Raw genomic sequence first — 57,671 nt, forward strand, 5'->3', positions numbered from 1 at the left:
GATGAGGTAGATAGGTTCGAGGTGGAAGTGTGGTGACACATGGAGCTGACGAATACTAATCGATCGAGGACTTAACCAAAATGTTTGAAGCATTCAATGCACCGTTTATCCAGTTTTGAAAGAACAATTCTTTCAAGGGTTTCAAGATACGAGTAGTTCGAGGAAGCGATGAAGAGAGGGAAGGAGCGTACTCAAGTACGTGACTGACTGAACGACAGAAGCTGACGAAGAAATGCGATGTATATTGAAAGCCGACAATAGTCTAGTGATGATGGCAAAGAGGTCACACCCGTTCCCATACCGAACACGGAAGTTAAGCTCTTTAGCGCCGATGGTAGTTGGGGGCTTCCCCCTGTGAGAGTAGGACGTCGCTAGGCAATGTAAACAGTCAGCTGTGTGCTGGCTGTTTTTTTATTATAGACAAAGCTGTAGACGATAAAACAATTAAAGAGCAACTACAAAACACTAATATTATTTTTGTATTTACCTCCTTTCTTTTTTCAGCAAGAGTGTTTTCGCAGCAAATGTCTTTTGTATTGTAAGCATAACGTTAAATACAGGACTTTCTTACCTCTTTAGATGGGGAGAGGAATGCGAATTTAAGCTGCTGGGTATCCAAACACCCGCTGAAATAGAGGAACTCAGACTAAAAATGCCATGCCCTGTGGCATTACCGAAATGTCTGATATCGTGTCGACCCTCATGCTATGCTGCCTTTTGCTTTCACGCAAAAATCTGCAGGCAAAAGCCAAACCCAATCTTGCGTCGACATAATAGATTTGAAAAGTCGATACGTAAAAGATAGAGAATATAAAAATAAAAATAAAAAAATATATAAAATAGTATTGCATACCTCAATTACATATGATATATTTATAAATGTCTTAAAGAGGTCCCGTGGTGTAGCGGTTAACATGCCTGCCTGTCACGCAGGAGATCGCCGGTTCGATCCCGGTCGGGACCGCCATTATAATTGATAATATAGTTCTTATGATGCTTTTAAATCATAAGAACTTTTTTTATTGTTATTACAAGGAAATAAGTGGATATGTATAATTTCTAAAAATATTATTTCGTGTATTCAATACAATTTAAGATGGAGGTGAATACATCGAAGCCCTGCATAAAACAGACTAGAAAAGACCCTATAGTGCCTGTAGGGTGTAGCATTTGTAGAAAGTTCCATTACGTTTCACTACAGTTGATGAAGAGTGATAGAAATTAAGAGCTAGGTAATAAATCTAACAAATAGGGCATTAACTATAAAATGACGATGATATTATCGATTTCTCTCGTGTGAAAAAGATTTGGAGGTGTTACATGAGAAATTATTATTACATAAAACGTCTTAATATAAGCTTGCTCATATGTGCTGCTGTAATACTAGTAGGCTGTGGAGATCCTATCTTAGATATTGAGGAATCCAATGCTTACCACTGGCAAAAAAATATGAATGAAGAGGAATTTAAAAAAATAAAAGAAGGTATGACATATATGGAGGTAGTAAAAGTTGCAGGGGGAGCAGGAGAAACATTGAAAAAAGATCAATACCGCTGGAATGATGAAATACTTATGACAAGAGCTTATAATGTCCAATTTAAAGATGATAAATTGGTTAAAAAAGAGATTAGTGAGATAAAGGGTAAAAAAAAATAAGCACTTCTTTATAAGGATGTTGTCTCTTCATTTTGTAGATGTTTTAGTAGCGATAGCGATAATTACACCAAGGCATAATTGTTTTAGGCTGCTGATGAATGCTTTCTTGCGTAAGTTGTATAGTAGTGACGTTGAAATGATCTCGTTTTTCTCTAGCAATCTATACGAATAGGTTTGCCTTGTATAAAAAATAGGCAAACCTGCCCTCATGCCAAAGCACAAAGCTGATTCCGGACGCAATTATGCCGAGGCATAATTGATTAGTAGTTGCACCTTATCGACTTATCCTATGATAAGCATCAACTTGGAGTGAACATCACTTTTGTTAAATCGATATACGGTAATTTATATTCTTTTTGTCGACAAGTTGCAACAATTACGCCAAGGTGTAATTGTTTTTTTTTAAAATCCATTGGATGCTTTGAACATTTACGCTTGTTTCGGTAAACTAGAAGTAATGGAGCTAGGAGAGGAAAAAGAGATGATGTATGAAAAAATAATGAATTCACTTGATGATACTGAGCATTTTGCGCTGAAGCTAGCAAGCTTACTAGAAGCCCTGGATACAATTACATTAGAGGGTGATTTGGGTGCTGGCAAGACGACATTTACGAAAGCATTAGCAAAGGGACTTGGCGTGAAGAGAACAGTCAATAGTCCGACATTTACGATTGTAAAGCAATATGAGGGGCGTTTACCATTTAATCATTTAGATGTTTATCGTTTAGCAGAAAGCGATGAAGACCTTGGATGGGACGAGCTATTTTATGGTGATGCGGTATCAGTTATCGAGTGGGCTCATTTGATTGAACAGGATTTACCACAGGAGCGCCTTGCGATAGAAATTTACCGAATGGGAGAAAATCAACGACGATTTGTATTAACACCTCTTGGAAAGCGATATGAGGCATTATGTGAGGAGCTAATGAAATGATTTGGTTAGGGATTGAAACAGCGAATGCACCACTTTCTATTGCTGTAATAAGGGATGGTAAAGTGGTCGCAGAGATTGTACAAAATATAAAAGTAACGCATTCGGCAGGTGCTATGCCAGCCATTGAAGAAGTGCTAGCAAACGCTGGCATAAAGCCAAGCGAGTTGGATGCGATTGCTGTATCAGAAGGACCTGGTTCTTATACAGGTGTACGAATAGGTGTGACGCTTGCAAAAACATTAGCATGGACATTGAAAAAGCCTTTAGTTGGAATATCTAGCTTAAAGTCATTAGCCGCAAATGCAGCACTCTATGATGGATTTATTTGTCCTATTTTTGATGCGCGAAGAGGCAATGTTTATACGGCAGTTTATAAAGGTCGTGAGCTTGAAACAATTATAGATGATTATCACGATCATATTGATGGCTTATTAGAGCGTTTACAGGCTTTAGAGGCACCGGTTTTATTTGTTGGAGTAGATATAGATGTGTTTTGGCATAAAATCGTAGAGGTGTTAGGTGACTATGCGAGGCGCACACCGTTTAGTCATGACTTGCCAAGAGCAAGTGAAACAGTTCGATTAGCGACGAAAGTGGAGCTACCAAGTGTGGATGCTGTTCATCATTTTGTCCCGCAATACAAACGTATTGCAGAGGCGGAGGCGAATTGGCTGAAGGAACAAAAGGAGAAGGCACATGAGTAGTAATGTATTATTTCGTAAAATGGTATCTGAAGATGTCCCAGTAGTGTATGAAATTGAGCTTGCTACATTTTCTACACCATGGACGTTAGACTCTTTTTATTATGAAGTGCATGAAAATCAGTATGCACATTATGTGCTAGCTATAGATGAGTATAATAACATTATCGGTTTTTGTGGAATGTGGATGGTAATAGACGCAGCGCAAATTACGAACGTAGCCGTTATAGATGCTGCTCGCGGTCGCGGAATAGGTGAAGGATTAATGCGAGAGGCAATGCGTATTGCGAAAGACCATAGTATGGAAGTCATGAGTTTAGAGGTACGAGTGACAAATACAGTTGCTCAAAATCTTTATCGAAAGCTTGATTTCCAAGACGGTGGCATACGTAAAGGCTATTATACAGATAACGGGGAGGATGCCCTTGTCATGTGGGTGAATTTATGATGGAAGATCGAATTATATTAGCAATAGAATCAAGCTGTGATGAAACAGCAGCAGCGATTATTCGAAATGGCTCTGAAATTGTTTCAAATGTGGTTGCATCGCAAATAGAAAGTCATAAACGATTTGGTGGAGTTGTACCTGAAATTGCATCTCGTCATCATGTTGAGCAAATTACAGTGGTTATTGAAGAAGCATTAGCACAGGCAAATATGAAGCCAACTGATTTAGACGCTGTGGCAGTTACTGAAGGTCCTGGTCTTGTAGGTGCATTGTTAATTGGGATTAATGCAGCGAAGGCTTTTGCATTTGCCAATGATTTACCGATAATCGGTGTGCATCATATAGCTGGACATATATATGCTAACGCACTCGTGCAGCCGATGGAATTCCCATTATTAGCACTAGTTGTATCGGGTGGCCATACAGAGCTAGTTTATATGAAAGAACATGGCTCTTTTGAAGTCATTGGTGAGACGAGAGATGATGCAGCTGGTGAAGCTTATGATAAGGTTGCGCGTGTTTTAGGCTTACCGTATCCAGGTGGCCCACGTATTGACAAGCTAGCACACGAGGGAGATGAGGCTGTAACCTTCCCGCGAGTGTGGTTAGAGGAAGATTCTTATGATTTTAGCTTTAGCGGTTTAAAATCAGCCGTTATTAATTATAAACATAATATGGATCAGCGTGGAGAAGAGATTTCTCCGACTGCCGTAGCCAAAGGATTTCAGGATAGCGTAGTTGAAGTGCTAACAGCTAAAACATTACGGGCAGCACGTGAATATAAAGTGAAACAAGTTATTGCAGCTGGAGGTGTAGCGGCGAATAAAGGCTTACGTACATCACTTGAGTCTGTATTTGCGGAAGAAGGTATCTCGTTGTGTGTACCGCCATTAAAGCTGTGTACAGATAACGCCGCTATGATAGGGGCAGCAGCAACACCTATGTTTGAAACGAATATTCGAGGCAATTTATCAATGAACGGTCGCCCTGGAATGGAGTTAAAATCCTGGGTGTAAATTCTTTCACTATAGTGTAAAGAGGTGTTTTAGATTTAATTCTAAAACACCTCTTTTTTTTGTGTGAAAAAAATGTTGAGAAAACAGTGGACATAAGAACATATAAATCTAATTAGTTGACAAATTTTTCAGAAAATTATCCACAGGCAAGGCGAAAATAAAAGAGCGAACATCCGTACTTATGCACAAAATGTTGATAACTTGTGCATAACTTGTGATTATTCAATATATAGTAGCCTGTTTTGCACAGAATCATGTGAATAAAATATTTTTGAATTGTGGACAATGTGGAAAAGTCTGTTGATATGTTGGTATTACTAGATTTATAGTGTGTATAAAGTTGTGGGCATTTTTTGTCGAAAAATAGCACTTGACCAATATATATGAAAAATGAAGACGAGTAAAGTAAAAAGCCATGCGATAAGGCACATGGCTTTAAAATACTCCCACCTTAAAGAAAGAAGTTCGGTAGGGGGATGTTATAAGGTAATATTTTCAAGTTCTTCACTTAGCTCGAGCCATTCCATTTCAAATGACTCGTACTGTTCTTTAGAAGAGGATAATTCATCCTGGAGCTGGGTAATTTTTTCGTGGTCTGTGAAAATCTCAGGATCGCAAAGAGCTTCCTCTAAGCGAGCTATTTCAAGATTTTCTTGCTGCATTTTCACTTCTAGTTCCTCAAGCGTGCGTCTAATTTGACGTTCTCGTTTTTTAGCCTCTTTATCAATTTTAGAGGTAGAGATCTTCTCAGGTACATTAGCGTGTGCTTTCGGTTGAGCAGCAGCCTTCATTTGGGCGATTTCTAGTAGCTCTTGTTTTTTCTCAAGATAATAATCATAGTCACCTAAATACTCAAAGGAACCATCACCAGACAGTTCGATTACTTTAGTAGCGATTCGATTGATAAAATATCGGTCATGCGATACGAAAAGAAGAGTTCCAGGATAATCAATAAGTGCATTTTCCAGTATCTCTTTACTATCTAAGTCTAAGTGATTGGTAGGCTCATCAAGAATTAAGAGATTTGCCTTTTGCATCATCAACTTAGCTAATGCAAGTCTGGCCTTTTCTCCACCAGATAAAGACGACACGGTTTTATCTACATCAACTCCACTGAATAAGAATCGGCCTAGCACTGTGCGAATATCCTTTTCATTCATTAAAGGCCATTCATCCCATAGCTCTTTTAGAACACTTTTATTGCTCGAAAGCTTTGCCTGCTCTTGATCATAATAACCAATTTGAACATTTGTACCATAGCGAATCTCTCCAGTGAATGGTAGCAAATCTTTGACAATGGTTTTTAATAAAGTGGATTTACCAACACCATTTGGTCCAACAAGTGCAATGCGGTCTTCACGGAAAGTGCGTAGTGTGATGCCGCTTGATATTTTCTTATCACCATAACCTATTGTTATGTCATCGATAGATAATACATCGTTACCACTTTGACGTTCAATTGTAAAACCGAAGCTTGCTGACTTTTCATCGCCTTCAGGAGAGTCCATCCATTCTGTTCGTTCGAGCATTTTACGACGACTTTGTGCCATTTTAGTAGTAGAAGCACGAGCAATATTTTTTTGAATAAATTCCTCTAGCTTGGCCTTTTCATCTTGCTGACGTTCATATAGCTTCAAATCACGGTCATAATTTTTCGCTTTCTCATCTAAATAGGCACTATAATTGCCTGTATATTTTGTGACGCGATGACGAGATACTTCGTAGACAATGGAAACAACCTGGTCTAAGAAGTAGCGGTCATGGGAAACAATTAGAATAGCCCCTTCATAACCCTTTAAATATGATTCCAACCAAGAGAGGGTTTCAATATCTAAATGGTTAGTAGGTTCATCAAGGATTAATAGGTCAGGTTTACTTAAAAGAAGCTTAGCAAGTGCTAACCGAGTCCGTTGTCCCCCTGATAGTGAGCTAATTGACTTTTGGTAATCCTCAGGATAAAACTGCATGCCATGAAGCACAGAACGTGTATCCGATTCATATTGATAGCCACCCGCATCCTTAAAATTATGCTGTAAATGATCGTATTCAGACATTATTTTTGCATATAAAGTAGGGTTTTCATAAACAGCTGGGTCGGCCATTTGTTGTTCTAATAATCGTAGCGTTTGTTCTTGGGCAATAAGCGGCTCAAAAATAGTCATCATTTCATCCCAAATCGACAATGTTGAGTTTAAACCAGCATGCTGCTCTAAGTATCCAATTTGTATATCTTTCGGGATAATAATATCGCCAGAGTCATATGACATTTGACCAGCAATAATTTTAAGTAAAGTGGATTTACCAGCACCGTTACGACCTACTAATGCAACTCGGTCACGATGTTGAACTTCTAATTTTACGCCACTTAAAATTTCATCTGCAAGGAAGGATTTATATAGTTGATTGACCTGTAAAACAATCATTCATGACACCTCAATTCTTCCTTAGTGTAATGGATGAGCGAGTGGCTTGCAATGTCGATGCTTTACTTATTCCAAGCTGTCATGTAAGATTGAAACGATTTCCCTTTATTTAGTGGCGTAAAAGCGCCATTAAATAAAGGGAAATCCTCCAGTAAATATTATAAATTTTGAAATATAAAGCCTGTATCATAAATAGAACTTGATACATTTTAAGGAGGAAAAAGTTTGAAACAAGAATTGAAAATTCCACAAGCCACTACGAAAAGACTTCCTCTTTACTATCGTTTTATCCAAAACTTTGCACAAGAAGGCATGGAACGTATTTCGTCGAAGGAACTAAGTGAAGCAATGAAAATTGATTCTGCAACTATTCGCCGAGATTTTTCTTATTTCGGTGCTCTTGGGAAAAAGGGATATGGCTATGATGTGCAGCATCTCTTACAATTTTTTAGCCAAACGCTCGATCAACATGAAGCAACAAAGGTTGCGTTAATTGGTGTAGGGAATTTAGGTAGTGCTTTATTAAAATATAATTTTCAAAAAAACCACAATACTCATATCGTTGTTGCATTTGACTCGAAGGCCCCAAAAGAAGGGAAGATGATTAGCAATATTCCTGTTTTTCACCCTGACTTATTGGAAGAAAAATATGCGGAATATGGAGCGGAGCTTGCAATTTTAACAGTTTCACCACGCTCTGCACAGAAAATGGCTGATAGATTAGCAGTGATGAACGCAAAAGGAATTTTGAACTTTACGCCAGAACGTATTACTGTACCAGATAAAATGCAACTTTTAACAATCGATTTGTCGGTAGAGTTGCAGGCGCTTATTTATTTAATTCGTAATCAGGAAGAGTGATCATTGTACATAATTTAACTTCTTTCAGCGGGTATACAAACGCCCACTTAAAGAAGTTAAAGCCTTAGGACGCAATTAGACCGAGGTATAATTGATAGTATAGCTCACAGTTTCTGTTAAATAGAAGTAAGTATAAAATTGAGAGAATGACGAAAAACTTTCACATATAATTAGTTAGCAAAATGGCGAAATATGCGTTAAAATGATGGATATAAAGAGGAGGTGGCTTTAATGGGTGGTATTGGTCCTATGAGCCTCATTATTATCGGAATTGTCGCATTACTAATTTTTGGTCCTAAGAAGTTACCAGAGCTTGGTAAAGCATTTGGTTCAACATTACGTGAATTCAAAAATGCTACTAAAGGTTTAGCCGACGAAGATGATGATGACAAGAAAAAGAAAGAATTAGATAAGTAAGTTAGGATGTTTGTGGAATGAATCCAAGAGATCTAACTGTCATTGAACATATAGAAGAATTAAGAAAACGGCTTTTCATTGTTGCCGTTTTCTTTGTTCTAGCTATGGCTGGCGGCTTTTTTGTTGCAAAGCCGCTTGTTAAATACCTTCAAAGTACTGGAGCAAATTATAATATAGAGCTCCATGCATTTGATGTAGTAACACCACTTGCAATTTATATCCAAGTCGTTTTTTTAATAGCATTTATCCTATCCTCACCGGTATTGATGTATCAATTGTGGTCTTTTATTAGCCCGGGATTAAGGGACGTAGAACGAAAAGCAACTTTAAGCTATATACCGTATTCATTTTTATTGTTTTTAGCAGGGCTGTCTTTTTCATATTTTTTACTATTCCCTTATGTCATAAAGTTTATGATGAATTTATCAAACGATTTAGAAATTCAACAAACAATTGGCATACATGAATATTTTTCGTTTTTATTTAAGCTTACAATACCTTTTGGTTTCCTTTTCCAATTACCGATTGTAGTCTTGTTCTTTTCACGTATTGGGATTTTATCTCCTGAGTTACTAATTCGTATTCGTAAGTATTCATACTTTGGCTTATTTGTATGTGCTGCACTAATCGCGCCACCTGAATTAGCTTCGCACTTAATGGTTTCAGTACCGTTGTTTGTTCTTTATGAAATTAGCATTATGATTTCTCGTATTGGCTATAAGAAATACTTAAAATCAGAGGAAATGCGAATGAAGGAAGAACAAGAAGCTGAGCAAAAACGTCAGATAGAAGAGGCACTTGAACAGCAGAGACGTCAAATCGAAGAATTGAATCAATAATAATAGAAGCTCGATGCTAATTAGTAGCATCGAGCTTTTTCGTCGTGATAGATACAGTTAAATTTAACTTCTTTTCAGCGAGTGTCCAAACACCCGCTGATTTTTATTGCATTTTTTCTAGTTCTTGAAGAAACTTTTGCAATGGTTCTGCATACAATTGTACAAGTGTCACAAAACCGTTCAACATGACATGGGCGATAATGGACGTCCAAATGCGTTTTGTTTTGTGATATAAGAAGGCAAAGATCAATCCACAAATTGTATAAAGCAAGATATGTGAGAAGTCCATATGAATAAGAGCAAAGAAAATGGCGCTTACTATCCCGGCTATCCAGAAATTAGTTGTTTGGACAAGCGATCCAAAAATAACACGACGGAAGACGAACTCTTCTAATATTGGTCCAAAAACAACTATCGCTAATATTGCAATAGGAGCACCTTTTGCAATAGCTACAATATCAGCTGTGTTTTGCGATCCACCTTGGATACCGAATATAGCCATTTCGATTGCTGCGCCAATCATTTGGCCAAAGAAAACTAAGAAGAAACCAATAATTCCCCACATAATTGACAGTGGTATCGTTGCTTTCTTCCCTTTATAAATATCCCAAAACGCTTTATCACGAGATGTTAGGATTAAGCTTAGGATTAATGCAATGGCAAAGCTAAGTGCAATATACCAGCCTTGCGTAAGCGGAGCAGCTTGCTCGCTAGGTAAACCAGTTGTACTCATAACAAGCTTGTGAAACGGTTTTGCTAGCAATATCCCTGATAAATGCATGATGATATAAATCACTAAAACATAAAGGGCTGTTTTTTTATGCTTATTTATTTTTGTAGAATTGTTCACAGTCAAAATCCTTTCCATTCATTATGCTACCTTTCTATTGTAGAGGAATATGGAAAGAAAACAAAATTTTTTGAAGTTCTGACTTGCAAAAAAAAGTGTGATTGATTATCATAATAATTGTGTTAGCACTCGTATAGGTAGAGTGCTAATAAACTTAATTTTATATTTTATTAATAGGAGGTTGTTTCACTTGTTAAGACCACTAGGAGATCGTATTGTAATCGAACTAATCGAGGTAGAAGAAAAATCTGCATTCGGTATTGTATTGCCAGACTCTGCAAAAGAAAAGCCACAAGAAGGTAAAATTGTAGCAGTTGGGACAGGTCGTATATTAGAGAACGGACAACGTGTAGAGCTTGACGTTAAAGTTGACGACCGCATTATTTTCTCTAAATATTCAGGTACAGAAGTTAAATATGAAGGTAATGAATACCTAATTTTACGCGAAAGCGATATTCTTGCAATTATTGAATAAATTCATACTTTTAAAGATTCATCACTAAAAGTTTCGGATGAAATTTTTTAAAACGTTTACTATGTGAATAAGTTGATTGGAGTGGAGGCTGGGCGACTCCTTGGGGATTAGCGTCACAGATGAGACCCTGGAGCGAGCAACGCGAGTGAAGCGGCTCATCGGACGCCCCCAGGAAAGCGCTCAGCCGGAACGGAAATCAACCACACGCTTTGGGGATAATCCCTTTTAAAGTAAATGCCTCGTCATTGTCACATATAGGTGACAATGATAGTATGGCGAAATTTCTATAAATATATTGATGAAGCTTAACGAATATTCCATTCCAGGAGGGTAAATTCAAATGGCAAAAGATATTAAATTCTCAGAAGACGCTCGTTCATTAATGCTACAAGGTGTAGATAAATTAGCAAACGCGGTAAAAATTACTTTAGGGCCAAAAGGTCGTAACGTAGTTTTAGAAAAAAAATTCGGTTCACCACTTATTACAAATGATGGTGTAACAATTGCAAAAGAAATCGAGCTAGAAAATCCATTCGAAAACATGGGTGCAAAATTAGTAGCAGAAGTGGCTTCTAAAACGAACGAAATCGCTGGTGACGGTACAACAACGGCAACGGTATTAGCTCAAGCAATTATTCGTGAAGGCTTAAAAAACGTAACAGCTGGTGCAAATCCTGTAGGTATTCGTAAAGGGATTGACAAAGCAGTTGCAGCAGCCCTTACAGAATTAAACGCTATTTCTCGTCCAGTAAGCAACAAAGAGGAAATCGCACAAGTTGCGGCTATCTCTGCTGCCGATGATGAAGTAGGACAATTAATTGCAGAAGCAATGGAACGTGTCGGTAACGACGGTGTTATTACAATTGAAGAGTCTAAAGGCTTCACAACTGAGCTTGATGTAGTAGAAGGTATGCAATTCGACCGTGGGTATGCATCACACTACATGGTAACAGATACAGATAAAATGGAAGCTGTATTAGATAATCCATACATTTTAATTACTGATAAAAAAATTACAAATATCCAAGAAGTATTACCATTATTAGAACAAGTGGTACAACAAGGTCGTCCACTGTTAATCATTGCTGAAGATGTTGAAGGGGAAGCTCTTGCAACACTTGTAGTGAACAAGCTTCGTGGTACATTCAATGCTGTAGCGGTTAAAGCTCCAGGATTTGGTGACCGTCGTAAAGCAATGCTTGAAGATATCGCAATTTTAACAGGTGGTCAAGTAATTACAGAAGAATTAGGCTTAGACCTTAAATCAGCTGATATTACATCACTTGGTCGCGCCGCAAAAGTGGTTGTGACAAAAGATAATACAACAATCGTAGAAGGTGTTGGCGGTGCAGATGCAATCGAAGGCCGTATTGGTCAAATCCGTGCTCAGCTTGCTGAAACAACTTCAGAATTCGATAAAGAAAAATTACAAGAACGCCTTGCAAAATTAGCAGGTGGCGTAGCAGTAATCAAAGTTGGTGCTGCAACAGAAACAGAACTAAAAGAACGCAAACTTCGCATTGAAGACGCTCTAAACTCAACTCGTGCAGCAGTTGAAGAAGGTATTGTATCAGGTGGTGGTACTGCTCTTCTTAACGTATATGCAGCAGTTGAAAAAGTTGCGGATGCAGAAGCAGGCGACGTAGCAACAGGTGTAAAAATTGTTCTACGTGCTTTAGAAGAGCCAGTACGTCAAATCGCAAACAACGCAGGTCTTGAAGGTTCAATTATTGTGGATCGTCTAAAACGTGAAGCAATCGGTGTAGGTTTCAACGCTGCGACAGGCGAATGGGTAAATATGATTGAAGCGGGCGTAGTAGACCCAGCGAAGGTAACTCGCTCAGCTCTACAAAACGCAGCATCTGTAGCAGCTTTATTCTTAACAACTGAAGCAGTAGTAGCAGATATTCCAGAACCAGCATCAGCAATGCCAGATATGTCTGGTATGGGCGGCATGCCAGGAATGATGTAATCCTTGTGTGACAAGGGTTTACTCAGCTTTTGAAGGTGATGATTTCGCCTTTAGAGAGCTTTGAAATCCACGTTGCAACACTTCTTTTTATGAAGTAGTATTACTCACAATTAAAATACAAAGTAACTACCACTTCTCATGATTTTTAATAATTATGAGGAGTGGTTTTTTTCTATGCGATGACTTCATAGCAGACAGAAGAATTAACTAAGTGTTTCTCGTTTCTAATTTGGCTCTGTTAAATTTAAATGTTAATTTTTATATTGGTAATATAGGAGCTCCTTCGAAAATATAGGCATGACGATAAAAGTAGGCCTTATATGCTCGGATTTATGGTTTTAATAAATCTGGTAACCCCCAAATTGAACAAACTGCATAACAACTTAAAACTAAACCGATGATGAAAGGTATAGATTTCTTGATATTTTCCTTTTTAAAAGAGATTTCATTGTATTCACTATAGGTAAAGGTAAAATAAACAACAGCAGGTAAAAAGATTACCACTGCATACCAATGTTGTCGAAAAGTGAATGGAACTTCTACGACAAATGCTGACGAACAAAGTAATAAACCTAGTAAAGTTCCTAGAGAATAACCTTTAATATATTTTTTCAAACTATTACATCCTTATATAATTTTTACGGAATTTTTATTATAACAAAAATTTTCCCCATTATCAGGCGTCTATGAGAGTTCATTCATTTTCTTACGATCGTAAAGAAGGCATATGTAGAGAAGAAAAATGAAGAAAGAAGTGTTTCATTAGACAATCCATATTTAAATCTCGACGATTTTGTTATTAACATCCCGTATCCCCTGGTTCCAAAAAGCACTTCTCAAATTTGAGAAATGCTTTTATATATGTTAAAAATTGACAAAGTGATAATTCGTTAAAGTGGGAAATGTTATAAAATATATCAAATTTAATTATAATAGAAGAAAATATCATTTAAAGGATGTTTAAATAAATGGCCATTGTAAAAATCAAAAAAATTAAGATACAAAACTTACGAAATGTGCGACAAGGCGAAATTGTCTTAACGGTGAATTTTGAGACATTTTTTAAGGCTAACGTTGTAGGTTTATACGGACAAAACGGTTCAGGGAAAACAACTATTGTTGATGCATTTGGCTTGTTAAAGGCACTAATCTCCGGCTGGATTACTGAAATAAAATTACCGTCTCAGGAAAAGAAATTAATTATGGCAGGAGAGGATACGGCAAGTATTGAGTTCGAGTTTCTTGTAGAAAATCCATTTGGCACTTTTTTTCTCAATTATTATGTAGAGTTAAAAGAAGATCAAAACAGACTGTACACAACGGTTGAACGTATAGCTTACAGAGAGAATGAGAAAGGTAAGCGTTCAAAGATTCTAATGAATGTTTCAGAGGAAGACATACAACTACGTAAAGCAAATCTTTCAGATATGAATGAAAAAACGCGTATCCAATTACTAGTCATTCATCAACTATCTAAAAAACAATATACGTCCTTTATCTTTCACAAAGATTTAAAGCCATTATTACAAGACAGATTATCAGAGCTAGAAATGCAATTACTTCATAATTTAGCAATAGATTTTAACCGAGATCTACATGTTGTTAATAATCAAAATATCGCACCATTATTTGAGGAGCGCAGCATGCCATTTAGTATCCATCTAGAAAAAACTCGTGGTTCTATCCCTTACAATTTGAAAGGACCAGCGTTATTACCAGAAGATACGTTTAATGTGTTATGTGAAGTAATAGAACAAAGTAATCGTGTATTATCAGCAATTATTCCGGGTCTGACTATTAAGATTAATGTCATTACAAAACAAACGATGGATAATGGAGAAAAAGGAGTCCGTTTTGAATTTTTATCACAGCGTGGGGAGCGCGAATTACCACTACGGACAGAGTCAGAGGGGATTTTGAAAATAATTTCTGTACTCAGTGTACTTATTGCCGTTTATAATAACCCAAATGCTTGTGTAGTGATTGATGAATTAGATTCTGGTGTTTTTGAATATTTATTAGGCGAGTTGTTAACAGTGATTGATGAGGACGGAAAAGGCCAGCTTATTTTTACGTCTCATAATTTACGCGTGTTAGAGGTGCTTGCTATTAAAAACTTATGGTTTACGACAACGAACGAGGAACGTCGTTATATGCAGCTAAAAGGTATTAAAGAGGTAAATAATGCTCGAGATGTTTATTTACGTGCAATTCAGTTGGGCGGACAGGATGAAGAGGTTTATAAAGAAACGAAGATATTTAAAATTAAGCGTGCTTTTAGAAAAGCGGGTGTCAAGCGTGACTAAAAAGGTTCTTTTAATTATTGTAGAGGGGCAGACGGAGCAAATTGTTTTAGAGGATTATCTAGATGAACATTTTGCAAATTCTACGATTCGCTTCGATGTACAACGAGAGGATATTTTAACGAAGTGGGACACTAATAAACGGATACCTAATATTAAAAATAGTGTTACGCGAGTGATTCAGAACTATTTGCAAAAGTATAAGTTTTTAGCGAAGGATTTAACTGCTGTCGTTCATATTACCGATGCAGACGGTTGTTTTATTGATCCCGAATTTGTCAAAGTGAAGGAAGATATTGAGCAAAAACTATACTATACAGAAGATGCAATATTGGTGAAAACTGAGAAGCGTAAGGAACAAATCGAGCAACGAAATGAAATGAAGGCGAATAATGCCAAAATCCTTGTGGCGAATGATCATTTTAGCATTCAGCGATTAAAAATACCGTACCAGCTATTTTATTTTTCTACAAACTTAGAGCATGTACTTTGGAATGAGCGCAATGAAATAGCAACGGAAAAGGTGCAAAAGGCAGATGAATTCATGGACAATTTATCGAGTTCCATAGAAGAGTTTTTAGAAGACTATCTTCCAGTTAATGCAGAGCTTCCGTATAAAGAAAAAATGAAAATGAGCTGGTCATTTTTAATGGAGGGCTGCAATTCGTTACAACGCGGAACGAATGTACCGTTATTATTTGAAATGATTAAATCAGATGTACAATAAAGTATAACTTTAATCAGTGGGGTCCACATCTTCCACTGATTTTTTGTTTTCAACAATAAGGCTTCAATGGGCAAAATGTATAACAGTATTGCCTAGATTTTTATACGCTAAAAAAAGTGCGACTTTATTTTAAAACAATACAACTTTGTCTTATATCGACAACGGTAGATAGTTTTATCAATTTTTGTTCAATATATGACAAAAATTGAATTTGAAACTTTAATAGACTAGTGGTATAGGGTTCTCTAAACAATTTAAGTGTTGTTCTAGCAACAGTTCCTTATTGCAATTTCGAACATTCGCATATTAGAAAGAAGTTTTATTTTCCGGTTTTTATCAATTTTTGTTCGAGTAACAACAAAAGTTGATTTTTAAATATTTATTTCTAATGATATGCTATTATCAAACCCGGAAAAAGCAAGAGCTTCCCTTCAGTGTAAGTGTTTCTGAAAAAATCGGAATATTCCGAACGGAGGGTCGATGAATTAGCAATCAATAGAGACTATTAATAATTTGAAAATGAACATTTCTCAGTATACTCGTATCAAAGTTTAATTGAAAATACCTGTATGTAAAAGCCACAAAGCATAAATGCCATGAATTTCTAGTACGATTTAAATGTTTTATTTTCAAGAGGTTTATTATTATAAATGTGTAATAAAATTGAAAAATCCAATCCATAAGGACGATGAATAAAAATTGCATAAACTGTATCTCGATTTCACCGAGTACCTTATATCCAAGCGAAGAATCTTTGAGCAATGACATCTTTTCCTCTCCTAAATCATAAGCTTTATAGGTGTGATTTTATCAAGCTAGAAGGAGGCACTGCCATTCAAATACATGTTGTACGGGCAGGGGAGTCCATATGGGGTATTTCGCAGGCGTATGGGACAACAGTTCAAAGTATTGTAGATGCCAATCAAATTCCTGAACCGAATCGATTAGTTGTCGGGCAAACTCTTGTAATACCGATTGTCGGAAATTTTTATTATGTACAGTCAGGGGATAGTCTATATTCAATCGGCCAACGCTTTGGCATGAATTATTTAACACTTGCTCAAGTCAACAATATTAGTCCGAGTCAGCCTTTATCGATTGGTATGCGACTTTATATTCCACCTCAACCAAAAACAAAAGCTGAAACATTGGCATATTTAGAGCCGAGAGGGACGTTCGTTAGTGAGGCATTATTGAGCCAAGCGAGAGAAGCGGGTCCATTTTTAACATATCTTGCTTTATTTAGCTATGAGGCAAGGCGAGATGGAACGCTTAAGAGTCCCCCGAGTCAAGGTGTGACGCAAATTGCTAATGATACAGGAGCTTCTCTAGCAATGGTTGTTTCAAATTTGGAAAATTTTAGTTTTAGCGGTGATTTAGCACGAGATATTTTTCAAAGTACAGCAGTACAGGACTTGCTTTTTAATAATATTCTTGAAGAGGCTAAGCGTTTAGGAAGCGTTAAAGATATTCATTTCGATTTTGAGAATTTACCGGGTGATCAACGAGAAGCATACAACAATTTTTTAAGGAGAGCGGTGAGTCGATTCCATCCACAGGGGTATACCGTATCGACGGCACTAGCTCCAAAAACAAGTGCTAGTGAGCGAGGCCCGTGGACGGAGGGGCATGATTATAAAGCACATGGAGAAATAGTGGATTTTGTTATGTTAATGACTTATGAATGGGGGTACTCTGCAGGGCCACCTATGGCCGTATCGCCACTTCCCGAGGTAGAGGCGGTTGTAAAATATGCAGTAAGTGAGATACCTCGTAACAAAATTATACTTGGACAGAATTTATATGGATATAACTGGACGCTGCCTTTTGTACAAGGGGGCCCGAATGCAGAAGCAATTAGTCCACAAAGAGCAATTGAGATTGCTAAAAAATATAATGCTGCTATTCAGTTTGATTTGAGATCTCAAGCTCCGTTCTTTGAATACTACGATGAGCAAGGTAGAGCACATGTGGTGTGGTTCGAGGATGCAAGATCCATTCAAGCGAAGTTCAATTTAATCAAAAGGTACAATCTTAGAGGGGTGGGCTACTGGAAATTAGGTTTACCGTTCCCGCAAAATTGGCTATTGATCGGATCAAATTTTGATGTAGTAAAGAAATGAGAATCTTAAGGAGTAAATACTTTCGCTGCAAAGGGAGTTCATTTCTTTTCTAATAAATATTAATAATATGGAAATAACGTTTCCAATTATGGGGATATATATTATAATAATGGTAAATAATATTTTAGGAGGTATATTTTGGATAAATTCAAAAAGTTAGGTATCATACTAGCGTCTACTGCATTTTCTGTGGGTGTAATTTCGCCAACGGCACAAGCTTCAGCAGACGTAAAAGAACCGCAAGAGAGAGTGGCGATCCAAGTTGCTTCAACAGAAACAAAGGTATCAAAAAGTGTACTTATTAAGCAATTGAATACATTATTCCCTAACAAGTTCAAATTTGTAACAGAGAAAGATTTCTCAATGGGGGAAGCGCATTACTTTAATGATGATAAAACAATACGCTATGAATTAAGCTTCCACAAGACAATCGATGGCAAAGACGTTTATGGTGATTTTACTTTTAAAGGCGAAGATTTAGAATTAGAATATTTCCACTATCAGCCTGCTAATATAGCGGATGCATTGTATCCAGTGAAGTATTCAGAGACTGAGGCAAAGAAAATTGCCCAAGACTTCCTAAAGAAATTGCCGAATACTGCGAATTACAAGCTTCGTGAAGACAATTGGTATGGTGATTTTGGTTTTAGTTTTAGTAGACCTTTATCTGAACCAATTACGTATTCATTCACTTATTCGCCAACACATAATGGTGTACCACTAATTAATGAGAATCTCAATATTACAGTTCTAGCAAATGGTGAAGTTACAGATATGTATCGTAGTACTGAGTCAACTAGTAAGGCAACATTTGATAACTTAGATCAGAAAAAGAATGAATCAGATATACTTACACAGGTTCGAGAAAATTTATCAGTTGATTTACGTTATGTAATTGACACTAACTACCAAACAGGTGAATCTATTGCTAAGCTTGCGTATATGCCCCCATCAAGTTTCGCTGGTGTACATGCATTAAATGGGCAGTGGAAGACAATGAATGGTTTCACTACCGAAGTACCAAAGGAAAAAGAAGTAGAAAAACTGGCATCGCAACCACTTGAACCTAGAAAGAAGAACGTTACAGTAGAAGAAGTTGAAGAGTTAGCGAAGTCTTTCTTAAAAGATGATTCAGGCAAATCGGAGCTACAAATTGATTCGATTAGTGAAAGAGAAAATGAAAATGGTGAGACAATTTATTCAGTAAATTATATGTATCATATAAAAACTGGTGGTTATGGTACATCATTTGAAGTGAACAAAGCAACAGGTGAGATTACAGAATACTGGGATATACGTAGAGATTTCATAGAGACAGATGTTAAAGTACAACCAATTGCAAAAGATGCTGCTTTAGCAAAAGCGATAGGCTACTTAAAAGAGTGGGCTCCGTCTTATATTCATAACTATTCGAAGCCACTAGAAGATGTAATATATGATAAAGATAGCGAACGCTATTACTTCTCCTTCCCACGTGTTGTCAATGGCATTGCCGTAGTAGGGGATGCAATTTCTGTTGGTATTAGTGCAGATGGTAAATTAAGTTCTTTAAATATTAATAATCACAAGATTGATAACTGGCCGTCTGTAAACAAAGCTATTCCAGCTGATAAAGCAAAAGCAACGTTCAATGAAGGGTTAAAATTGGAGCTTCAGTATGCGAAACAAGATGGCGAGGATAAGCACCACTATGATTTAGTATATTCTCCGGTTTATAATGGAAGCATATTCAATGGCATTGATGCAACAACCGGTAAGTGGCTTCATGTTGCTGATGATGCTAAAGGAAAACCAGCTATTTCTCATCCAACAGCTGGAGGAGAATTAACTTATTTACTACACCAAAATGTGTTAGAGGTTAAAGACCCAGCAAACTTTAATGCTGATACAGCTGTAAACAAGGGAGAAGCTTTGAAAATCTTAGTTAAATCATTATCATACGGACATTATGATTTTAGTCCTTATGGAAGAGGCGACGAGAAGCAATCCTTTAATAATATTGACAAAAAGCATCCATTATACGGAGTTGTTGAACAAGCTGTAAGAATGGGTATTATACAACCGGGTAATCAATTTGCAGTAGATACAGAATTGACTCGTCAAGAGCTTGCAGAATGGTTAGTACGTGTATTGAATTTGGAAAATGCTGCTAAACATAGTGACATTTACAAACTAAACTTTGCTGATGCAAGCTCAATTAAATCGGAATACGCAGGTTATATTGCTTTAGCAAGTGCGATGGGACTAATGGATGGTCAGCAAAATAAATTCAATGCTACTGGGAAAGTGACGTATGCAGATTTGGCAATATCTACAGTTCGTCTAGCAAAGGCTGTTTATGAGGAAAATAACGGTCGCTATTACTATTAATATTCAGTAATCGATACATGAAGGGGCATCTCCTAATTTTAGGAGGTGTCCTTTTTGTGAGATTACAGTAAAACAAAAGGATTGCCGTTAATTATTTTATATGTTATTATTATCTCGAATTAAAGATAAATAAATTCGAAGTAAATGAGAAGAGGGAGTCGTATGAAGGAAAATAATCGTAATTTAAAAGCTTTTACGGTCTTGTTCCGGGCGTATCAAACGATTCAGGATGCAACAAAGAGGGATTTACTTCAATATGATTTAAATCAAACTGAATTTTCAGTACTTGAGTTTTTATATCACCATGGTGAGCAACCAATTCAAGTGATTGGAAAGAAAATTTTAATTGCAAGCAGCAGTATTACGTATGTTATTGATAAGCTCGAACAAAAAGGTTTTGTGTATCGACGTGCTTGTCCAAAGGATCGCCGTGTCACATATGTTTTATTAACATTTGAAGGACAAGTGTTGATGGAAGAAATATTTCCAAAGCATGAACAAAAAATTAATGAGATTTTCGAAGTATTAGATCAACAGGAGATGGACACAATGATCCTGTCTTTAAAAAAGGTTGGTTTAAACGCAGTTGAAAAATAAAAAATTTTACGTATATATCTCGAAATCGAGATAAATAGGGGGAACATAAAATGAATCATTTAAAAGGAATTCACCACGTTACTGCTATTACAAGTAGTGCAGAAGAGAATTATAAATTCTTCACTTATGTATTAGGGATGCGATTAGTGAAAAAAACAGTAAATCAGGATGATATCCAAACATATCATTTATTCTTTGCAGATGATAAAGGTAGTGCTGGTACTGATATGACATTTTTCGATTTCCCAAACATCCCAAAAGGTGTGCATGGAACTAATGAAATTTCTAAAACTTCATTCCGCGTGCCTACAGATGCGGCATTGGACTATTGGGTAGAACGTTTTGATCGACTAAATGTTAAACATACAGGAATACAAGAGCAATTTGGCAAGAAAACTTTATCATTCGTTGATTTTGATGATCAGCAATATCAGCTTATTTCTGATGAAAACAATACAGGCGTTGCATCGGGCACTCCATGGCAAGATGGACCGATTCCTCTTGAGTATGCAATTACAGGGTTAGGTCCAGTTTTTATAAGAGTTGCTAATTTTAAATATTTCAAAGAAATGCTAGAAAAAGTGATGCTCTTTACAGAAATTGCAGAGGAAGGGGATTTCCATTTATTTGAGGTTGGTGAAGGCGGAAACGGTGCGCAAATCGTTGTAGAGTTTAACGCAGTTTTACCAGTAGCTCGTCAAGGCTTCGGTACAGTACATCATGCGGCATTCCGCGTAGAGGATCGTGCTGTATTAGATGAATGGACTGAACGATTTGAAAGCTTTGGCTTCAATACTTCAGGTTATGTAAACCGTCACTTCTTTGAATCCCTTTATGCGCGAGTTGCACCACAAATTTTATTTGAGCTAGCTACTGATGGGCCAGGATTTATGGGGGATGAGCCATATGAAACATTAGGTGAAAAATTATCGTTGCCACCGTTTTTAGAGCCAAAGCGTGCACAAATTGAAGAGCTTGTTCGTCCTATCGACACTGTAAGAAGTACGATTACGTTCGATAAAGAATAAGAGTAATGCTTTTCATTCCATTCAGTAGAGAAACACAAGCCTCGCTGAATGGAAATTACATATTCTTAAAAGAGAATGATTGGAGGTCATTTGGATGGAATTTGCAAAGGTAATAGATAAGCGTCGTTCTGCGAATAATTTTATAGAGGGCATAAAGATGAGCGAAGAAGATATACGTCCCATTTTGGAGGATGTTAAACTTGCTCCATCTGCCTTTAATTTACAGCATACTAATTACATCGTTGTCTTAGATGAAGAAAAAAAAGAAAAAGTAAGAGAAGCGGCATACGGGCAATATAAAGTGCACTCAGCCTCGGCGGTTATACTTGTTTTAGGAGATAAAGAAGCCTATAAAAACACTGCTAACCTTAGTCAAGGGATGGTAGACTTAGGCATTATTAATGCTTGTGAGTTAGAAAATCTTGTTGAAGAAAATACAAAATTTTATGATGAGCGCGGCGAGGAGTTTAAGAAAGAGGAAGCCATTCGTAACGCTTCACTTTCAGCTATGTTATTTATGTTGGCAGCCAAAAATCGTGGATGGGATACATGTCCAATGATCGGCTTTGATCAGCAACAAATGAGAGCCCTTTTTAATGTCCCGGAAACACAAGAAATTGCGCTAATGATTACAATTGGTAAGGAAAAAGAAAGTAGTCGCCGTTTGCGTGGTTATCGTAAACCAGTTGAGGAATTTGCAACCTATTATTAGGTCGGTATAAAATAAAAATGCTTTACAAAAAATAAATTTAATGCACATTTAGGAGGAAATATTGTGAAAGTAGTAGCAATCGTAGGTAGTATCCGTAAAGAATCTTATAATCTGCAGTTAGCGAAATTTATTCAAAAGCGTTATGCGGAGAAATTGAATCTTGAAGTATTAAGCTTAAGTGACCTACCAATGTATAACCAAGATATCGAAAATGAAGCACCGCAAACAGTATTAGATTTTAAAGCCAAAGTAAAAGAGGCGGATGCAGTTCTTTGGCTGACTCCAGAATATAATGGTACAGTGCCAGGTGTTATGGTTAACGCCATCGATTGGTTATCTCGCGTTGATAAAGTAATGATTGGCAAGCCATCATTCATGATGGGCGCATCAATGGGTAACTTAGGTACTGTTAAAGCACAATTACACTTAAGAGATATTTTATTTTCACCTGGAGTAAATTCACCATTACTTAGTGGTAATGATGTTTATATTGGCGCAGTACACACTAAATTTGATGCTGAAGGCAATTTAACAGATGAGGGTACTATTAAATTCCTAGATGTAGTTATAGATAACTTCTTAAACTGGATGAAAACATACGTTTAAAAATAAAAAACTGGGATTTAGCACAAAAACGTGTGGTTGATTTCCGTTCCACTATTGCTGATCCCGAGGAGTCGCCCAGTCTCCACTACAATCAACTATTTGCATAGTAACCGTTTTAACAAAAGTCATCCACAACTTTTGGTGATGAACCAAAAACTGTCCAATTAAGTATACTATATACTTTTGGACAGTTTTTTTATCTCTTTATTTAATTGGGATTATTTTTAAAACCTTTTGAAGACGGTATGCAAAAAACCCCGCGAATATAGCTAAAATAATATCCTTTGGTAAAGGAGGCATCATCCAGAGCCATGCTATTTTATAAGTGAAAGCATCAGGCGCACTAGCCCATAGCTTATAGGCAAAGTACATCCAATTTGTCCCTAGTAAATAATTAATAGCAGTTGCAACTAATGCAGCAACTACATAGCTTTTCTTCGTTCCACTGTGTTCTACAATAAGCCCTGCGACAAATGCAGCTAATATAAAAGAGACAATGAAACCAAATGTAGGACTTAAAATTTGCCCAAAGCCTCCGCTGAATCGTGCAAATACAGGTGCGCCTGCTAAACCGATGCACATATAAACAGTACAAGCGAGAGCCCCTTTTCTACTACCGAGAATAAGTCCCGCTAAAATAGCGAAAAATGTTTGCAATGTGATTGGTACTCCGCCTACAACCATGAAAGGTACAATGGACGTAATATTAGCTCCTATCATCATTAATGTTGAAAAAAGTCCAATGTATGCAATATCTACTGTTCTTAATTTTTGATGTGTATGTTCCACAATGGTTGTCATTATTTCACCCCTAAAAAGTAAAGTTGATAATAATAGTGTAAAAAAATAAAGTTTTTGTGTCAACTTGATTATAGTTATTGGTTAACATAAAGGTATTTCTTAACTTGATAAGTGAATGATAGTATAGACTAACTATTGAAATATATGATAGAATTGTCATAATTTTAAATCATTCGATACTAATGGTGTGACATCTTGTACAATGTGTCACTTAAAAGGGAAATCGGTGCAAATCCGACGCTGTCCCGCAACTGTAACGAGGAGTTCTATGATGATTTAGCCACTATTCTAGAATGGGAAGGCAATCATAGGTACATTGATTCGAAGCCAGGAGACCTGCCATTTAGTTATTCCTGTAATGCCCACGAGGATGAAAGCGATTACGGACAATAGTAGAAGAAAATCTAACTTTGTTTAGTTTTTTTCAGCAGGTGTCCAAACACACGCTGAAAGACGCGATTATGCCAGACATAATTGATTCTAGGGTATTTCCATGCGCATTTGTATGGAATACCCTTTTTTCTTTCATTTATCTTCGTTCTACTAATATTAGCAAAGCGTCAGCTACAATTACGGCTTGGTGAATTTGATGTTTAATGATTAGGAGTTAATAAACAGATGAATAGAAAATTTATGTTACTTTCAATGACCCTTCTTCTATTACTTATAATTTCAATGACAATTGCAATTATGGTTGGATCGGTATCCGTTACACCACTTTATGTATGGAAGGTTATCCTTTCTAAAATCCCTATTATACAAAGCTCAATCGAACAAGATTGGAGTCGCTCACAGGAAATCATCATTTGGCAAATAAGGGCTCCGCGTGTATTACTTGCTGCTATCGTCGGAGCAGGCTTGGCAATTGCAGGAGCAGCTATTCAGGCACTCGTTCGTAATTCAATTGCAGAACCATATATTTTAGGGATTTCTTCTGGAGCGACGGTTGGTGCCACAGCTGTCATCATTTTAGGTGCCTTTTCATTTCTGGGCGTTTATGCTCTTTCCATATCGGCTTTTTTAGGCTCTCTCACAGCAATGGGGTTAGTTTTCTTCTTATCACATGTTGGCGGTAGAGTGTCCGTCTTTCGACTTTTACTTTCAGGGATGGCGGTGTCATTTATCTTATCTGCTATTTCAAATTTTATCTTAATGCTGTCGAAGCAAGAGGGGGGAATGAAGGCAGTCATGTTTTGGATGCTAGGAAGCCTAGCGGGTGCGAAATGGAGTATTCTTATAATTCCTGCAGTCATTTTTATTGTAGTATTTGCCTTGTTATGGCTCAACTATCGCAGTTTAAATTTATTACTCCTTGGAGAAGAAGCAGCAGTTACATTAGGGGTTAACTTACAACAATTTCGAATACAGCTTATTTTATTAGTATCATTATTAACGGGTGTGCTGGTTGCTGTAAGCGGTTCAATTGGATTTGTAGGCTTAATCATTCCACATATTGTACGACTAATTGTAGGTTCAAATCATAAATATGTCATACCGATTAGCGCATTATTAGGGGGGATCTTCTTAGTTTGGGCAGATGCACTTGCTCGAATATTAATTGCCCCTGAGGAAATGCCGATAGGAATTATCACGGCTTTTTGCGGAGGTCCATTTTTCATTTGGCTGCTACGTCGTAACAATTATTCTTTCGGTGAAGGAGATTAAAAATATATGACATTAGAAGCGAAACAACTATCATTCTCCATTTCTGATGAACGCATATTACATGAAGTAAGTGTTGAAATAAAGGACAGGCAATTTGTAGGGTTGATTGGTCCTAATGGTAGTGGGAAGTCAACGCTATTAAAGAATATGTACCGTTTATTAAAACCAGAAAGTGGAACGGTGTTATTAAATGAACAAGATATTCTAAAGCAATCGAGTAAAAACATAGCTAGAAATCTAGCAGTTGTGAGTCAAGAAACACCGGTCTTATTCGATTTTACAGTGCATGATTTAGTGAGTATGGGGAGAACACCCCATAAAAAACTATTGGAGCTTGATCAAGAGCAAGATTTTCAAATCGTAAAGGATGCACTGAAGCAGACGGGTATCGCTCATTTAGAGAAACGTAGCTATAGCTCTCTTTCAGGTGGTGAAAAAAAGCGTGTGATGGTTGCCCGTGCCCTTGCTCAGCAAGCACAGGTGCTTATTTTAGATGAGCCAACAAATCATCTAGATATTCAGCATCAATTGCAGCTTATGGATCTAATCCAAACCTTACAATTAACAGTTGTTGCTGCAATCCACGATTTAAACATTGCGGCTATGTATTGCGATCAAATTTATGTTTTACAGCAAGGTCGAATTGTTTGTTTTGGCACGCCAGAAGAAGTACTTACACCGGCATTATTACAAGATGTATTTGGGGTTTATGCTGATATTCAAACACATCCACTGACAGGTAAGCCATATTTAACGTATATCCCAGAGCAATTCACGAAGGAAGCTTTATGTCAAAAAAATTAAGGTTGTAATTATGTTTTTTTTTGCAAAGCGAGGGGGTGATTTCCGTTCCGACTGTGCGCTTTTTGCTAACGTAGCGGCAGCAACAGGATGTTGGTCACGAAGGCGTTATCACAGGACGTGATGGTTTTAGCCTTCGTTCCTCTATATCGCTGATCCCCAAGGAGTCGCCCAGTCGTAACGAAGATCAACCAATTCATATAGTATATATCTTCTGGCCTGTAACTCTAATTAATAGTGATAAAATCCTCAAGATACACTATTTACATAGTTATAAAATAAAGTTTCAACGAAAAAGTTTATTTCAAAAGGCTTATTCACAGTATTTAAAGAATTGAAGTCAAATTAAGATACTGCTTTTAAGCCTGCTACACCAATGATAATGGCGATGATACTAATAATTCGAGTTAGGTTTTTGGATTCACCGAAGAAAATAATATTTACGAGAACAGCCCCAACTGTACCAATACCAATCCACACTACATAGGCAATGCTTAACTGTAGATAGTTAAAGGAGGTATATAAAAGCACAAAGGACATACCAAAGCCGCCCACATATATTAATAAATTACGTATAGTTTTGTTCTGACTATAAAAGCGTAAACCTACAACACCGATAATTTCAGAAATTGCTGCTAATAAAACAAGTAACCAGCCCATTATGCATTAGCTCCTTTCTTTTCATCATAATCTTTTGAAGGGTTATCAGCTAAATTAAGACCAATAACACCTAATACTAAAATAAACATGAAAATTCCTTTAATCGTATTAAATTCACCATCGAAAATAAAAATGTCCATTAATGTAGTACCAATCGCACCGACCCCCGCAAAAGTCGCATAAACTGTGCCTGTAGGTAGGTTTTCACAAGCCTTCGATAAGAAATGAAAATCTAACGCAATTAAGGACACGATAATAATCCAATGCCACCAAGCACCGGCAACATTAAAAGCAAATATCCAAAACAATTCAAACAAACTAGTTAATCCAACATAAATCCAATCTTTTTGCATAATTAATCCTTTCATCTATCCATAATTATGACTGACATTCAGTCATTTTTAGTGTAAAAGAGAACGTCACTTAGGCGTGACGTAAACCGAGTGCATGATGTAAAAAGTCGAGGAGCTCAAGCTTTTGAAGTCTAATTGTGTCTTCTTCACTGTCATCATACAAGTAAATTTGTTCAGCAGCAGATTCTACTAGACCGATGATAAGTTTAGAAGAACGTGTAGTGTTTAGAGATTCACGTATCGTTCCTTCTTGTTGAGCTTCGTATAAGAAATTATTCATCCATTCGTAATAGGGAGCATATATATTTTCCCATTCTTTCATATGCTCGGTTTGTGTAATACCAGCATAGATAAGTGCAAATACATCTCGATATTCCTCTGTTAGTGAAAAAACAATATCTACTAACTTTTCAAGCCGCTTTGCAAAAGGCTCCTGTGTTGAAATACCATCGTTTATAGCAGCAATAATTTTCTCAACCATAACTTTTGCAATGGCTGGCATAACTGAAAGCCGTGATGGGAAATAAAGATAAAATGTCCCTTGCGCAATACCTGCAGCTTTTACGATATCTGAAACCTTTGTCTTTTCAATTCCTTTTTCACGAAAAACTTCAATTGCAGCTTGAATAATTTTCTCTTCTTTTGACATGGAATCCCTCGCTTTTAGCCTGCTTATTTATTATGTTACAAAATAGCTGAAATAAAGTCAATGAAAAATGACTGACATTCAGTCATTTTTTGGGTGTATATATGTTTCTTATTTAGGGAACTTTATTCGTGAAAGGATTTGATGCAAATGGAAGAGATAAAAATTGCGCAACTAAATCAGCAACAGCTTGAAAGAATTAATGAGCTAGAAAAGAACATTGGGGTGACCTTAGTAGCCTATGATTCTTCAACAATGCCGTCACAGGGCTCCGGTGCCTTTGAGTCAAATAATAGTACTCACAGCAATCATCCATCATAATTACGAATAAAATGCCTTGCAGCAATGTGAGGTTTTTTTATTTCATTTAAAGAGTGTATAGGGGGTTACAATGATGCAGGATTTCTATGCAGATTTACATATTCATATTGGACGCACTTCAAGTGGACGCGCTGTTAAAATAACTGGCAGTAAAACGTTAACACTAGCGAGAATTTTAGAGATTTCAAGCGCAAAAAAGGGACTAGAAATTATCGGGATTATTGATTGTCATTCACCAGAAGTAATGGATGAAATGGTAAAGATGATAGAACAGGGTGAACTGAAGGAGCTGGAACAGGGAGGACTTCGTTTTCAAGAAACTACACTTATTCCAGGTTCTGAAATTGAGATTTACGATCAGCATTGCCTTGGACCCATCCATGTGCTTGCTTATTTTCCAACACTTTCGCTTATGAGAGAATTTTCAAACTGGATGTCTAATCATATGAAAAATATCCATTTAAGCTCTCAGCGAATTTATTGTGATGGGCGAACATTGCAGCAAAAGGTTCATGAATTAGGCGGTCTTTTTATTCCTGCCCATGTCTTCACACCATTTAAAAGTTTGTTCGGTAAAGGTGTACATCGTAGTTTAACAGAAGTTTTTGACCCTCAGTTTATAGATGCGATAGAGCTTGGATTAAGCTCCAATACTGAAATGGTGAGTAACATTAGAGAACTGCAAGCATATACATTTGTCAGCAATTCTGATGCACATTCACTTGGGAAAATTGCACGTGAGTATCAAAAATTGAGACTATCAAGTGCAAATTTTACAGAATTAAAGATGGCGCTTCATGAGCAACAAGGTCGAGCAGTAACAGCCAATTATGGTTTAAATCCTTTGCTTGGTAAATATCATCAAACCGTCTGTGCAAAATGTGGTGAGCAACTGAGCAACGCTGCAACAATTTGTACAAACTGCGAAAGTACGCAAATTATAAAAGGGGTTGCAACACGCATAAAGGAGCTTTCAGAGCAAGTAAATGATAAACGTGCAAGACCACCATATATTCACCAAGTACCACTAGACTTTATTCCAGGATTAGGGCCGAAAATGATGGAACGATTAGTACAAGCGTTTGGTACAGAGATGAACATCTTACATCGAGTTACGCTAGAACAACTCGAACAAATCGTGCCACATAAAATTGCCAAGATGATTGATTTAGCAAGAACGGGGCAATTGGCAATCGAAGTTGGTGGTGGCGGCATTTATGGGAAGGTTCAACTGGAATAAAAAAGGTTCATCACATAGGCGCAGTTCACTGATCCCCAAGGATTCGCCCAGCCGGAACGAAGGCATGGCGTACATTTTATCAAACGTCATCACAACTTTTGGTGATGAACACTAAAAAAATACGCTTTTTTAGCCCATTTCCATCCCCTGTATATTAAAATAGTAATTAGTAAAATTTGGAGGAGTGAGGGTGTGCAATTATCAAAGAAATTTCAGTTTTTAGCGGCTAGCATTTTTGCATGTCAATTAGTAGTACCAATAGGTGTAAATGCTGAGGAACAAAGAGACTACATAGCGCCAAGTTGGGTAGTTCAAGCAGATTATGTAGCACTGGGTGATTCCTTAGCTCATGGTATGAATGAGGTTGGTATGATTGGGCTAAGTTACACGGATTTTGTTGCACAAGCTTTACAGCAAGATGGTTTAATTACTTCTTATAATAAGGGTTTTGCCAATTCAGGCTATACAACGAGTGATATATTAAAGGATATACAAAATAATGTGGAAAAGTCAGTGGTAGGATTCGGTTATCCAAGCGAGAAGGCAAAGGTTCGCACATCTATTAAAGAGGCTGAAATTATTACACTAACCGCTGGTGCCAATGATTTAATACCTATTTTAGAAGAGTCTCAGACAACAGGCATTAATGCAGCAATGATGCTAAAAGCTTCCCAGGGAGCAATAAAAAATATAGCTGCTATTTTAGAAGAAATTAAGAAGCTTAATCCGAAAGCTCAAGTTTATGTGATGGGCTATTATAATTCTTTTCCGTACTATAGTGAGGATGTACAGCAACAATTTAAAATGCTATTAAAAGTTATGAATGCAACGATAAAAACAACTGCTGAAAAAGCGGGTGCCATTTTTGTACCGACATATAATATTGTAGCAAAAGATGTTCCAATCTATTTACCAAACCCTGATAATATTCATTTAAGTGAAGCAGGCTATTTAGCAGTAGCGAACGAGGCGTTTATACCAGCGATTAAAGCAAGTACGTTATGGGATGTATCAAAAACGATTGAAGCAAATATGAAAGATAGTACAACTGTTAAAATAAACTGGCTTGAAGCGACGGATAATGTAGGTGTCACTAGTTACAACGTATATGTAAATGGTGAGCTTACATTTACACAAGATGCTAAAAGAAACGCTATAACTTTGGATAATTTAATAGCGAATACAGCATATACAGTAGCTGTTAAAGCGGTTGATGCGGCTGGTAATGAAAGTGTACAAAGTCCAACAGTTACTTTTACTACTGGAAGAACTTTAAGCTTTACTGATATAGAAAAGCATTGGGCAAAGGAGTTTATATTGAAGGCAGCTGAAGCGGGTATTATGAACGGTTATCCAGATGGTACGTTTAAGCCTGAGCAATTTGTTACTCGTGCACAGGCTGCTTCGATGCTTGTTAGAAGTCTCGGTTTAACGACGAAGGAACAGGCACCATTTACAGACATTGCAAGCTATGATGTCGGAACTCAGTCAGATATTGCAGCAGCTTATGCATATGGGCTAGTTAAGGGGATGGATGGTACGTTTAACTCAGGGCTGCCAATTACTCGCGCTCAATTAGCATTAATGATTAATCGTGCTTATGAATATGAGAAAAAGCAATCTTATGTGGCGAAAGGGAAAGCTCCATTCTCTGATATTGCCTCTTACGATGAAGAAACAAAACATGCAATCACTATGTTGTATGAACAAGGTATTATTATAGGTAGTGAAGGGGGATTTTCACCCGAGGCTCCTACAAAACGAGGCCATGCAGCGAAAATATTTATAAATTTTAATAGTCTATTAAAGAAATGAAATCATTAAAGGTAGAGGTTGTGAATAGAAACCTCTACCTTTAGACGTTTGCATATGTTATTTTTATTTCGATGGATATCTAGTACAGTTTAGGCACAGATTATGCCAAATTACAATTGCCATAATGCTGAAGTGAAAATTAATCAAAAGGAGAATGCGATGCTGTCATTTATTTTATCTGCGAAAAGATTGTTAGTAGGCATGTGGAAGTCATTCAAGCGTCCACAGTTTCTATCTTTGTTTACAACATTATTTTTTATCATTCTTTCAGGGACAATGTTTTATAAAGGAACGGAAGGATGGTATTGGATTGATGCCATGTATTTTGCAGTAGTGAGTTTAATTCCAACCGGTGTTGAGACGAGATTGTATCCTACTAGTAATTTTTCAAAGATGTTTACGATGATGTATTTAATCGTTGGAACAGGCGTCATGTTTATTACGCTATTAATGCTCGGCAGATCAATAGTCGATTTTACAATTGAGGAAGAAAAGAAAGAACAAGCAATAAAACGTCTGAAAAAATAACAAAGCAGTTCAATAAATCTTATAGATTTATTGAACTGCTATTCTTTACTTATTTACGATAGTCTAGCAATGATGCCTTCTTCATCGTCTAAGACTAGTTCGATTCCCGTTGAAAATGGATCACCATGTAAGACGTCTTTAATCCATACACGTAGTGCGCCAATCATTGCTGATGTATTGAACATCTCGACTTGACCATTCGTTTCAACTTCTGCACCGAAGCCTGCGTCATCATCGTATGTTAGTTCTACAAGTACATCCTCAGGGCGAATGTTTTTATAGTAAGCCTGAGATAAGCAAATTGCATTAATAATATCTTGCTCATTAATTATTTGTGCCATTGTGCTTCCTCTTTACGCTTTTTATCTTTAAACATATTAACAATTTTTACAACTAGCATTATGATAACCATGATGGCTGCAACGTTAATTAATAAGCCTAAAATATTTCCAAGCATACCCATACCACTGAAAAGACTTCCGAATAATAAGCCAGCTAAGCCACCAAGCATTAAGCCTTTCATAAGACCGCCTGAGAAGAAGCCGCCTTTCTTAGCTGTTGAATCCGTTTTGTTTGTGCTTTTATTTGTTGTTGCATTATTTTGATCTTTAGATTTATCCTGAGATTTTTGGATATTTGAGCTATTATTATTATTGTTTGAGAAGCCTTTTTTACCTGACTTATAGGATTTAGCTTCTGCAGTTGGTGTATCTGAGATGAACAATGTTGCACCTACAGTTGCAAACATAAGTGTCGCTGCAAAAAGAGCGGCAAGAATTTTTTTCATTACTTACATTCCTCCAATATAATTTTTAGTTTTGTCATAAACTAATCTAATAGTAATTTTACATGAACCATCTCTAAAAATAAAATAAACGCTTTCATCAATTTATTTATATGCGTAAATTTGAACAAGTAGTGACAATGTTAATCAAAATGTTGGACATGCATTACTTATATCGTTAATTGTAGTGGAGGTTGGACGTCCGCCCCTAGTAGGAACGGAAATCAGCCTCGATTTAAGAGGACAAGCCTTAAAAAAGGGTATATGGAAAGAAAGGAGTGAAACGATGATTTCAACATTATTACTATTAATTTCAATTTTTTTAATTTTTTATATAACGGAAAGAAGACGTTTTTTCAATGCAGTAGTTCTTGGTTTTGTAGGGTTGTTTATTTTAGGCAATATACTTAGTCATCCTTTATTTCTCCCTAATGAGCAGGGGATTGTGTCGAAGATGGGGATAGTCGTAATACTTGGAAGTTTCCCGAGTATTATGTTTATTTTATCGATAGCCACGTTTTTTAATAGTAAAGTTTTACTTGAAAAAGAAGGACGTAAAGTACGAAATCTATTGTTAGCTGTTTTTGGTTTGAGTTTTTTTATTATGATGATTTGGTATGTATTTGTGATTTTTATGAATATCGAAAATAATCTTTGGCATATTCTTTTCTTCTATGGGTTCTTGGTTTTCAGTTATACAATGTTTTTATATACAAGTATAATGGCCTACGCTACTCTATATCATTTTACGCCTATCTTTTATGAGCCTAACTATATTATTGTGTTAGGGTCAGGACTAATCGGAGATAAAGTACCACCGCTTTTAGCTAGCCGTTTAGACGAGGCAGTAAATCAGTTTCGAAAATATGGTAAACGACCTTACATTATCGTCTCAGGTGGACAGGGAAGTGATGAAAAAGTATCAGAAGCATATGCCATGAAAAAATATATAGTTAACGAACATCAACTACCGTCTCAAAAAGTATTTATGGAAGATCAATCGACAAATACTGAGCAGAATATGGCATTCTCTAAAGAAATTATGGATAAACATGCTCAGGGGAAAAAATATCGATCCTTATTCGTAACGAATAATTTTCATGTTTTCCGTGCAAGTATTTATGCTAAAAAGGCGAAGCTTAATGCACAAGGTGTTGGTTCAAAGACAGCCTTTTATTATGTACCTAATGCATTTACTCGTGAATTTATTGGTTTATTAGAAATGTATAAATGGATTCATGTCACTGTCTTTTTGTTTATTACATTGTTTATTGGCTTAATATTGAGAGCATATGTGTAACCAATATAGAGCTGTCTTCCATATAATAGTGGCAAGGTGCATTTTATTTCCATTCAGTAGAAGACGCCACTTCAAGGTGGTGAAATGAATGCGGAGTGGGTTCCTTTTTTAGAGCGTGTCAAATACTTACTGAAATAGAGGGACTCAGTCTAAGAGTGCCACGTCCTGTAGCGTTTAATCTGTGCGACAGCGCAGTGCAACGTAGCGACAGCAACAATTATGCCAAGGCGAAATTGATAGTAGTGTGCGAGGGGGGAAACGAATGTATGGGCAATTTTTAGCAAAAAAAAATAAAGAGCGAATAGGGTCCCTACAAAAGCTCGCGCAAACACAAGATACGTGTTTTGCGCAAAACATTGATTTGATAGCAGTCAAAGAAGTACAGTTAGCAGCCTTGCACAAAATTGTATATCAAGTTGTGCAGGGACTATTGAAAAAAAAACAACAACGGCATTTACAAATTATTCATCCAGAACAGACACAGTCAGTACAGGAGAATGTGCTAACGCTTTTAGCTGAATATGATGATTTACTGCGTGAAGCAATTCCACTCCCTATCTATATTTTCATTTGGCAAATTTCTTCATTGGAGAAGTTAGCTAATTGCGTTGAAGTTGTTGATGATGTACTTGATATATTGGAATGGTATTTTATTCATCAAAATGAGCAAGTTGAAGCATTTGACGAAGAAGATCTTGATCATGAAGTAATCATTGACTTATACAAAGATGCCATCGAGGAACAGGACGCAGATGCACGGTTTCAACTTGGTGAATATTATAGTGCAATCGACGGGACATATTTCCAACCAGAAAAGTCCGTGAAGTGGTTCGAGTTAGCAGCATCACAAGATAATGCTGATGCACAATATGCACTAGGTAATTTTCACTTTGAAGGTATAGGTGTAGAAGAAAACTATAGCATGGCTTTTTCGCTGTACGAGGCTGCAGCAAAGCAAGGGCATCCAGATGCCGCGAATAATTTAGCGGATATGTATTTTAACGGTGAGGGAGTGCCAGAAGATTTGGTACTTGCGAAGAAGTGGTTCGAATTTGCCGCACAACAAGGTGTGGCAGAGGCCATGTTTACACTCGGAATTATATACGAGCAGGGATTAGGAGTCGACAAAGACGAGGAGCAAGCTTGTAGCTATTATAAAAAATCTGCTGAAGCAGGCTATGTTGAGGCACAATATAGGCTTGGAGGGATCTATCTAGAGGGTCGGTTAGGGCAACCGAAAGATGTGAACCGTGGATTATATTGGTATGAAAGAGCAGCGAAGCAATATCATGTCGATGCCTTTTATGATTTGGGCTTTATTTGGAGCAAAGGGTTAACAGGTATACGGAATATTGAAAAAGGTATTCATTGGTTTAAACAGGCCGCCCTTCAAGGTGATACGGAAGCAAAATTACAACTAGGGCACATATACAATAAAGGAGAAGGAATAGCCAAAAATATTAAAGAGGCTATAAAATGGTATGGGCTTGCAGCAGATGCAGGAAGTGCGGAGGCAGCAATTTTACTGCAAGAATTGAAAGGAAAATAAGTATTTTTTATTAAAAAGTAATAGGTTTTTAGAATCAATTATCGCCCTTTGTGACATGAGTATAAAGTTTTAATTGTATTGTACTAGATAGGTATATGTCATCAGTTGTAATTGGTCGTTAAAATATCAATATAATAAAGTGGAATTACCTCGAACTAAAACAAAGGAAAAATAAGCATAAAAAAAACAGAGATGATGTCAATTGGCTACCCAAAAGTATTGTGGTAGCTTTTTTTCATATTTAGATAATACGTAAGACAACAGGTACTTTTTGTTCAATTAATGGTAAAAAATGCAATTACGAAAATTGACAGCAATTTATAAAATGTATAAGGTATATGAGGGATTTTGAAAGGTAGTTAGTAGCGATAGCTAATTATAAAGTTACCATTTTTAGTTGATTGTAGCCCGTAACAAAAGACAGAGTTAAAAGTAATATACATAAATATCCTGAGGGTGTTCTCACTAAAAGTTAGGGATGACAATTCCACAGGAAGGCGCCTAGCCCGAATGGAAATCAACTCTACGTTATGGTGAAAAATTTTTCTCAGCTTTTAAAAGTACACGGCATGAAAGAGGGTAAATGTGTGATTTTTCAAAAACAGAGAAAGACAACGGCGTTAGATTTAGAACAATATATTGTAAAAATGGATATAGCGAATCGCCATTCAATAAAAAAGCAAATTGATTTGCTTAAATTGACGAAGCGGGATTTACAATATTTAAAAGCCTTTCAACCTTTTGTAGAAGGCAATATTGATAACATTGTTAATCGATTTTATGAAATGATTGTAACTGAACGTACTCTAGTAGATATTATTAATAAACATAGTTCTGTAGAGAAGCTGAAAATTACTTTAAGACGTCATATTATAGAGATGTTTAATGGTACGATTGATGATGATTTTTATCAAAGACGAGTTAAAATTGCTAAAGTACATGTACATATCGGGCTTAAAACACAATGGTATATTTGTGCTTTTCAAGATTTAACGGCATCATTTATTGATTTAGTTGAAGAACATGTTCTTCATCCAATGGATCAACTTAATACAATTAGGGCTATCTCAAAAATATCTAATTTTGAGCAACAGTTAGTTTTAGAGGCTTTTGAGCATACCATTGAGCAACTTCATGAAAAAATAGAATGTAGAAAAGAAGTAATAGAGAAAAAGATCGTAGCGTCTTCGGAAGGTCTTGCCACAATATCATTGGAAACAAACAACTCGTTTCATCGCTTAAGTGAACAATCGGATGAAATTAAACAACTGGCAAAAAAATCACTTCAAGTGTCGACTATGGCTGAGAGTCAGGCATTAGAGGGGCGTGAACGATTAAAGAATCAATCGCAAAATATGAGTAATATTATTTACTCGCTTGACGGTATAGCGGAAAATGTTACACAGTTGGCAGATATGTCAAGGGAAATGGAATCGATTATGAATGTTGTCACAAATATTGCTAATCAAACGAACTTGTTGGCTTTAAATGCGGCTATAGAAGCGGCTCGCGCTGGAGAAGCGGGTAAAGGCTTTAGTGTTGTTGCAGATGAAGTGAGAAAACTATCGATTCAAACAAAGGAATCTGTCACATCGGTTGCGACTTTACTACATAAAACGAATGAGCGGACCGATAGACTTGTTCACTCGCTTAGTAATATTCAAGATGAGGTAACTTCTGGTGAGGAAAATATGGTTCAAACGGAAGGTCAATTTACTAACATATTGGACGCTATGACCGAAGCCAAAGAACAAAATGGACAGATGGAAAAAGAAGTACAAGCAATAGTAGAAGTACTAAGTCAATTAGGTATTGCTTTTAATGAAGTGAAAAATTCCGCTGAAGAACTAGCTAGCTTTGCACAAAATTTAAATTAATGAAGTGAAAAGCGAGAGACAATAAAGGTGCTTCACACTGTAGTGTATAAATAACACTATATCAATTGTTAATATATACGATCTGCTAGGTAGATAAAAGATACCAGTGTAAATTCAATATATACTAATTGAACATAGAAATAATGGAGCTATCCCATGCGCTGGATAGCTCCATTTTTGCTAAATTTGTAAAGGGTTTAACGTAATTTTCGATAAAAAAAGTTTATACTGAAAAAAAGAACTAAAAATAGGGGCGGTTAATATGAAAACAGTTGTTGTATTAGGTGGCGGAATTACTGGTTTATGTACGATGCATTATTTACAACGCCAAGTTCAGGAGAAAAACTTACATGTAAAGCTTGTACTCGTTGAAAAAAATACATACCTTGGTGGCAAGCTTCACTCTGCATATGAACAAGGCTTTATCATGGAAACAGGAGCAGATTCTATAGTAGCGCGTCATAAAGGTGTTATGGAGTTAGTAGAAGAACTTAATTTTGAACAAAATCTTGTGTATAACGAAACGGGTGTATCGTATATTTACACAAATAATGAGCTACATGCTATACCAGCAGATTCAACGTTTGGTATTCCTATGAGCTTACAATCTCTTGAGGAAAGCACGCTTGTATCAGAGAAAGGCAAAAAAGAAGCATTAAAGGATTTAACCATGCCAAATGAAGGGTTTACAAAGGAAAGTTCGATTGGGGAATTTTTAACGTACTATTTAGGTGAGGAGCTTGTTCAAAACCAAATAGCGCCCGTACTTGCAGGTGTATACTCGGGAGATTTAAATCAACTTTCAATTGCTTCCACTTTACCGTATTTAATCGATTACAAAAACGATTACGGTAGTATTATTAAAGGCTTTGATGCAAACAGGGATCAATTTTTGAAAGCCGCTAATAAAAAATTTATTTCATTTAAAAATGGTTTATCATCACTAATTGATCGACTTGAAGAAACATTAACGGATGTAGAAATTATAAAGGGGATTGCCACTACAAGTGTTAAAAAGCAGGAGAATCAGTACTCCGTTACATTAGCAAACGGTAAAATAATTGAAGCAAATCATGTTGTCATGGCACTGCCAAATGAAGCGGTACAAAGCTTATTGCAGGATGAATCTTTGAACGGCTATTTTGAACAATTCAATACTGCATCCGCCATTACGATTTACCTAGGGTTTGATGTACCCGATAATAGATTACCCGCGGATGGAACAGGCTATATTGTGTCACATAATTCGGATGTTATTTGTAATGCAGCAACGTGGACAAGTCGCAAGTGGAAACACACGTCAGCAGAAGGTAAATTACTAGTTCGACTTTTTTATAAGAGCATTAACCCTGAGTATGAGAGATTGCGTTTGATGTCAGATGAAGAGTTAGCAGCGGTTGCTCTAGAGGATGTAAGAAAAAGCTTGGGTATTGAGGAAACACCAACAATTGTGGACGTGACAAAATGGACCGACCAAATGCCAAAGTATGATTTGGCACATCGTGAAGCGTTGCAAGGCCTCGTACAAGAGCTTGAAAAAAACTATCCGTATTTATCAATAGCTGGTTGCTCTTATTTCGGAGTAGGCATAGGTGCGTGTATTCAAAATGGTAAAAAAATTGGTGAGGAGCTTGCTGAAAAATTATCGTAATTGTTTGATTTAAATCAAAATTTGGTATTTTTCGTGAAGTTTTACCTCTGTTCTGTGAAATAGTCTTGACTCAATCGTTCGTAAACGATATGATTCTTTTAATTATTTAAAAAATTCATACAACATTCTTATCAAGAGAAGCTGAGGGACTGGCCCTATGAAGCTTCAGCAACCAACTAATTGTCAGGTGCTAAATCCAGAGGACCATAGTGTCGAAGATGAGAAGGAAAAACAATGACGAAACGTTAAAGCCTTCTTTTTTTGTAAAAGAAGGCTTTTTGCATTTTAATTTTTATAAATAAAGGAAGAGAGGCTAGTTTTATGGGATTGCTTGAAAGGTTAAAAACGCATGTTCTTACAGCAGATGGTGCAATAGGTACAGTTTTATACGGCTATGGCTTGGAGTACTGCCATGAGGAAATGAATGTACAAAGACCGGAATTAATTGAAAAGATTCATAGAGAATATATAGCAGCTGGTGCCGATATTATTCAGACGAATACTTACGGAGCTAATGCCATAAAATTAGCCCGCTATGGTTTAGAATCTCGTGTGCAGCAGTTTAATGAAGCTGCTATAACGATTGCAAGACGAGCAGCGGCAGATGGTGGACAATTTGTCTTAGGTACTATTGGGGGAATCCGTGGTATTCGAAAAAGCGATGCAACGTTGGAGGAAATTTTAGCAACTGTTGAAGAGCAGGCAACAGTTTTACTTGCAGGAAGTCCAGATGGCCTTTTACTTGAGACCTATTATGATTTTGAAGAGTTAACAGCGACTTTAGCAATGCTACGAGCTAAAACGAAATTACCGATTATTGCTCAAGTTTCTATGCACGAACCAGGAGTTTTACAAAATGGAATGAGCTTAAATAACGCTTTACATGAACTTGAAGCGTTAGGTGCTGATCTCGTAGGTGTTAACTGTCGCTTAGGCCCTCACCATACAATACAAGCATTTGAAGGTGTAGAGCTTCCTAAGAAAGCATTTATGTCAGCGTATCCGAATGCTTCTCTTCTTGATGTAGAGGATGGCCGTGTCGTTTATGAGTCGGAGGCAGATTATTTTGGTCGAGCAGCTGTAGAGCTTCGTGACCAGGGGGTACGTTTAATTGGTGGTTGCTGTGGTACGACACCAAAGCATATTGCTGCAGCGAAAAAGTACTTAGAGGAGTTATCCCCAGTCGAAGAAAAGGTTGCAAAGCCAGAAAAAGTAGAGATTGTCCGTGAGGCTGAGCCAGCAAATTATGAACCATTACATGTAAAAGTAAAACGTGAACGCTCAGTTATAGTGGAGTTAGATACACCAAGACATTTAGAAATTGAAGGCTTTATTGCAGGTGCAAAAAAAATATATGAGGCGGGCGCAGATGTAGTCATGATGGCAGATAATTCACTCGCTTCTCCAAGGATTAGTAATGTCGCAATGGGTGCCTTACTGAAAGAAACACACGGGGTACGACCGTTAACTCATATAACATGCCGAGATCGTAATTTAATTGGACTTCAATCACATTTAATGGGATTAAATGCACTAGGTATTCACGATATTTTAGCAGTGACTGGAGATCCGACAAAGGTAGGCGATTTCCCAGGAGCAACTAGCGTTTATGATGTATCTTCTATGGAGCTAATCCAATTAATAAAACAATTAAATGAAGGTGTATCGTTCTCAGGGAAACCACTTCGGAAAAAGGCAAATTTCTCTGTAGCGGCTGCATTTAATCCTAATGTACGTGTACTAGATCGCGCTGTCTCTCGACTAGAAAAGAAAATTGAACATGGGGCAGATTATTTTATTTCACAGCCTGTTTATACAAAGGAAAAAATCGTGGAAATTTACGAGGCGACAAAGCATTTAGAAACACCAATCTATATAGGCATTATGCCAGTAACGAGCTATAAAAGTGCGGAATTTTTACATCATGAAGTGCCAGGTATCAAACTATCCGAGGATGTGTTAGCCCGTATGAAGGCATGTGACGATGATAAAGAACGCGCAACACTAGAAGGGATTGCAATTGCCAAGGAATTAGTAGAAGTAGCAGCGGAATACTTCAATGGTATTTACCTCATCACACCATTTTTACGCTATGACATGACACTAGAATTGATGAAATTTATTGAGCAATTGGATGAACAGAAAAAAGGGGTAAGTATAAATGGCTAAGCACTTGATCGAAGAACAACTAGAGAAACGAATTTTAATTCTTGATGGCGCAATGGGTACAATGCTACAAAATGAAAATTTATCAGCAGAGGATTTTGGTGGCGAGGAATATGATGGCTGTAATGAAAATCTCGTGCTAACTAGACCAGATGTGCTTGAAAAAGTTCATAGAAAATATTTAGAAGCTGGAGCAGATATTATTTGTACAAATACATTTGGAAGTACACCACTTGTATTAAATGAATATGATCTTGGTGCGAAGGCAGAAGAAATCAATACACGTGCTGTGGAAATTGCACGCAAAGTAGTAGATGAGTTTTCTACATCCGACTGGCCACGTTTTGTAGCGGGGGCTATGGGACCAACTACAAAAACCTTGTCAGTTACAGGTGGTATTACATTTGATGAGTTAGAGGAAAACTTCTATGTTCAGGCCAAGGCATTAATCGAAGCTGGAGCCGACGTTCTGTTGCTAGAAACTAGTCAGGATATGTTGAATGTTAAGGCAGGAACATTGGGGGTATCTCGTGCTTTTAAGGAAACTGAAAAAGAGCTACCTGTGATGATATCGGGAACAATTGAACCGATGGGAACAACATTGGCCGGCCAAACAATTGATGCTTTTTACATTTCCATCGAGCATATTAAGCCATTATCAGTTGGCTTAAACTGTGCAACTGGACCAGAGTTTATGACGGATCATATCCGTTCACTAGCAGAGCTTTCAACAGGCTATATTAGCTGTTACCCGAATGCAGGCTTACCTGATGAGGAAGGCTGCTACCACGAGTCACCTGAATCGCTGTCACAAAAGCTTAAAGGCTTTGCAGAAAAGGGGTGGCTAAATATTGTCGGAGGCTGCTGTGGTACAACTCCAGCACATATTGCTGCTATTCGAGAAGTGCTAAAGGACCAAAGACCTCGTCAATTACCAGATGTCACACATGGTCATGTAGTTTCTGGTATTGAGCCATTGGTGTATGACGATTCTATGCGTCCGTTATTTATTGGAGAACGGACAAATGTAATCGGTTCTCGTAAGTTTAAAAATTTAATTATTGATGGCAAGTTTGAGGAAGCTGCAGAAATCGCGCGTGCCCAGGTGAAAAATGGAGCACATGTTATCGATATTTGTTTAGCAAACCCTGACCGCGATGAACTAGAAGATATGCGTGGCTTTATGCAGGAGGTTGTAAAAAAAGTAAAAGTACCGCTTGTAATTGACTCGACAGATGAAAAAGTAATTGAGGAAGCACTTAAGTTTTCTCAAGGGAAAGCCATTATTAACTCTATAAACCTAGAGGATGGCGAGGAGCGCTTTGACGCAGTTTTACCGCTAGTGAAAAAATATGGTGCCTCTTTAGTAGTGGGGACAATTGATGAAAAAGGTATGGCGGTTGATCGACAGCGCAAGCTTGAGATTGCTGAACGTTCTTATAAATTGTTAACAGAAAAGTGGGGTATTGCTCCTGAAGATATTATCTTTGACCCATTAATGTTCCCAGTAGGAACGGGAGATGAGCAGTATATTGGGTCAGCACTTGAAACGGTAGAAGGAATTCGCCTGATTAAAGAAAAAATGCCACGTACATTAACGGTACTTGGTGTAAGTAATATTTCGTTCGGATTACCACCAGTAGGTCGTGAAGTATTAAATGCCGTATATTTATATCACTGTACTCAGGCTGGATTAGATTATGCAATTGTGAATACGGAGAAGCTAGAACGTTATGCATCCATTCCAGAGGAGGAAATTAAGCTAGCCAATGATTTACTCTTCCATACAAATGATGAAACATTAGCTGTTTTTACGGATTTCTATCGTGATAAAAAGAAGGAAAAAACAGAGGAAGATATTCCGAAAACAGTAGAAGGTCGCTTAGCTTACTATATTTTAGAAGGTACAAAGGAAGGGCTTATTGAGGATCTAGAGGCTGCTCGTGAAATTTTTGAAACACCGCTTGATATTATTAATGGACCATTAATGGACGGAATGGCAGAGGTTGGTCGTTTATTTAACGATAATCAGCTCATCGTAGCAGAGGTATTACAATCAGCAGGAGTTATGAAGGCAGCAGTGGCACATTTAGAGCAATTCATGGAGAAAAATGAAGAGAGTGCTGGCAAGGGAAAAATGGTACTTGCTACTGTAAAAGGCGATGTACATGATATTGGGAAAAACCTTGTCGATATTATTTTAAGTAATAATGGCTATAAGGTAATTGATCTTGGCATTAAAGTAACACCTGCCCAGTTAATAGAAACGATTCGTAAGGAGAAGCCGGATTTCATCGGGCTTTCAGGCTTACTTGTAAAATCAGCACAGCAAATGGTTATTACAGCTCAAGATTTTAAGGAAGCAGGTATTGATGTTCCTATTTTAGTAGGGGGAGCAGCATTATCTCGTCGCTTTACTGAAACAAAAATCGCTGGCGAATATGATGGTCCTGTCATTTATTCAAAGGACGCGATGCAAGGATTAGAGCAAGTAAATCGGTTAATGGGGACAGATACTCGTGCTGATTTCTTAGTTGAAATTGAGGAATCTCGCAAAAAACGCCTAGAGGCAGACGAAAAAAGAGCGGCCCGCCCGGCTAAAGAAGTAACTGTTAAGCCTGTACGCACGGTAAAGGGAGCTTCTGTCTTTCTTCCGGCTGATTTGCGACGCCATGTAAAAAGAGATTATGCTGTTTCGCATTTATATCCATATGTTAATATGCGGACATTACTTGGACATCACCTAGGCTTAAAAGGTCAAGTACAGCAGTTGCTTGATGCCGGCGATGCAAGGGCAACTGAGTTAAAAGATTTAGTCGACGATTATTTACAAAGGGATTTATTGAAGCCTTCGGGTGTGTATCAGTTTTTCCCTGCACAAGCCGATGGGGATGATGTAGTTGTTTATAATCCAGCAGATAGCAAAACAGAAATTGAACGATTTACCTTCCCACGTCAGCAAGTTGAACCGTTTTTATGTCTTGCAGATTTCCTGAAAACAGTTGAAAGCGGTGAAATGGACTATATTTCCTTAATGGTAGTAACAGCTGGACAAGGAGTTATGACGAAAGCTCGTCAGCTAAAAGAGGAAGGGAAATTCCTTGAAAGTCATGCATTACAATCTACAGCACTTGAGCTTGCGGAAGGCTTTGCGGAGCGTATGCACCAAGAAATTCGTGATCAATGGGGCTTCCCAGATGAGACAGATTTTACAATGCGTGATCGTTTCGCCGCAAAATATCAAGGACAGCGTTTTTCATTTGGCTATCCTGCATGTCCGAACTTAGAGGATCAAGAGAAATTGTTTGGCTTATTAAAACCAGAAGACATTGGTGTGCATTTAACGGAAGGCTTCATGATGGAGCCTGAAGCTTCTGTTTCAGCAATAGTCTTTGCACATCCAGATGCTCGGTATTTTAATGTGTAGTACTAGGAAAAGTGGTATAACTTTATGTAAAGAGGTTAAGGTTAAAGCCTCGGCATAATTGAAGTAGGGCGTGAGCATGATGATTCGATTAATGGAAGAAAAAGATTTACCTGGTGTTTTAGATATTTACAATGACATTATTTTAACGAGCAAAGCCGTTTATCGATATGAAACTCAATCGTTAGAAGAAAAAAGACGATGGTTCAAGGAGCAGCAAACAATCGGTAATCCACTGCTAGTCTTTGACGTAAATAGCACAGTAGCCGGCTTTGCAACATATAGTCAGTTCCGTTCATATACAGGCTATAAGCACACAATGGAGCACTCTGTATATGTGCATAAAGATCATTATCAAAAGGGAATAGCTATCCAATTAATGCAAGAGCTTATTCGAATTGCTAAAGAGCAAGATGTGAAAACACTCGTAGCAGGCATTGATGGTAAAAATATCGGAAGCATTAAAGTACATGAAAAACTAGGCTTCGAATATGCGGGGACAATAAAAAACGCAGGCTATAAATTTGGACAGTGGCTAGATCTAGTATTTTATCAACTGCAGTTAACTGGACCAAAAGCATAGAAAGAGTATGACATGTCATATTCTTTCTTTATAATATGTGAATCCTAGCTATACTTTTTTGTTCAGTTTGCCTACTTATACTAATGCTACATTTAAATATCACCAAAAATTGAGGATGAAATATGCATTGTAAAATATGTTGATTGGAGTGGAGGTTGGGCGACTCCTCGGGGATCAGCGATAGGGTCACGAAGACTAAAACCATCACATCCTGTGATAACGCCTTCGTGACCAACATCGTGCCGCTGCCGCTACGTTGCACTCACGCTTTCGCGCAAAAGACATCTGTTGGCCCGAGACCCTGGAGCGAGCCTTGCGAGTGAAGCGGAAGGGGAACGAAGGCTAAGAACATCACGTCCTGTGATAACGCCTTCGTGACCAACATCCTGTTGCCCCGACGCCCCCAGGAAGCTCTGCTCTGCGCGAAAGCGGAGTGTTAACGAAGCGGCAGCGGCAAAGCGCCCAGTCGGAACGGAAATCAACCCCACTTTATAGTGAGGAGCCATATTAATTTATTTTTATTCCTTTGTACACACGATAAAAGGATATGACAAATGTCATATCCTTTTTATGATGTTTGCTTCTGTTGCATGATTGTACTCTTGTTTTATGATGAGGTCATAAGAAAAAAAGGAAACGAGGGAGTAAATATAATGGCAACAGATAAAGAAAAAACAAAAAAACTGCGCCAAGACGTAGCACCATTTGCGAAATCTGATACGGCTAAAAGTATCTTTCAAATGGTTAATACGATTATACCTTTAATTGCTCTTTGGGTAGTTGGTTATATGTTAGTGGATATTTCACCATGGTTAACAGTTGGGTTAAGTGTAATTTCTGCTGGATTTGTCGTACGAACTTTTATTATTTTCCATGATTGTACACACGGTTCATTTTTCAAAAGTAAAAAAGCAAACGACTGGGTTGGTTTTGTAACTGGGGTGTTAACATCATTCCCATATGAAAAATGGAAACGTGAGCATACAATTCACCACGCAACTAGCTCGAACTTAGATAAACGTGGTATCGGTGATATTGATATGATGACAGTGGAAGAATTTTTACAAGCATCTAAAGGACAACGTTTATGGTATCGTTTTTACCGTAATCCATTCGTAATGTTTGGCTTAGGTCCACTGTTTATGGTGTTCATTTTAAACCGTCGTAATCGAAGTGATGCTAAACAGAAAGAACGTATTAACACGTATTTAACAAATGTAGTCATGGCAGGAATCTGTGCAGCCTTAATTTTCTTTATGGGATGGCAAGCATTTTTATTAGTGCATGGAGTAACATTGTTTGTGGCTGCTTCTCTTGGCATTTGGTTATTTTTTATCCAACATACGTATGAAGATTCTTATTTTGAGCATGACTCAGAGTGGGATTATGTAAAGGCTGCTGTCGAAGGTAGCTCGTATTATAAATTACCAAAGCTATTACAATGGGCTACAGGCAATATTGGTTTCCACCATGTACACCATTTAGCTCCTCGTGTACCGAACTATAATCTTGAAAAGGCGCATAATGACATACCGCCATTACACACTGCAACGACAATTACGTTACGTACAAGCTTAGAATCTTTACGCTACAAGTTGTATGATGAAGAGCAAGGTAAGTTTGTAACCTTTAAAGATGTTAATGAAATAATTAAGCGAAAAGAAAGAGGCAGTATAGCTGCTTAGTAAAATTTTTTCAGCCATCTCTTCTAAGGGATGGCTGTTTTACGTAAACATTGTACAACAGGCTCAGTAAAAATCATGTACAGGCATAAAATAAATTTTCTTGTTATAATGAGGGAAAAGTAGGAAAGAGCGTGAGATTATGTTGAGGAAATGGCAAAGTATTATCCCGAATAGTCCAATGCTCAGTATTTATTTATGGATTATTTTCTGTTTCCTACCGTTTTTCTTCATTTTTAGAAAATCATCTTATCTAGAAATATCAATTGGTATTACATTTTTAATGCTTTATTTTATTTTCTATCGATTTTCCATGAATTCAAAAAACGGTCTTGTTTATATGTGGATTAGCTTTGAAATGGTTATTAATATCGTTATGACGATATTGTATGGCTATGTGTATTTATCAATTTTCACAGCTTTCTTCATTGGAAATCTTCGTAAACCGGTTGGCTTCTATATTATATACGGTCTACATATTGGTTTTACGGTTATTTCTACAGGTGTTGGCTTTTTTGTTGAGCTACAGTTATTTTTATCACAATTACCGTTTGTTGTTTTAACAATTTTAGCGGTTGTGCTTCTCCCACTAACGATTTATTCAAAAAATAAACGCGAAAATTTAGAAGGTCAGCTTGAGACTGCTAATGAACGAATAGCTGAGTTAATTGTTTTTGAAGAACGCCAACGTATAGCTCGGGATTTGCATGATACTCTCGGTCAAAAGTTGTCGATGATAGGTTTAAAAAGTGACTTAGCTTCAAGATTAATTGAACGTGATCCACAGCAAGCTCTAACAGAGATTAAGGATATTCGTCAAACGGCGAGTATCGCATTAAAAGAAGTACGTGAATTGGTATCGGACATGCGAACGGCTAGGTTTGAGGACGAGCTTATGCGTATTGCTCAAATTTTAAAGGCTGCTGAAATGGAATTTGTATTTGATGGTGATAAAGATGCATTACAAGTTCCGCCGCTTGTAGAAAATGTATTATCCATGTGCTTAAAAGAGGCAGTCAATAATGTCGTTAAACATAGTGGTGCTACAAAATGCGAAATTGCCTTCCATCAAAATTTTAAAGAAGTATATTTAGTTGTTCGTGATAATGGGCAAGGAATCACCAAAAAACAAGCATGGAAAACAGGTAACGGATTAAAGGGAATGCGAGAACGGTTAGAGTTTATAAACGGTTCTTTTAAAATCGAAAATGAAGAGGGCACTACATTAACAGTGTCGATTCCAGTGGCGATTACGCATCAGAAGGTCAAAGAAAATCTGAAGAACATATAGAAATGAGGACTGTGACATGATACGAATTGTAATTGCTGAAGATCAGGGTATGCTATTAGGCGCACTCCGTTCATTACTAAGTATGGAGGATGATATGGAGGTCGTCGGCTTAGCAAAAAATGGTGAGGAAGCATTGGCGCTTGTTGAAGAGCATCAGCCTGATATTTGTATTATGGATATTGAAATGCCAGTAAAAACTGGATTGGATGCTGCCGAGGAACTGCATGCCACAAGTTCTAATTGTAAAGTGATTATACTAACGACATTTGCAAGGCCAGGTTATTTTGAGCGTGCAAGAAAAGCCAGTGTTCGTGGCTATTTACTAAAGGATAGTCCAATAGAAGAATTGGCCAGTGCCATTCGCACAATTATGGACGGCAAAAGAATATATGCGCCTGAACTCGTTGATTTTGTCTATGAGGATGATAGTGAAAATCCTTTAACTGACCGCGAGAGCCAGGTACTGACACTTGTTGCAGAGGGCAAGACGACAAAAGAAATTGCTGCAGAATTGTTTTTATCGGCAGGAACTGTCCGCAACTATATCTCCACTATTTTAGAAAAATTAAATGTTGGGAATCGTATTGAAGCCATCGCTCGTTTTAAGGAAAAAGGATGGAATAAGTAAGTAGCTTAAGAAACTATCATAAATATCCTTATACCTAAGAAAGTGTTTGGATTAAAAATAGACAAAAGGCATTGAATTATTTAAATTCAGTGCCTTTTGTCATATAAAAAATATATTAGCATATTGTATATTTTGACTATTAATGATAATATTTAGAAAAGCATGATCGTTTTAATGGAAAGGGTGGAAATAATTGTGGGAAAAATTATGAAAGTTACTTCAACAGCATTATTAGCAACAACATTTGTCTTTACTAGCGCATATCCTTCAGCCGTCTTTGCTGCAAGCAACGATATGGTTGATCCAGTAGTTGAAACGGAGACATCTACCCAACTACAAAGTAATATGGATCTAGCTGTTCAAGCGGCATTAGTCGGTCCTGAAATTAAAAAATTAAATGTACTAGGTCATGAATTTAATGTAAAACCAGCTTCTATTTCGAAAAAGAATGATCTAACAGTTGTGAATGGGCAGATTTCTCATCACTTAAGCTGGCGTCCAGATGATCAGTTATACTACCGTATTGATATAGAAAATGGAGAAGTAAAGCAAGTAGAGATTAAAATTGACCGTGGAGGTTGGACGAGTTTATCTGCTCCATTTCTTGCTACATTAGCACAAAAGAATGATATCCCGGTTACGCTCGAAATGATACAAGAACTTGGGCAAAAATTAGGTAGTTTTATTGATGGTAAATGGGAATATGCAGCTGAATCAATTGTTTCCACTATTGCTTTACATGTAGAATAATATAAAACTTTAATCAGTGGGGGGTTCATCCCCACTGATTATTTTTATGACACGCAGAGTTTGAAAATCCACAACTAAAGCCAGAAGCTTATTCGATTAAGCTTCTGGCTTCTTTATTGGAATCTTTATTTTTTACGTTTTGTTAAACGTCCAAGAACGAATGCACCTGCTGCTACTGCAAGGACTGTGTTCGTCTTTTTCGTAAATACTTGTTTTGTAACAAGATTAAGATTTTGAGGACGCTCCGCTAAACGGCGCATAAAGTAGCCGTACCAATCTTCGCCGAATGGTACATATACACAGAAGTTATAGCCTTCTTTTGCAAGCTCTTTTTGCAGATCTGTACGGAAGCCGTAAAGCATTTGGAATTCGAATTTATCAAGTGGAATATTATTGTCCTCTACAAAGCGTTTTACGTGTGCAATAACATTATGGTCATGTGTTGCGATGGACGTAAATTTACCATGTAGTAAATGATATTCAATTAACTCAATGAAATTTAAATCAATATCTAATTTATCTTGGAAAGCAACCTCTACAGGCTCCTTATAAGCACCTTTTACGATACGAAGACGATAGTCCTTGAATTTTTCAATATCGTCCTTTGCGCGGTAAAAATAAGATTGGATAACAGTACCCACATTATTAAACGTTTTGGAAAGCTCTTCAACCATATCGAAAGATGTTTGTAAACGATCATAGTTTTCCATGTCAAAGTTTACGAATATATCATATGCTGCTGCTTTTTCTACAATTTCATATAAGTTATCGTAGCAAAAATCAACATCAATATCTAAACCTAATTGAGATGGCTTTAACGAAATATGCGCATCGACGCTATTCTCGTGAATAGCTTCAATAACAGCAAGGATTTGTTCTTTAGCTTTTGTTGCTTCTTCTTCGGTTGAAACAAATTCTCCTAAATTATCTACTGTACAAGAGATATTATGCGCGTTTAGCTCTTTGATACTAGCAATCGTTTCTTCAATATTTGTACCAGCTACTACACTTTGTGCTCCTAATTTTAGGCCGTATTTTTTTGCAGTATTATTTAATAGTTGGTTCTCAGATAGATGGATGAAAAAATCGCGTAATAACATGGTCATTCTCCTCACTGCTGCATTTTTTTTTATTATAACATAATTTAGAAAATATATATTGTTTTTAATATAACGATTATTTCGTTTCAAGAACTTGCATGCGTTCATTAAAAAGTGCAGGATAACTTAAAAAACCAATCATTATGCTTGATAATGTCGCCGCCGTTAGCAGGGCGAAAATGATTAATAGTTGGAATTGCACCGCTTGAATAGGGTCTGCTCCACCGATTATTTGGCCACTCATCATACCTGGTAATTGAACAAGACCAATTGTTTTTTGGCTTTCAATCGTAGGAATCATACTTGCTTTTATCGCATGCATTAGCTGTCGATGAATAGCCTGTTTTGGTGTGCCGCCAAGCGATAATATTAACTCGATTTCATTCTGATGACTTGCAATTTCTGATGTAAAACGATTTAAAAATAGAACTGATAATACCATTGAATTACCAATCATCATGCCGCTAATTGGAATAATATACTGCGCTGTTGAAGGTACAATATTAAAACCAAGTAATACCCCTTGTGTAACACATTCGACGGTAATTAGAGTTACTGCAATTTTCCATGTAATGCCTTTAATGCCTTTCCCTTTTTTACGAGCATTGAGTGTTGCTGCTAAAATCATTAATGCAATCATGAGGAAAATATACATATAGCTTTGAGCATCGAAGACAAATTTTAAAATGTAACCGACGGCAAGTAATTGAATAATAGAACGAATAGTAGCAATGAGCGTATCTTTTTCAAGTCCTAGTTTTAAAGTTTTTGATAGTAGAAGTGGGATTAACACAAAAATTAACGTTAAAGAAAGCGAAGTATACGTCATTCATTCACCCCCTGTACAAATTCAGCGACACGTGGATTTTTAGGTGCGTGAAGTAAAGAGCTTTGTCCAGTTTCAATTAGTTCCCCATCCATCATGACCCATGTATAGTGGCCGATTGTTAGTGCTTGCTGTAAATTATGAGTAATCCAAATTATTGTGACATTAAACTTTTTATTGATTGTAGCAATAAGCGTCTCAATTTCTTGCACGGATTGACGGTCTAGTGCAGATGTGATTTCATCTAGCAATAAAATAGAGGATTGATTAATAAGTGTTCTAGCAATAGAAACTTTTTGTCGTTGTCCACCTGATAATTTATTCGTAGGGCGTTGTAAAAAGCTTTGGTCAAGTCCGACATCATGTAAATATTGGATCGCTTCCTGCTCTGTAAGCTTTTGTCCTTGTAACGAACGAGGAAGTGCAAGATTATCAAATACAGACCCTTCTATCATAGGGGCCGCTTGAAGAGCCATGCTCACATGTCTTCTTAAAGCGGTTGGTTCATATGTAGAAATGTTTTGATTATCAATTAATATTTGACCATCAGTAGGTGATAATAGTCCATTGCACAATTTAAGTAGAGTTGTTTTACCAGCACCGGAAGGGCCGACTAATGTAGTGATTTTTCCTTTAGGAAATGACCCAGTAATTGATTGTAAGATTGTCTTGTCATTCGCTGAAAAGCTGACCTGTTGAAAGTGAATGGCAGGCTCATATGACGTATTCATAAAGTTAAAACTCCTTTATACTAATAGGTAAAATAACTGTAGCATGAAACAAAGGGAAGCTAAAGCTATTTAACATTGGGTAATAAAGTTAAGGGGGATAGAGAATGGATATATTATATGTAGATACTTTAACATATGCACAAGGCACTATGTATATCGTTGCCTCAGAGGATGGACTAGTATATATCGGTACACCAAATGCACCATTCGAAGAGGTGGAAGTATGGGCGAAAAAGCCGTTTAAAGGCTATCGTTTTGAAGAGAATAAAGAAAAGTTACAGCAATATGTTAAGCAATTATCTGCTTATTTCAATAAGGAACTTACTGAGTTTGATTTACCGATACATGTTAAAGGGACGGCATTTCAACTAGCAGTATGGGAAGCTTTGAAGGAGCTACCATATGGTACAACTACAACATATTCAGATATTGCACACCGTATCGGCAATCCGAAAGCAGTAAGAGCTGTAGGTAGTGCAATCGGCGCTAATCCAATATTAGCGATTATTCCTTGTCATCGTGTGATTGGCAAAGATGGTAAACTAACCGGCTTCCGTAGTGGGCTTGCTATGAAAGAATTTTTACTGGAGCTAGAGAGAGTATAAAACAAGAATCTGCATAATCTTTGGGGAAACAGTTTGCCGAAGAGATTGCAGATTCTTGTTTTTTATATTAAAGAAGACGAAGTTCAATAAATACTATACATGTTCTTCTTGGACATTGTTATTTGCTTTACCGAAATGAGTTAAACGATGAGCAAATGTTTCTCCTCGCACTGCAGAGCCCTTGAAAATATCCTGAAACTCATAAGCCGGAGCACCGTGTTCAATGACATCTAGGCCAGTGACTTCATCTTCAACAGAAACTCGTAATGGCACAAATGCTTTTATAACAAGTAAACCAGCTGCTACTGAAACGCTAACCCAAGCAATGGTAGCAATAACCCCAATTGCTTGCACTCCTAATTGGTCGAAACCTCCTCCATAAAATAATCCTTGACCACCAATATCAAACAAGCCAACTGCTAGAGTACCCCAAATACCACAGATACCATGGACGGCGATTGCACCAACAGGATCATCGACTTTTAACTTCCATTCAATAAAGCGGACGCCCTCGACTAATAATGGAGCAGTGATTAATCCGATAATGAGTGAACCCACAATACTAACATTAGCTGCACCAGCGGTAATACTTACAAGTCCTGCTAAAGCACCGTTTAATGTGAGTGAGCCATCTATATGACCATATCGAAACTTCGTATAAAGGGCTGTAGCCACAACTCCAGCAGCAGCAGAGAAAAATGTATTTGCAATTACGCTTGGAACAAGTTTAGGATCTGCAGCTAATGTTGAAGCACCATTGAAGCCAAACCAACCAAACCAAAGTAAAAATACGCCTAAAGCTCCTAATGGAATACTATGTCCTGTAATAACGTTAACACGACCATTTTCATATTTACCGAGACGAGGACCGACCATTACCGCAGCAACAAATGCCGCAACTGCACCTGTTAAATGTACAACGGTAGATCCAGCGAAGTCGATAAAACCAAGATTTGTTAACCATCCATGCCCACTCCAAACCCAATGACCAACAACAGGATAAACAAGTAACGACATGAGAATAATTACGCCAATATAAGCAAAAATATTAGTACGTTCTGCCACTGCTCCAGATAAAATTGTTGCTCCAGTTGCTGCAAACATCGTTTGGAAAATAAAGAAGGAAAGATTATCTACACCATTTAAGGCAAAGCCACTTGTACCGAAGATACCGCCAACTGAATCACCAAACATAATAGCGTAACCACAGAGAAAATAGACAATGCCACCAAGTGAAATAGTTAGGAAGTTTTTCATAATAATATTGACCGCGTTTTTTGAGCGTGTAAAGCCAGCTTCAACCATCGCAAATCCTGCATGCATAAAGAAGACTAAAATTGTACCGAGCATCATCCAAACTAAATTTATAGATAATGTTATTTCATCCATATATATTGCCCCCTTATTCTACTGCAATTGATCCGACTTCTTTTGTACGGATACGAATTGCTTGTTCTATTGGATAAACAAAGATTTTACCATCTCCAACCTTGCCAGTTGCTGCCTTACGTAATAAAACTTCAACAATAGGATCTACTTTTTCATCATCAACAATCATTTCCAATTTCAACTTTGGCAAAAATTCAATTTCGTAGGTATTTCCACGAAATAACCCTGTACGTCCTAATTGACGACCGCAGCCGGCAATTTCTGAAACACTGAGCCCTGCAATTCCTTCCTGTGCAAGTCCGTCCCTGACCGAGCCGAAAACTTCGGGCCGGATGATTGCTTCTATTTTTTTCATCAATATCAGCTCCTTGAGTAAATTTAATTTACATGTTAAAACGCTATGAAAAACGGCGCAATAATTATTTGAACATTCATGTTATGTTTCATTACATGTAATATTTCGTCTTTCGTAATAGTTTGCTGAAAATGTTTTTAAAAGGGGAATGAAAGCGGTACTAAAAAGTGTGTCTAAAATGTGAACATTTCTAAATTTTCTGATTATTAACGTGAGGAAACCTAACATTAAAGTTGGAGAATGTAATACGCAAGAATTTGGATATATAGTGTATACTAGGACTAATTATCAAAGCGGAAGAAGGGGTTTCTTGTGAGATCAAACTATGCAGATGACAGCTTAGCGCTACACACCGACTTGTACCAAATCAATATGGCTGAATCGTATTGGGCTGATGGTATACATAATAGAAAAGCAGTTTTCGAACTATATTTTAGAAAATTACCTTTTGGCAATGGTTATGCAATTTTTGCGGGATTAGAGAGAATTCTTGAGTATTTACGTGATTTTCGCTTCAGTGATTCAGACATAGCGTATTTGCGTGAAGAGGTTGGTTATAAAGAGGATTTTATCGAGTATTTAAAAAATATTCGTTTTACAGGGGATATGTATTCTATGGTGGAAGGAGAAACTGTTTTCGCTAATGAACCAATTATCCGCATTGAAGCGCCGTTAGTGGAAGCGCAACTAATTGAAACCGCATTACTTAACATTGTGAATTACCAAACCTTAATTGCAACAAAGGCTAGTCGTATTAAACAAATTATAAAAAATGAAGTGGCGATGGAGTTCGGTACACGACGCGCTCAGGAGATGGACGCAGCAATTTGGGGAACGCGTGCGGCGTTTATTGGTGGTTTTGCTTCAACTAGCAATGTGCGAGCAGGTAAACTCTTTAATATACCGGTATCAGGTACACATGCACATGCACTTGTACAGGCTTATAAAAATGATTATGATGCATTTCACTCCTATGCAAAACGTCATCGTGATTGCGTATTCCTTGTAGACACTTACAATACGTTAAAATCGGGTGTGCCAACAGCGATCCAGGTGGCTAAAGAACTTGGAGACAAAATTAATTTTATTGGAATTCGATTAGACAGTGGCGATATAGCTTTCTTGTCAAAAGAAGCACGTCGTATGTTAGATGAGGCAGGCTTCCATAACGCTAAAATTATCGTATCAAATGACTTAGATGAATACACGATCTTAAACTTAAAGGCTCAAGGTGCAAAAGTTGATGTGTGGGGAATTGGTACGAAGCTCATTACCGCTTATGACCAACCTGCTTTAGGGGCTGTTTATAAAATGGTGGCGATTGAAAATAATGATGGACAATTAGAAGATACGATTAAAATATCAGCGAATACTGAAAAGGTAACGACGCCAGGTCTTAAAAATGTATATCGCATTATTGATAGAAAAAATGGCAAGGCAGAGGGAGATTACATTACGATGCACGATGAAAATCCTCAATCAGAGGAACGCATTAAAATGTTCCATCCTGTTCATACATTCGTATCAAAATTTGTTACAAACTTTGAAGCTAAAAACCTACATCAACAAGTGATTAGAAATGGCGAAATACATTATCAAAATCCTACTTTGGAAGAAATGCGCGATTACGCAGCAGATAATTTAGAACTGCTATGGGATGAATATAAACGTGCTATGAATCCTGAGGAATACCCAGTCGATTTAAGCCAAAAATGCTGGAATAATAAAATGCGTAATATTGAAGAAGTAAGTGAAATGGTCAATCGATTGTAAAGCGTAAGGAGTGAAGGACAAAATGACATTACAACAAGAAATCATAAAGGAATTACGTGTATTACCTACTGTTGATGTGCAGGAAGAGATTCGCAAATCCATTGATTTTTTAAAGGAATATGCGCGTCGCTATAGTTTTGTAAAGGGGTTTGTTCTCGGAATATCAGGTGGTCAAGACTCTACATTAACTGGAAAATTAACGCAGCTTGCGGTTGACGAATTAAATGCCGAGATGGGAGAAGCGAAGTACTCATTTTGGGCTGTTCGCTTACCATATGGTGTCCAAGCAGATGAAAAGGACTGTCAAGATGCGATTGACTATATCAAACCTACGAAAACTTTTACAGTAAACATTAAAGATGCAGTCGATGCAAGTGTTAAAGCATTAACGAATGCAGGTATTGAACTAAGCGATTTTGCAAAAGGGAATGAAAAGGCACGTGAGCGAATGAAGGTGCAATATTCTATCGCTGCTATGAATAATGCTGTTGTGCTTGGGACAGATCATGCTGCAGAGGCAATTACAGGTTTTTACACGAAATTTGGTGATGGCGGTGCAGATTTAATGCCTATCTTCCGTCTCAACAAGCGTCAGGGTAAGCAGTTGTTAGCGGCACTTGATTGCCCAGAGCACTTATATTTAAAAATACCAACTGCTGACTTAGAGGAAGATCGTCCTTCATTACCAGATGAAGTGGCGCTTGGTTTAACGTATGACCAAATTGATGATTATTTAGAGGGGAAGGCTATCCCTGAAGAAGCTCGTAAAACATTAGAAGGGCATTTTTTACGTTCACAGCATAAACGCCATATGCCAATTACAATATTCGATGATTTTTGGAAGTGATATATATTTGAGGCTTATCATCAAAAGCTGGAGATGATAGTTATTAAAGCATATACTTTGTAGATAAGTTGATTGGAGCGGAGGCTGGGCGACTCCTCGGGGATCAGCGATATAGAGGAACGAAGGCTAAAAGCATCACGTCCTGTGATAACGCCTTCGTGACCAACATCCTGCCGCTGCCGCTACGTTGCACTCACGCTTTCGCGCAAAAGACATCTGTTGGCCCGAGACCCTGCAGCAAAGCGAAGCGGCTCATCGGACGCCCCCAGGAAAGCGCCCAGCCGGAACGGAAATCAACCCACGCTATGATGATAAGTAATATTTGGGAAAAGAGTTATAAAAAAAGTGATGACCACTTTTGAAAATAGCTCTTTTCTATTTTTTTAAGCAATTTGGTTCTGTATTGTTAACTTGAAGCATATAATGTCGATATATATACCTACAAAGTTGATAAAAAGTAAAGGAGGGTAAT

At 37.3% G+C, this 57,671-nt stretch carries 52 protein-coding genes, 1 tRNA gene, 1 rRNA gene and 2 riboswitches; of the genes, 40 read left to right on the plus strand and 14 right to left on the minus strand.

The features are described from left to right. Window positions 1-261: 261 nt before the first annotated feature. From rrf to tsaD, 7 genes are all read left to right on the plus strand, one after another. A 5S ribosomal RNA gene (gene rrf, locus ABE34_RS12300) occupies window positions 262-377 on the plus strand. A gap of 514 nt (window positions 378-891) precedes the next feature. Next, window positions 892-967, plus strand: a tRNA-Asp gene (locus ABE34_RS12305). A gap of 353 nt (window positions 968-1,320) precedes the next feature. Continuing rightward, entirely contained in the window at window positions 1,321-1,656 is a 336-nt protein-coding gene (locus ABE34_RS12310) for a hypothetical protein (RefSeq protein WP_197142861.1), read from the plus strand. Window positions 1,657-2,140: 484 nt separating this feature from the next. Continuing rightward, entirely contained in the window at window positions 2,141-2,590 is a 450-nt protein-coding gene (tsaE, locus tag ABE34_RS12315) for a tRNA (adenosine(37)-N6)-threonylcarbamoyltransferase complex ATPase subunit type 1 TsaE (protein WP_197142902.1), read from the plus strand. Then, window positions 2,587-3,294, plus strand: coding sequence for a tRNA (adenosine(37)-N6)-threonylcarbamoyltransferase complex dimerization subunit type 1 TsaB (tsaB, locus tag ABE34_RS12320; protein ID WP_197142862.1), 708 nt, complete (start codon window positions 2,587-2,589; stop codon window positions 3,292-3,294). The genes tsaE and tsaB overlap by 4 nt, the downstream gene beginning before the upstream one ends. Further along, on the plus strand, window positions 3,287-3,739 hold the full coding sequence (rimI, locus tag ABE34_RS12325; protein WP_197142863.1) for a ribosomal protein S18-alanine N-acetyltransferase: 453 nt from the start codon (window positions 3,287-3,289) through the stop codon (window positions 3,737-3,739). The genes tsaB and rimI overlap by 8 nt, the downstream gene beginning before the upstream one ends. Then, window positions 3,736-4,755: a tRNA (adenosine(37)-N6)-threonylcarbamoyltransferase complex transferase subunit TsaD gene (gene tsaD, locus ABE34_RS12330; RefSeq protein WP_197142864.1), complete on the plus strand. Its 1,020-nt coding sequence runs from the start codon at window positions 3,736-3,738 to the stop codon at window positions 4,753-4,755. Before rimI ends, tsaD begins: the two co-directional genes overlap by 4 nt. A 479-nt stretch (window positions 4,756-5,234) precedes the next feature. Here the strand turns inward: tsaD and ABE34_RS12335 are convergent, their stop codons facing one another. After that, window positions 5,235-7,178: an ATP-binding cassette domain-containing protein gene (locus tag ABE34_RS12335; RefSeq protein WP_197142865.1), complete on the minus strand. Its 1,944-nt coding sequence runs from the start codon at window positions 7,176-7,178 to the stop codon at window positions 5,235-5,237. Between the two features lie 225 nt (window positions 7,179-7,403). Here ABE34_RS12335 and ABE34_RS12340 point away from each other — a divergent pair, with 225 nt between their 5' ends. From ABE34_RS12340 to tatC, 3 genes are all read left to right on the plus strand, one after another. Next, window positions 7,404-8,039 carry a redox-sensing transcriptional repressor Rex gene (locus ABE34_RS12340; protein ID WP_079563611.1) on the plus strand — a complete coding sequence of 212 codons (636 nt, stop codon included), beginning with the start codon at window positions 7,404-7,406 and terminating at the stop codon, window positions 8,037-8,039. 231 nt (window positions 8,040-8,270) lie between these two features. Next, window positions 8,271-8,456, plus strand: coding sequence for a twin-arginine translocase TatA/TatE family subunit (locus ABE34_RS12345; RefSeq protein WP_010857065.1), 186 nt, complete (start codon window positions 8,271-8,273; stop codon window positions 8,454-8,456). Between the two features lie 17 nt (window positions 8,457-8,473). Then, window positions 8,474-9,295 (plus strand): twin-arginine translocase subunit TatC, encoded by an 822-nt coding sequence (gene tatC / locus ABE34_RS12350; protein ID WP_197142866.1) that lies wholly within the window; start codon window positions 8,474-8,476, stop codon window positions 9,293-9,295. 103 nt (window positions 9,296-9,398) lie between these two features. Here tatC and ABE34_RS12355 read toward each other — a convergent pair whose 3' ends face one another. Next, window positions 9,399-10,163, minus strand: a complete 765-nt coding sequence (locus ABE34_RS12355; protein ID WP_197142867.1) for a CPBP family intramembrane glutamic endopeptidase — start codon at window positions 10,161-10,163, stop codon at window positions 9,399-9,401. Window positions 10,164-10,335: 172 nt separating this feature from the next. Here ABE34_RS12355 and groES point away from each other — a divergent pair, with 172 nt between their 5' ends. Together groES and groL are read left to right on the plus strand one after the other, a co-directional pair. Next, the gene (gene groES, locus ABE34_RS12360) at window positions 10,336-10,620 is read left to right on the plus strand and encodes a co-chaperone GroES (RefSeq protein ID WP_079563614.1); all 285 of its coding nucleotides are present in this window, start codon (window positions 10,336-10,338) and stop codon (window positions 10,618-10,620) included. Window positions 10,621-10,960: 340 nt separating this feature from the next. Continuing rightward, the gene (groL, locus tag ABE34_RS12365; RefSeq protein WP_197142868.1) at window positions 10,961-12,592 is read left to right on the plus strand and encodes a chaperonin GroEL; all 1,632 of its coding nucleotides are present in this window, start codon (window positions 10,961-10,963) and stop codon (window positions 12,590-12,592) included. Between the two features lie 330 nt (window positions 12,593-12,922). Here groL and ABE34_RS12370 read toward each other — a convergent pair whose 3' ends face one another. Continuing rightward, window positions 12,923-13,207, minus strand: a complete 285-nt coding sequence (locus ABE34_RS12370) for a hypothetical protein (RefSeq protein WP_197142869.1) — start codon at window positions 13,205-13,207, stop codon at window positions 12,923-12,925. Window positions 13,208-13,560: 353 nt separating this feature from the next. Between ABE34_RS12370 and ABE34_RS12375 the strand changes: the two genes are divergently transcribed. The 8 genes from ABE34_RS12375 (at window position 13,561) to ABE34_RS12410 (ending at window position 23,058) form a co-directional block, all read left to right on the plus strand. After that, window positions 13,561-14,898, plus strand: coding sequence for an AAA family ATPase (locus ABE34_RS12375; RefSeq protein WP_197142870.1), 1,338 nt, complete (start codon window positions 13,561-13,563; stop codon window positions 14,896-14,898). Continuing rightward, the gene (locus tag ABE34_RS12380) at window positions 14,891-15,622 is read left to right on the plus strand and encodes a hypothetical protein (RefSeq protein WP_197142871.1); all 732 of its coding nucleotides are present in this window, start codon (window positions 14,891-14,893) and stop codon (window positions 15,620-15,622) included. The genes ABE34_RS12375 and ABE34_RS12380 overlap by 8 nt, the downstream gene beginning before the upstream one ends. 833 nt (window positions 15,623-16,455) lie before the next feature. Then, entirely contained in the window at window positions 16,456-17,745 is a 1,290-nt protein-coding gene (locus ABE34_RS12385) for a LysM peptidoglycan-binding domain-containing protein (RefSeq protein WP_197142903.1), read from the plus strand. A 138-nt stretch (window positions 17,746-17,883) separates the two neighbouring features. Next, window positions 17,884-20,115 carry a YcdB/YcdC domain-containing protein gene (locus tag ABE34_RS12390; RefSeq protein WP_197142872.1) on the plus strand — a complete coding sequence of 744 codons (2,232 nt, stop codon included), beginning with the start codon at window positions 17,884-17,886 and terminating at the stop codon, window positions 20,113-20,115. Between the two features lie 162 nt (window positions 20,116-20,277). Beyond that, window positions 20,278-20,712 carry a MarR family winged helix-turn-helix transcriptional regulator gene (locus ABE34_RS12395; protein ID WP_197142873.1) on the plus strand — a complete coding sequence of 145 codons (435 nt, stop codon included), beginning with the start codon at window positions 20,278-20,280 and terminating at the stop codon, window positions 20,710-20,712. 50 nt (window positions 20,713-20,762) lie between these two features. Continuing rightward, a complete protein-coding gene (locus ABE34_RS12400; protein WP_197142874.1) occupies window positions 20,763-21,740 on the plus strand; it encodes a ring-cleaving dioxygenase in 978 nt (325 codons plus the stop codon). A 94-nt stretch (window positions 21,741-21,834) separates the two neighbouring features. Further along, window positions 21,835-22,452: a nitroreductase family protein gene (locus ABE34_RS12405; RefSeq protein WP_197142875.1), complete on the plus strand. Its 618-nt coding sequence runs from the start codon at window positions 21,835-21,837 to the stop codon at window positions 22,450-22,452. 63 nt (window positions 22,453-22,515) lie between these two features. Further along, window positions 22,516-23,058, plus strand: a complete 543-nt coding sequence (locus ABE34_RS12410) for an NAD(P)H-dependent oxidoreductase (protein WP_197142876.1) — start codon at window positions 22,516-22,518, stop codon at window positions 23,056-23,058. Between the two features lie 204 nt (window positions 23,059-23,262). On the opposite strand, the gene ABE34_RS12415 is transcribed toward ABE34_RS12410, so the two are convergent. Further along, window positions 23,263-23,859 carry a biotin transporter BioY gene (locus ABE34_RS12415; RefSeq protein WP_197142877.1) on the minus strand — a complete coding sequence of 199 codons (597 nt, stop codon included), beginning with the start codon at window positions 23,857-23,859 and terminating at the stop codon, window positions 23,263-23,265. A gap of 166 nt (window positions 23,860-24,025) precedes the next feature. Then, window positions 24,026-24,217: riboswitch (cobalamin riboswitch) on the plus strand. Between the two features lie 260 nt (window positions 24,218-24,477). Between ABE34_RS12415 and ABE34_RS12420 the strand changes: the two genes are divergently transcribed. Continuing rightward, window positions 24,478-25,524, plus strand: a complete 1,047-nt coding sequence (locus ABE34_RS12420) for a FecCD family ABC transporter permease (protein ID WP_197142878.1) — start codon at window positions 24,478-24,480, stop codon at window positions 25,522-25,524. Between the two features lie 6 nt (window positions 25,525-25,530). Beyond that, window positions 25,531-26,328, plus strand: a complete 798-nt coding sequence (locus tag ABE34_RS12425) for a heme ABC transporter ATP-binding protein (protein ID WP_197142879.1) — start codon at window positions 25,531-25,533, stop codon at window positions 26,326-26,328. Window positions 26,329-26,670: 342 nt separating this feature from the next. Here ABE34_RS12425 and ABE34_RS12430 read toward each other — a convergent pair whose 3' ends face one another. The 3 genes from ABE34_RS12430 to ABE34_RS12440 form a co-directional block, all read right to left on the minus strand. Beyond that, window positions 26,671-26,985 (minus strand): DMT family transporter, encoded by a 315-nt coding sequence (locus ABE34_RS12430; RefSeq protein WP_079563631.1) that lies wholly within the window; start codon window positions 26,983-26,985, stop codon window positions 26,671-26,673. After that, the gene (locus ABE34_RS12435; RefSeq protein ID WP_197142904.1) at window positions 26,985-27,338 is read right to left on the minus strand and encodes a DMT family transporter; all 354 of its coding nucleotides are present in this window, start codon (window positions 27,336-27,338) and stop codon (window positions 26,985-26,987) included. Before ABE34_RS12435 ends, ABE34_RS12430 begins: the two co-directional genes overlap by 1 nt. A gap of 70 nt (window positions 27,339-27,408) precedes the next feature. Further along, window positions 27,409-27,987 carry a TetR family transcriptional regulator gene (locus ABE34_RS12440; RefSeq protein WP_197142880.1) on the minus strand — a complete coding sequence of 193 codons (579 nt, stop codon included), beginning with the start codon at window positions 27,985-27,987 and terminating at the stop codon, window positions 27,409-27,411. A 147-nt stretch (window positions 27,988-28,134) separates the two neighbouring features. On the opposite strand from ABE34_RS12440, the gene ABE34_RS12445 reads away from it, so the two are divergent. From ABE34_RS12445 to ABE34_RS12460, 4 genes are all read left to right on the plus strand, one after another. Next, window positions 28,135-28,305: a hypothetical protein gene (locus tag ABE34_RS12445; RefSeq protein ID WP_197142881.1), complete on the plus strand. Its 171-nt coding sequence runs from the start codon at window positions 28,135-28,137 to the stop codon at window positions 28,303-28,305. A 73-nt stretch (window positions 28,306-28,378) separates the two neighbouring features. Further along, window positions 28,379-29,545 (plus strand): endonuclease Q family protein, encoded by a 1,167-nt coding sequence (locus tag ABE34_RS12450; protein WP_197142905.1) that lies wholly within the window; start codon window positions 28,379-28,381, stop codon window positions 29,543-29,545. 192 nt (window positions 29,546-29,737) lie between these two features. Next, window positions 29,738-31,360, plus strand: coding sequence for an S-layer homology domain-containing protein (locus tag ABE34_RS12455; protein WP_197142882.1), 1,623 nt, complete (start codon window positions 29,738-29,740; stop codon window positions 31,358-31,360). 102 nt (window positions 31,361-31,462) lie between these two features. Beyond that, complete coding sequence (locus tag ABE34_RS12460) at window positions 31,463-31,888, plus strand: ion channel (protein WP_241756706.1); 426 nt, start codon at window positions 31,463-31,465, stop codon at window positions 31,886-31,888. Between the two features lie 53 nt (window positions 31,889-31,941). On the opposite strand, the gene ABE34_RS12465 is transcribed toward ABE34_RS12460, so the two are convergent. Then, window positions 31,942-32,229 (minus strand): DUF2653 family protein, encoded by a 288-nt coding sequence (locus ABE34_RS12465; RefSeq protein ID WP_197142883.1) that lies wholly within the window; start codon window positions 32,227-32,229, stop codon window positions 31,942-31,944. Continuing rightward, window positions 32,217-32,675: a hypothetical protein gene (locus ABE34_RS12470; RefSeq protein ID WP_197142884.1), complete on the minus strand. Its 459-nt coding sequence runs from the start codon at window positions 32,673-32,675 to the stop codon at window positions 32,217-32,219. Before ABE34_RS12470 ends, ABE34_RS12465 begins: the two co-directional genes overlap by 13 nt. Window positions 32,676-32,958: 283 nt before the next feature. Here ABE34_RS12470 and ABE34_RS12475 point away from each other — a divergent pair, with 283 nt between their 5' ends. From ABE34_RS12475 to ABE34_RS12525, 11 genes are all read left to right on the plus strand, one after another. After that, window positions 32,959-33,972 carry a YdcF family protein gene (locus ABE34_RS12475; protein ID WP_197142885.1) on the plus strand — a complete coding sequence of 338 codons (1,014 nt, stop codon included), beginning with the start codon at window positions 32,959-32,961 and terminating at the stop codon, window positions 33,970-33,972. A 262-nt stretch (window positions 33,973-34,234) separates the two neighbouring features. Next, window positions 34,235-35,521, plus strand: coding sequence for a tetratricopeptide repeat protein (locus tag ABE34_RS12480; RefSeq protein WP_197142886.1), 1,287 nt, complete (start codon window positions 34,235-34,237; stop codon window positions 35,519-35,521). Between the two features lie 587 nt (window positions 35,522-36,108). Continuing rightward, window positions 36,109-37,398 (plus strand): globin-coupled sensor protein, encoded by a 1,290-nt coding sequence (locus tag ABE34_RS12485; RefSeq protein ID WP_346655556.1) that lies wholly within the window; start codon window positions 36,109-36,111, stop codon window positions 37,396-37,398. 262 nt (window positions 37,399-37,660) lie between these two features. After that, complete coding sequence (locus ABE34_RS12490; protein ID WP_197142888.1) at window positions 37,661-39,049, plus strand: protoporphyrinogen oxidase; 1,389 nt, start codon at window positions 37,661-37,663, stop codon at window positions 39,047-39,049. A 125-nt stretch (window positions 39,050-39,174) separates the two neighbouring features. Beyond that, window positions 39,175-39,274, plus strand: a riboswitch (SAM riboswitch). Window positions 39,275-39,370: 96 nt separating this feature from the next. After that, window positions 39,371-41,218 (plus strand): bifunctional homocysteine S-methyltransferase/methylenetetrahydrofolate reductase, encoded by a 1,848-nt coding sequence (locus ABE34_RS12495; RefSeq protein WP_197142889.1) that lies wholly within the window; start codon window positions 39,371-39,373, stop codon window positions 41,216-41,218. Then, window positions 41,211-44,642 (plus strand): methionine synthase, encoded by a 3,432-nt coding sequence (gene metH, locus ABE34_RS12500; protein ID WP_197142890.1) that lies wholly within the window; start codon window positions 41,211-41,213, stop codon window positions 44,640-44,642. The genes ABE34_RS12495 and metH overlap by 8 nt, the downstream gene beginning before the upstream one ends. Before the next feature lie 79 nt (window positions 44,643-44,721). Next, the gene (locus ABE34_RS12505) at window positions 44,722-45,222 is read left to right on the plus strand and encodes a GNAT family N-acetyltransferase (protein WP_197142907.1); all 501 of its coding nucleotides are present in this window, start codon (window positions 44,722-44,724) and stop codon (window positions 45,220-45,222) included. 653 nt (window positions 45,223-45,875) lie between these two features. Further along, entirely contained in the window at window positions 45,876-46,907 is a 1,032-nt protein-coding gene (locus ABE34_RS12510; RefSeq protein ID WP_197142891.1) for a fatty acid desaturase, read from the plus strand. A gap of 139 nt (window positions 46,908-47,046) precedes the next feature. After that, a complete protein-coding gene (locus tag ABE34_RS12515) occupies window positions 47,047-48,195 on the plus strand; it encodes a sensor histidine kinase (protein ID WP_430982165.1) in 1,149 nt (382 codons plus the stop codon). A 16-nt stretch (window positions 48,196-48,211) separates the two neighbouring features. Further along, entirely contained in the window at window positions 48,212-48,823 is a 612-nt protein-coding gene (locus ABE34_RS12520; protein ID WP_197142892.1) for a response regulator transcription factor, read from the plus strand. A gap of 195 nt (window positions 48,824-49,018) precedes the next feature. After that, a complete protein-coding gene (locus ABE34_RS12525) occupies window positions 49,019-49,573 on the plus strand; it encodes a methyltransferase (RefSeq protein WP_346655557.1) in 555 nt (184 codons plus the stop codon). Window positions 49,574-49,698: 125 nt separating this feature from the next. On the opposite strand, the gene ABE34_RS12530 is transcribed toward ABE34_RS12525, so the two are convergent. From ABE34_RS12530 to ABE34_RS12540, 3 genes are all read right to left on the minus strand, one after another. Beyond that, entirely contained in the window at window positions 49,699-50,673 is a 975-nt protein-coding gene (locus tag ABE34_RS12530) for a proline dehydrogenase family protein (protein ID WP_197142893.1), read from the minus strand. Window positions 50,674-50,749: 76 nt separating this feature from the next. Then, window positions 50,750-51,502: an ABC transporter permease gene (locus ABE34_RS12535; protein ID WP_197142894.1), complete on the minus strand. Its 753-nt coding sequence runs from the start codon at window positions 51,500-51,502 to the stop codon at window positions 50,750-50,752. After that, the gene (locus ABE34_RS12540; protein WP_197142895.1) at window positions 51,499-52,230 is read right to left on the minus strand and encodes an ABC transporter ATP-binding protein; all 732 of its coding nucleotides are present in this window, start codon (window positions 52,228-52,230) and stop codon (window positions 51,499-51,501) included. Before ABE34_RS12540 ends, ABE34_RS12535 begins: the two co-directional genes overlap by 4 nt. A 104-nt stretch (window positions 52,231-52,334) precedes the next feature. On the opposite strand from ABE34_RS12540, the gene ABE34_RS12545 reads away from it, so the two are divergent. Beyond that, the gene (locus ABE34_RS12545; protein ID WP_197142896.1) at window positions 52,335-52,835 is read left to right on the plus strand and encodes a methylated-DNA--[protein]-cysteine S-methyltransferase; all 501 of its coding nucleotides are present in this window, start codon (window positions 52,335-52,337) and stop codon (window positions 52,833-52,835) included. A gap of 93 nt (window positions 52,836-52,928) precedes the next feature. On the opposite strand, the gene ABE34_RS12550 is transcribed toward ABE34_RS12545, so the two are convergent. After that, window positions 52,929-54,224 carry an ammonium transporter gene (locus tag ABE34_RS12550; protein ID WP_197142897.1) on the minus strand — a complete coding sequence of 432 codons (1,296 nt, stop codon included), beginning with the start codon at window positions 54,222-54,224 and terminating at the stop codon, window positions 52,929-52,931. Window positions 54,225-54,237: 13 nt separating this feature from the next. Next, complete coding sequence (locus tag ABE34_RS12555; RefSeq protein ID WP_197142910.1) at window positions 54,238-54,579, minus strand: P-II family nitrogen regulator; 342 nt, start codon at window positions 54,577-54,579, stop codon at window positions 54,238-54,240. 312 nt (window positions 54,580-54,891) lie between these two features. Between ABE34_RS12555 and ABE34_RS12560 the strand changes: the two genes are divergently transcribed. Both ABE34_RS12560 and nadE read left to right on the plus strand, forming a co-directional pair. Next, window positions 54,892-56,352 (plus strand): nicotinate phosphoribosyltransferase, encoded by a 1,461-nt coding sequence (locus tag ABE34_RS12560; protein ID WP_197142898.1) that lies wholly within the window; start codon window positions 54,892-54,894, stop codon window positions 56,350-56,352. Between the two features lie 22 nt (window positions 56,353-56,374). After that, entirely contained in the window at window positions 56,375-57,199 is an 825-nt protein-coding gene (gene nadE / locus ABE34_RS12565; protein ID WP_197142899.1) for an ammonia-dependent NAD(+) synthetase, read from the plus strand. Window positions 57,200-57,671 lie beyond the last annotated feature (472 nt).

This window comes from Lysinibacillus sphaericus, from assembly GCF_015844675.1.
Lineage (GTDB): Bacteria > Bacillota > Bacilli > Bacillales_A > Planococcaceae > Lysinibacillus > Lysinibacillus sphaericus_E.

Excerpts from the sequence above, each read along its gene's own strand:
- ABE34_RS12310 (WP_197142861.1), top strand. The coding sequence starts at position 1,321 with ATGAGAAATTATTATTACATAAAACGTCTTAATATAAGCTTGCTCATA.
- tsaE (WP_197142902.1), top strand. The coding sequence starts at position 2,141 with ATGTATGAAAAAATAATGAATTCACTTGATGATACTGAGCATTTTGCG.
- tsaB (WP_197142862.1), top strand. The coding sequence starts at position 2,587 with ATGATTTGGTTAGGGATTGAAACAGCGAATGCACCACTTTCTATTGCT.
- rimI (WP_197142863.1), top strand. The coding sequence starts at position 3,287 with ATGAGTAGTAATGTATTATTTCGTAAAATGGTATCTGAAGATGTCCCA.
- tsaD (WP_197142864.1), top strand. The coding sequence starts at position 3,736 with ATGATGGAAGATCGAATTATATTAGCAATAGAATCAAGCTGTGATGAA.
- ABE34_RS12335 (WP_197142865.1), bottom strand. The coding sequence starts at position 7,178 with ATGATTGTTTTACAGGTCAATCAACTATATAAATCCTTCCTTGCAGAT.
- ABE34_RS12345 (WP_010857065.1), top strand. The coding sequence starts at position 8,271 with ATGGGTGGTATTGGTCCTATGAGCCTCATTATTATCGGAATTGTCGCA.
- tatC (WP_197142866.1), top strand. The coding sequence starts at position 8,474 with ATGAATCCAAGAGATCTAACTGTCATTGAACATATAGAAGAATTAAGA.
- ABE34_RS12355 (WP_197142867.1), bottom strand. The coding sequence starts at position 10,163 with ATGGAAAGGATTTTGACTGTGAACAATTCTACAAAAATAAATAAGCAT.
- groL (WP_197142868.1), top strand. The coding sequence starts at position 10,961 with ATGGCAAAAGATATTAAATTCTCAGAAGACGCTCGTTCATTAATGCTA.
- ABE34_RS12375 (WP_197142870.1), top strand. The coding sequence starts at position 13,561 with ATGGCCATTGTAAAAATCAAAAAAATTAAGATACAAAACTTACGAAAT.
- ABE34_RS12395 (WP_197142873.1), top strand. The coding sequence starts at position 20,278 with ATGAAGGAAAATAATCGTAATTTAAAAGCTTTTACGGTCTTGTTCCGG.
- ABE34_RS12400 (WP_197142874.1), top strand. The coding sequence starts at position 20,763 with ATGAATCATTTAAAAGGAATTCACCACGTTACTGCTATTACAAGTAGT.
- ABE34_RS12405 (WP_197142875.1), top strand. The coding sequence starts at position 21,835 with ATGGAATTTGCAAAGGTAATAGATAAGCGTCGTTCTGCGAATAATTTT.
- ABE34_RS12415 (WP_197142877.1), bottom strand. The coding sequence starts at position 23,859 with ATGACAACCATTGTGGAACATACACATCAAAAATTAAGAACAGTAGAT.
- ABE34_RS12420 (WP_197142878.1), top strand. The coding sequence starts at position 24,478 with ATGAATAGAAAATTTATGTTACTTTCAATGACCCTTCTTCTATTACTT.
- ABE34_RS12425 (WP_197142879.1), top strand. The coding sequence starts at position 25,531 with ATGACATTAGAAGCGAAACAACTATCATTCTCCATTTCTGATGAACGC.
- ABE34_RS12430 (WP_079563631.1), bottom strand. The coding sequence starts at position 26,985 with ATGGGCTGGTTACTTGTTTTATTAGCAGCAATTTCTGAAATTATCGGT.
- ABE34_RS12435 (WP_197142904.1), bottom strand. The coding sequence starts at position 27,338 with ATGCAAAAAGATTGGATTTATGTTGGATTAACTAGTTTGTTTGAATTG.
- ABE34_RS12440 (WP_197142880.1), bottom strand. The coding sequence starts at position 27,987 with ATGTCAAAAGAAGAGAAAATTATTCAAGCTGCAATTGAAGTTTTTCGT.
- ABE34_RS12445 (WP_197142881.1), top strand. The coding sequence starts at position 28,135 with ATGGAAGAGATAAAAATTGCGCAACTAAATCAGCAACAGCTTGAAAGA.
- ABE34_RS12450 (WP_197142905.1), top strand. The coding sequence starts at position 28,379 with ATGCAGGATTTCTATGCAGATTTACATATTCATATTGGACGCACTTCA.
- ABE34_RS12460 (WP_241756706.1), top strand. The coding sequence starts at position 31,463 with ATGCCAAATTACAATTGCCATAATGCTGAAGTGAAAATTAATCAAAAG.
- ABE34_RS12465 (WP_197142883.1), bottom strand. The coding sequence starts at position 32,229 with ATGGCACAAATAATTAATGAGCAAGATATTATTAATGCAATTTGCTTA.
- ABE34_RS12470 (WP_197142884.1), bottom strand. The coding sequence starts at position 32,675 with ATGAAAAAAATTCTTGCCGCTCTTTTTGCAGCGACACTTATGTTTGCA.
- ABE34_RS12475 (WP_197142885.1), top strand. The coding sequence starts at position 32,959 with ATGATTTCAACATTATTACTATTAATTTCAATTTTTTTAATTTTTTAT.
- ABE34_RS12480 (WP_197142886.1), top strand. The coding sequence starts at position 34,235 with ATGTATGGGCAATTTTTAGCAAAAAAAAATAAAGAGCGAATAGGGTCC.
- ABE34_RS12490 (WP_197142888.1), top strand. The coding sequence starts at position 37,661 with ATGAAAACAGTTGTTGTATTAGGTGGCGGAATTACTGGTTTATGTACG.
- ABE34_RS12495 (WP_197142889.1), top strand. The coding sequence starts at position 39,371 with ATGGGATTGCTTGAAAGGTTAAAAACGCATGTTCTTACAGCAGATGGT.
- metH (WP_197142890.1), top strand. The coding sequence starts at position 41,211 with ATGGCTAAGCACTTGATCGAAGAACAACTAGAGAAACGAATTTTAATT.
- ABE34_RS12505 (WP_197142907.1), top strand. The coding sequence starts at position 44,722 with ATGATTCGATTAATGGAAGAAAAAGATTTACCTGGTGTTTTAGATATT.
- ABE34_RS12510 (WP_197142891.1), top strand. The coding sequence starts at position 45,876 with ATGGCAACAGATAAAGAAAAAACAAAAAAACTGCGCCAAGACGTAGCA.
- ABE34_RS12515 (WP_430982165.1), top strand. The coding sequence starts at position 47,047 with ATGTTGAGGAAATGGCAAAGTATTATCCCGAATAGTCCAATGCTCAGT.
- ABE34_RS12520 (WP_197142892.1), top strand. The coding sequence starts at position 48,212 with ATGATACGAATTGTAATTGCTGAAGATCAGGGTATGCTATTAGGCGCA.
- ABE34_RS12530 (WP_197142893.1), bottom strand. The coding sequence starts at position 50,673 with ATGTTATTACGCGATTTTTTCATCCATCTATCTGAGAACCAACTATTA.
- ABE34_RS12535 (WP_197142894.1), bottom strand. The coding sequence starts at position 51,502 with ATGACGTATACTTCGCTTTCTTTAACGTTAATTTTTGTGTTAATCCCA.
- ABE34_RS12540 (WP_197142895.1), bottom strand. The coding sequence starts at position 52,230 with ATGAATACGTCATATGAGCCTGCCATTCACTTTCAACAGGTCAGCTTT.
- ABE34_RS12545 (WP_197142896.1), top strand. The coding sequence starts at position 52,335 with ATGGATATATTATATGTAGATACTTTAACATATGCACAAGGCACTATG.
- ABE34_RS12550 (WP_197142897.1), bottom strand. The coding sequence starts at position 54,224 with ATGGATGAAATAACATTATCTATAAATTTAGTTTGGATGATGCTCGGT.
- ABE34_RS12555 (WP_197142910.1), bottom strand. The coding sequence starts at position 54,579 with ATGAAAAAAATAGAAGCAATCATCCGGCCCGAAGTTTTCGGCTCGGTC.
- nadE (WP_197142899.1), top strand. The coding sequence starts at position 56,375 with ATGACATTACAACAAGAAATCATAAAGGAATTACGTGTATTACCTACT.